Origin of the sequence: Bradyrhizobium sp. JR4.3 (genome assembly GCF_040547695.1) — a bacterium.
GTDB classification, from domain to species: Bacteria; Pseudomonadota; Alphaproteobacteria; order Rhizobiales; family Xanthobacteraceae; genus Bradyrhizobium; species Bradyrhizobium canariense.
The window spans coordinates 220,778-276,132 of record NZ_JBEPQF010000001.1; the positions used below are offsets into that span (position 1 = coordinate 220,778).

General features: G+C 64.1%; 56 protein-coding genes and 1 tRNA gene (1 of these 57 cut by a window edge). 27 read left to right on the forward strand and 30 right to left on the reverse strand.

Annotated elements, in window-relative coordinates; genetic code table 11:
* From ABIB91_RS01145 to ABIB91_RS01165, 5 genes are all read right to left on the reverse strand, one after another.
* Positions 1-802, reverse strand: partial view of a M81 family metallopeptidase gene (locus ABIB91_RS01145; protein ID WP_354158980.1) — the 5' portion only. The gene continues 704 nt to the left of window position 1, outside the view; 802 of the gene's 1,506 nt are visible here — the first part of the coding sequence; it begins with the start codon at positions 800-802; the stop codon falls past the left edge of the window.
* 212 nt (positions 803-1,014) lie between these two features.
* On the reverse strand, positions 1,015-2,664 hold the full coding sequence (locus ABIB91_RS01150) for an ABC transporter ATP-binding protein (RefSeq protein WP_354159299.1): 1,650 nt from the start codon (positions 2,662-2,664) through the stop codon (positions 1,015-1,017).
* Between the two features lie 14 nt (positions 2,665-2,678).
* Entirely contained in the window at positions 2,679-3,566 is an 888-nt protein-coding gene (locus ABIB91_RS01155) for an ABC transporter permease (protein WP_007602531.1), read from the reverse strand.
* 21 nt (positions 3,567-3,587) lie between these two features.
* Positions 3,588-4,529 (reverse strand): ABC transporter permease, encoded by a 942-nt coding sequence (locus ABIB91_RS01160; protein WP_007602533.1) that lies wholly within the window; start codon positions 4,527-4,529, stop codon positions 3,588-3,590.
* Positions 4,530-4,696: 167 nt separating this feature from the next.
* Positions 4,697-5,827 (reverse strand): M20/M25/M40 family metallo-hydrolase, encoded by a 1,131-nt coding sequence (locus tag ABIB91_RS01165; protein WP_354158977.1) that lies wholly within the window; start codon positions 5,825-5,827, stop codon positions 4,697-4,699.
* 280 nt (positions 5,828-6,107) lie between these two features.
* Between ABIB91_RS01165 and ABIB91_RS01170 the strand changes: the two genes are divergently transcribed.
* Both ABIB91_RS01170 and ABIB91_RS01175 read left to right on the forward strand, forming a co-directional pair.
* On the forward strand, positions 6,108-7,715 hold the full coding sequence (locus tag ABIB91_RS01170; protein ID WP_354158975.1) for an ABC transporter substrate-binding protein: 1,608 nt from the start codon (positions 6,108-6,110) through the stop codon (positions 7,713-7,715).
* Between the two features lie 242 nt (positions 7,716-7,957).
* Entirely contained in the window at positions 7,958-9,553 is a 1,596-nt protein-coding gene (locus tag ABIB91_RS01175; RefSeq protein WP_354159297.1) for a glycosyltransferase family 39 protein, read from the forward strand.
* A 204-nt stretch (positions 9,554-9,757) separates the two neighbouring features.
* Here the strand turns inward: ABIB91_RS01175 and ABIB91_RS01180 are convergent, their stop codons facing one another.
* Both ABIB91_RS01180 and ABIB91_RS01185 read right to left on the reverse strand, forming a co-directional pair.
* Positions 9,758-11,008, reverse strand: a complete 1,251-nt coding sequence (locus ABIB91_RS01180; RefSeq protein ID WP_007602540.1) for a multidrug effflux MFS transporter — start codon at positions 11,006-11,008, stop codon at positions 9,758-9,760.
* A 159-nt stretch (positions 11,009-11,167) separates the two neighbouring features.
* Positions 11,168-11,256 (reverse strand) — tRNA-Leu (locus tag ABIB91_RS01185).
* Between the two features lie 172 nt (positions 11,257-11,428).
* Here ABIB91_RS01185 and ABIB91_RS01190 point away from each other — a divergent pair.
* Entirely contained in the window at positions 11,429-11,863 is a 435-nt protein-coding gene (locus ABIB91_RS01190; protein WP_007602541.1) for a hypothetical protein, read from the forward strand.
* A 15-nt stretch (positions 11,864-11,878) separates the two neighbouring features.
* Here ABIB91_RS01190 and ABIB91_RS01195 read toward each other — a convergent pair whose 3' ends face one another.
* Both ABIB91_RS01195 and ABIB91_RS01200 read right to left on the reverse strand, forming a co-directional pair.
* Positions 11,879-13,081, reverse strand: a complete 1,203-nt coding sequence (locus ABIB91_RS01195; RefSeq protein WP_354158972.1) for an FAD-dependent monooxygenase — start codon at positions 13,079-13,081, stop codon at positions 11,879-11,881.
* A 19-nt stretch (positions 13,082-13,100) separates the two neighbouring features.
* Complete coding sequence (locus tag ABIB91_RS01200; protein WP_007602543.1) at positions 13,101-13,346, reverse strand: zinc-finger domain-containing protein; 246 nt, start codon at positions 13,344-13,346, stop codon at positions 13,101-13,103.
* Between the two features lie 304 nt (positions 13,347-13,650).
* On the opposite strand from ABIB91_RS01200, the gene ABIB91_RS01205 reads away from it, so the two are divergent.
* Positions 13,651-14,787 carry a hypothetical protein gene (locus ABIB91_RS01205; RefSeq protein ID WP_007602544.1) on the forward strand — a complete coding sequence of 379 codons (1,137 nt, stop codon included), beginning with the start codon at positions 13,651-13,653 and terminating at the stop codon, positions 14,785-14,787.
* A gap of 34 nt (positions 14,788-14,821) precedes the next feature.
* A complete protein-coding gene (locus tag ABIB91_RS01210) occupies positions 14,822-15,577 on the forward strand; it encodes an alpha/beta fold hydrolase (RefSeq protein WP_354158969.1) in 756 nt (251 codons plus the stop codon).
* 149 nt (positions 15,578-15,726) lie between these two features.
* On the opposite strand, the gene ABIB91_RS01215 is transcribed toward ABIB91_RS01210, so the two are convergent.
* Positions 15,727-16,689, reverse strand: a complete 963-nt coding sequence (locus ABIB91_RS01215) for an AraC family transcriptional regulator (RefSeq protein WP_007602546.1) — start codon at positions 16,687-16,689, stop codon at positions 15,727-15,729.
* A gap of 214 nt (positions 16,690-16,903) precedes the next feature.
* Here ABIB91_RS01215 and ABIB91_RS01220 point away from each other — a divergent pair, with 214 nt between their 5' ends.
* Positions 16,904-17,674, forward strand: coding sequence for an alpha/beta fold hydrolase (locus ABIB91_RS01220; RefSeq protein WP_354158966.1), 771 nt, complete (start codon positions 16,904-16,906; stop codon positions 17,672-17,674).
* A gap of 316 nt (positions 17,675-17,990) precedes the next feature.
* On the opposite strand, the gene ABIB91_RS01225 is transcribed toward ABIB91_RS01220, so the two are convergent.
* Entirely contained in the window at positions 17,991-19,349 is a 1,359-nt protein-coding gene (locus ABIB91_RS01225) for a hypothetical protein (RefSeq protein WP_354158964.1), read from the reverse strand.
* A 275-nt stretch (positions 19,350-19,624) separates the two neighbouring features.
* Between ABIB91_RS01225 and cysE the strand changes: the two genes are divergently transcribed.
* The 3 genes from cysE (at position 19,625) to ABIB91_RS01240 (ending at position 22,079) form a co-directional block, all read left to right on the forward strand.
* Entirely contained in the window at positions 19,625-20,449 is an 825-nt protein-coding gene (cysE, locus tag ABIB91_RS01230) for a serine O-acetyltransferase (protein ID WP_007602549.1), read from the forward strand.
* Between the two features lie 126 nt (positions 20,450-20,575).
* Positions 20,576-20,794, forward strand: a complete 219-nt coding sequence (locus ABIB91_RS01235) for a DUF3126 family protein (protein ID WP_007602550.1) — start codon at positions 20,576-20,578, stop codon at positions 20,792-20,794.
* A 94-nt stretch (positions 20,795-20,888) separates the two neighbouring features.
* On the forward strand, positions 20,889-22,079 hold the full coding sequence (locus tag ABIB91_RS01240) for an FAD-binding domain (RefSeq protein ID WP_354158961.1): 1,191 nt from the start codon (positions 20,889-20,891) through the stop codon (positions 22,077-22,079).
* Between the two features lie 157 nt (positions 22,080-22,236).
* On the opposite strand, the gene ABIB91_RS01245 is transcribed toward ABIB91_RS01240, so the two are convergent.
* Positions 22,237-22,944, reverse strand: coding sequence for a hypothetical protein (locus ABIB91_RS01245; protein ID WP_354158959.1), 708 nt, complete (start codon positions 22,942-22,944; stop codon positions 22,237-22,239).
* Positions 22,945-23,166: 222 nt separating this feature from the next.
* On the opposite strand from ABIB91_RS01245, the gene ABIB91_RS01250 reads away from it, so the two are divergent.
* From ABIB91_RS01250 to ABIB91_RS01270, 5 genes are all read left to right on the forward strand, one after another.
* The gene (locus tag ABIB91_RS01250) at positions 23,167-23,496 is read left to right on the forward strand and encodes a DUF6949 family protein (RefSeq protein ID WP_007602553.1); all 330 of its coding nucleotides are present in this window, start codon (positions 23,167-23,169) and stop codon (positions 23,494-23,496) included.
* An 89-nt stretch (positions 23,497-23,585) separates the two neighbouring features.
* On the forward strand, positions 23,586-24,116 hold the full coding sequence (locus tag ABIB91_RS01255; RefSeq protein ID WP_354158956.1) for a gamma carbonic anhydrase family protein: 531 nt from the start codon (positions 23,586-23,588) through the stop codon (positions 24,114-24,116).
* A gap of 126 nt (positions 24,117-24,242) precedes the next feature.
* Positions 24,243-24,530, forward strand: coding sequence for a hypothetical protein (locus tag ABIB91_RS01260; protein WP_354158954.1), 288 nt, complete (start codon positions 24,243-24,245; stop codon positions 24,528-24,530).
* Positions 24,531-25,184: a HAMP domain-containing protein gene (locus ABIB91_RS01265; protein WP_354158952.1), complete on the forward strand. Its 654-nt coding sequence runs from the start codon at positions 24,531-24,533 to the stop codon at positions 25,182-25,184. It abuts the gene before it with no gap.
* A 36-nt stretch (positions 25,185-25,220) separates the two neighbouring features.
* A complete protein-coding gene (locus ABIB91_RS01270) occupies positions 25,221-25,937 on the forward strand; it encodes a PAS-domain containing protein (RefSeq protein ID WP_354158950.1) in 717 nt (238 codons plus the stop codon).
* A gap of 31 nt (positions 25,938-25,968) precedes the next feature.
* Here the strand turns inward: ABIB91_RS01270 and ABIB91_RS01275 are convergent, their stop codons facing one another.
* Entirely contained in the window at positions 25,969-26,184 is a 216-nt protein-coding gene (locus ABIB91_RS01275) for a hypothetical protein (RefSeq protein ID WP_007602555.1), read from the reverse strand.
* A 92-nt stretch (positions 26,185-26,276) separates the two neighbouring features.
* Here ABIB91_RS01275 and ABIB91_RS01280 point away from each other — a divergent pair, with 92 nt between their 5' ends.
* Positions 26,277-26,579 (forward strand): hypothetical protein, encoded by a 303-nt coding sequence (locus ABIB91_RS01280; RefSeq protein WP_007602556.1) that lies wholly within the window; start codon positions 26,277-26,279, stop codon positions 26,577-26,579.
* Between the two features lie 103 nt (positions 26,580-26,682).
* The gene (locus ABIB91_RS01285; protein WP_354158947.1) at positions 26,683-27,045 is read left to right on the forward strand and encodes a hypothetical protein; all 363 of its coding nucleotides are present in this window, start codon (positions 26,683-26,685) and stop codon (positions 27,043-27,045) included.
* A gap of 174 nt (positions 27,046-27,219) precedes the next feature.
* Here the strand turns inward: ABIB91_RS01285 and ABIB91_RS01290 are convergent, their stop codons facing one another.
* From ABIB91_RS01290 to ABIB91_RS01315, 6 genes are all read right to left on the reverse strand, one after another.
* Complete coding sequence (locus ABIB91_RS01290) at positions 27,220-27,714, reverse strand: hypothetical protein (protein ID WP_354158945.1); 495 nt, start codon at positions 27,712-27,714, stop codon at positions 27,220-27,222.
* A 176-nt stretch (positions 27,715-27,890) separates the two neighbouring features.
* Complete coding sequence (locus ABIB91_RS01295) at positions 27,891-28,622, reverse strand: aspartate/glutamate racemase family protein (RefSeq protein ID WP_354159295.1); 732 nt, start codon at positions 28,620-28,622, stop codon at positions 27,891-27,893.
* 20 nt (positions 28,623-28,642) lie between these two features.
* Positions 28,643-29,521, reverse strand: a complete 879-nt coding sequence (locus ABIB91_RS01300; RefSeq protein ID WP_354158943.1) for an ABC transporter permease — start codon at positions 29,519-29,521, stop codon at positions 28,643-28,645.
* A gap of 3 nt (positions 29,522-29,524) precedes the next feature.
* Positions 29,525-30,484, reverse strand: a complete 960-nt coding sequence (locus ABIB91_RS01305; RefSeq protein WP_354158941.1) for an ABC transporter permease — start codon at positions 30,482-30,484, stop codon at positions 29,525-29,527.
* 4 nt (positions 30,485-30,488) lie between these two features.
* Positions 30,489-31,778 (reverse strand): ABC transporter substrate-binding protein, encoded by a 1,290-nt coding sequence (locus tag ABIB91_RS01310; RefSeq protein ID WP_007602563.1) that lies wholly within the window; start codon positions 31,776-31,778, stop codon positions 30,489-30,491.
* 42 nt (positions 31,779-31,820) lie between these two features.
* The gene (locus ABIB91_RS01315) at positions 31,821-32,807 is read right to left on the reverse strand and encodes an ABC transporter ATP-binding protein (protein ID WP_027567792.1); all 987 of its coding nucleotides are present in this window, start codon (positions 32,805-32,807) and stop codon (positions 31,821-31,823) included.
* 265 nt (positions 32,808-33,072) lie between these two features.
* Here ABIB91_RS01315 and ABIB91_RS01320 point away from each other — a divergent pair, with 265 nt between their 5' ends.
* The gene (locus ABIB91_RS01320; protein WP_219683845.1) at positions 33,073-33,777 is read left to right on the forward strand and encodes a GntR family transcriptional regulator; all 705 of its coding nucleotides are present in this window, start codon (positions 33,073-33,075) and stop codon (positions 33,775-33,777) included.
* 18 nt (positions 33,778-33,795) lie between these two features.
* Here ABIB91_RS01320 and ABIB91_RS01325 read toward each other — a convergent pair whose 3' ends face one another.
* Positions 33,796-34,005: a hypothetical protein gene (locus ABIB91_RS01325; protein ID WP_007602565.1), complete on the reverse strand. Its 210-nt coding sequence runs from the start codon at positions 34,003-34,005 to the stop codon at positions 33,796-33,798.
* Between the two features lie 739 nt (positions 34,006-34,744).
* Between ABIB91_RS01325 and ABIB91_RS01330 the strand changes: the two genes are divergently transcribed.
* Entirely contained in the window at positions 34,745-36,103 is a 1,359-nt protein-coding gene (locus ABIB91_RS01330; protein WP_354158938.1) for a metal-dependent hydrolase family protein, read from the forward strand.
* Positions 36,104-36,118: 15 nt separating this feature from the next.
* Here the strand turns inward: ABIB91_RS01330 and ABIB91_RS01335 are convergent, their stop codons facing one another.
* From ABIB91_RS01335 to ABIB91_RS01345, 3 genes are all read right to left on the reverse strand, one after another.
* On the reverse strand, positions 36,119-36,904 hold the full coding sequence (locus ABIB91_RS01335) for a Bug family tripartite tricarboxylate transporter substrate binding protein (RefSeq protein WP_354159293.1): 786 nt from the start codon (positions 36,902-36,904) through the stop codon (positions 36,119-36,121).
* A gap of 6 nt (positions 36,905-36,910) precedes the next feature.
* Complete coding sequence (locus ABIB91_RS01340; protein ID WP_354158936.1) at positions 36,911-37,096, reverse strand: hypothetical protein; 186 nt, start codon at positions 37,094-37,096, stop codon at positions 36,911-36,913.
* 115 nt (positions 37,097-37,211) lie between these two features.
* Entirely contained in the window at positions 37,212-38,024 is an 813-nt protein-coding gene (locus tag ABIB91_RS01345; RefSeq protein ID WP_354158934.1) for a helix-turn-helix domain-containing protein, read from the reverse strand.
* Between the two features lie 320 nt (positions 38,025-38,344).
* Between ABIB91_RS01345 and ABIB91_RS01350 the strand changes: the two genes are divergently transcribed.
* On the forward strand, positions 38,345-40,105 hold the full coding sequence (locus ABIB91_RS01350) for a CYTH and CHAD domain-containing protein (protein ID WP_354158932.1): 1,761 nt from the start codon (positions 38,345-38,347) through the stop codon (positions 40,103-40,105).
* A 120-nt stretch (positions 40,106-40,225) separates the two neighbouring features.
* On the opposite strand, the gene ABIB91_RS01355 is transcribed toward ABIB91_RS01350, so the two are convergent.
* The 4 genes from ABIB91_RS01355 to ABIB91_RS01370 all read right to left on the reverse strand — a co-directional run bounded on the left by ABIB91_RS01355 (position 40,226) and on the right by ABIB91_RS01370 (position 44,330).
* Positions 40,226-40,852, reverse strand: coding sequence for a transglutaminase-like cysteine peptidase (locus ABIB91_RS01355; RefSeq protein ID WP_354158930.1), 627 nt, complete (start codon positions 40,850-40,852; stop codon positions 40,226-40,228).
* 331 nt (positions 40,853-41,183) lie between these two features.
* Positions 41,184-41,795 (reverse strand): PilZ domain-containing protein, encoded by a 612-nt coding sequence (locus ABIB91_RS01360; protein ID WP_007602573.1) that lies wholly within the window; start codon positions 41,793-41,795, stop codon positions 41,184-41,186.
* 68 nt (positions 41,796-41,863) lie between these two features.
* On the reverse strand, positions 41,864-43,030 hold the full coding sequence (locus ABIB91_RS01365; protein WP_354158928.1) for an MFS transporter: 1,167 nt from the start codon (positions 43,028-43,030) through the stop codon (positions 41,864-41,866).
* Between the two features lie 52 nt (positions 43,031-43,082).
* Complete coding sequence (locus ABIB91_RS01370) at positions 43,083-44,330, reverse strand: MFS transporter (protein ID WP_354158926.1); 1,248 nt, start codon at positions 44,328-44,330, stop codon at positions 43,083-43,085.
* Positions 44,331-44,583: 253 nt separating this feature from the next.
* Between ABIB91_RS01370 and ABIB91_RS01375 the strand changes: the two genes are divergently transcribed.
* The 4 genes from ABIB91_RS01375 (at position 44,584) to ABIB91_RS01390 (ending at position 49,202) form a co-directional block, all read left to right on the forward strand.
* Positions 44,584-45,735, forward strand: coding sequence for a zinc-binding dehydrogenase (locus ABIB91_RS01375; RefSeq protein WP_354158924.1), 1,152 nt, complete (start codon positions 44,584-44,586; stop codon positions 45,733-45,735).
* Between the two features lie 101 nt (positions 45,736-45,836).
* Complete coding sequence (locus ABIB91_RS01380; protein ID WP_354158922.1) at positions 45,837-46,265, forward strand: VOC family protein; 429 nt, start codon at positions 45,837-45,839, stop codon at positions 46,263-46,265.
* A gap of 115 nt (positions 46,266-46,380) precedes the next feature.
* Entirely contained in the window at positions 46,381-46,893 is a 513-nt protein-coding gene (locus ABIB91_RS01385) for a hypothetical protein (protein WP_354158920.1), read from the forward strand.
* A gap of 311 nt (positions 46,894-47,204) precedes the next feature.
* Entirely contained in the window at positions 47,205-49,202 is a 1,998-nt protein-coding gene (locus ABIB91_RS01390) for a DEAD/DEAH box helicase (protein WP_354159291.1), read from the forward strand.
* 65 nt (positions 49,203-49,267) lie between these two features.
* Here ABIB91_RS01390 and ABIB91_RS01395 read toward each other — a convergent pair whose 3' ends face one another.
* Positions 49,268-49,777: a GNAT family N-acetyltransferase gene (locus tag ABIB91_RS01395; protein WP_007602586.1), complete on the reverse strand. Its 510-nt coding sequence runs from the start codon at positions 49,775-49,777 to the stop codon at positions 49,268-49,270.
* Between the two features lie 147 nt (positions 49,778-49,924).
* Here ABIB91_RS01395 and ABIB91_RS01400 point away from each other — a divergent pair, with 147 nt between their 5' ends.
* On the forward strand, positions 49,925-50,314 hold the full coding sequence (locus tag ABIB91_RS01400; protein WP_354158918.1) for a COG4315 family predicted lipoprotein: 390 nt from the start codon (positions 49,925-49,927) through the stop codon (positions 50,312-50,314).
* 13 nt (positions 50,315-50,327) lie between these two features.
* Here ABIB91_RS01400 and ABIB91_RS01405 read toward each other — a convergent pair whose 3' ends face one another.
* Positions 50,328-50,882, reverse strand: a complete 555-nt coding sequence (locus tag ABIB91_RS01405) for a PAS domain-containing protein (protein WP_354128737.1) — start codon at positions 50,880-50,882, stop codon at positions 50,328-50,330.
* Positions 50,883-51,347: 465 nt separating this feature from the next.
* On the opposite strand from ABIB91_RS01405, the gene ABIB91_RS01410 reads away from it, so the two are divergent.
* On the forward strand, positions 51,348-52,184 hold the full coding sequence (locus ABIB91_RS01410) for a rhomboid family intramembrane serine protease (RefSeq protein WP_502916932.1): 837 nt from the start codon (positions 51,348-51,350) through the stop codon (positions 52,182-52,184).
* Positions 52,185-52,373: 189 nt separating this feature from the next.
* Entirely contained in the window at positions 52,374-52,802 is a 429-nt protein-coding gene (locus ABIB91_RS01415; RefSeq protein WP_354158914.1) for a CBS domain-containing protein, read from the forward strand.
* Positions 52,803-52,819: 17 nt separating this feature from the next.
* Here the strand turns inward: ABIB91_RS01415 and ABIB91_RS01420 are convergent, their stop codons facing one another.
* The gene (locus tag ABIB91_RS01420) at positions 52,820-53,863 is read right to left on the reverse strand and encodes a patatin-like phospholipase family protein (protein ID WP_354158912.1); all 1,044 of its coding nucleotides are present in this window, start codon (positions 53,861-53,863) and stop codon (positions 52,820-52,822) included.
* 240 nt (positions 53,864-54,103) lie between these two features.
* Between ABIB91_RS01420 and ABIB91_RS01425 the strand changes: the two genes are divergently transcribed.
* Entirely contained in the window at positions 54,104-55,177 is a 1,074-nt protein-coding gene (locus tag ABIB91_RS01425) for an RgsD C-terminal domain-containing protein (protein WP_007602595.1), read from the forward strand.
* Positions 55,178-55,355: the final 178 nt, after the last annotated feature.

Genomic DNA, 55,355 nt, shown 5'->3' on the forward strand with positions numbered 1-55,355 from the left:
TCGCATCCGCCGCGCGATCGGCATCGGCTTGCGTCTTGCCATAGGCGAACACGCTCGGCCCGCAATCGCGGAAATCGGCGGCGGGGAAGCCGGGTGCGAAGGACAATGTCGGAACCGCATCGCTCTCCAGCGCGGCAAGCTTTTCGTAGATGCCCTTGGTGGGCTGGTCGTTGGTGCACTGCCAGCTGATCGGGATCAGGAACGGCAATTGCCGGAAGGCTTTTGCGAAACGCTGCTTTGTCTTCAGCAGCAATGCGAGATGTTGCGCGCAGGCGCGGCCGGTCTCGGCCATGTCGACATGGGGATAGGTGCGGTAGGCGATCAGCGCGTCCGCATGCTCCATCATCTCGGGGGTGACGTTGGCGTGGAGATCCAGGCTAGTGACCAGCGGAATGTCCTTGCCGATGACGCGGCGCACGCGCGCCAGGATCTCGCCTTCGCCGTCGTCGAGATGTTCCGTGACCATCGCGCCGTGCAGATCGAGATAGACGGCGTCGGTCGGGCCGGCGGCTGCGATTCCGTCGAGCATCGCTTTGACGATGCGCTCGAAGGCGTCCCTGGTGACGTGCGCCGAGGGGCTCGCGCCGCAGGCAATTGTCGGAACGAGTTCCCAGCCGTTGGCCTCGGCGCTGTCGACGAAACCGGCTAGGCCGACATTGATTCGGCGCATCACCTTCAGCACGTCGGGACCTTGCGTCATTGCCGGCCAGCCGCCGCCGTGCTGGAAATCCGCGAAAGTCGCCTTCGTCGGAGCGAAGGTGTTGGTCTCGTGCAGGAAGCCGCCGACGGCGATGCGTGTCATCAACTCAAGTCCAGCAATTGAAAGTGCGCGACGTTAGCCCTGTGCTTGCGGCGAGAGCAAGCCGGGAAGCAATCGCGCCATGCATGGCGTCAAGCCGTTTTGGGAATGCTTGTCGCAACCGCCGTCATTGCGAGCGAAGCGAAGCAATCCAGAATCCCTCCGCGGGGACAGTCTGGATTGCTTCGCTGCGCTCGCAATGACGAGGAGAGTGACTAGGCGCTAGCCGCCACGCCCTCGGTCACCGGCCGGAAGTTCGCAAAATCCCAGCCGCGGCCTGGCGCTGCCTCGAGCAAGGCTCTGGTGTAGGCTTCCTTCGGATGCGTCAGCACTTCGGCGGCCGGGCCCTGCTCGACGACGCGGCCGTGCTGCATCACCACGACCTCGTCGCAGATCTGCGCTGCGACGCGCAGATCGTGAGTGATGAACAGGATGGCGATGCCGAGCCGCGTCTGGATCTCGTCGAACAGGTCCAGCACCTGGGCCTGCACGGACACGTCGAGGGCGGAGACCGCCTCGTCCGCGACCAGCACGTCGGGATCGAGCGCGAGCGCGCGGGCGATCGCAATGCGCTGACGCTGGCCGCCGGAGAACTGGTGCGGATAGCGCGCGACCGCATCGGCGGGCAGGCCGACCAGCTCCAGCAATTCGCGGGCACGCTTCATTGCGTCGGCATGCGACACGCCGTAATTGATCGGGCCTTCCGCAATGCTTTCGCCGACGGTGACGCGCGGGTTGAGCGAGCGGTAGGGGTCCTGGAACACGATCTGGATCTTCTTGCGATGCGGCTGCAACAGCCGCCGCGAAATGTCCGAGATCTCGCGGCCGGAGAGGCGCACGCCGCCGGAGGTCGGGTCGATCAGGCGGACGATGCAGCGCGCCACGGTCGATTTGCCCGAGCCGCTCTCGCCGACGATGCCGAGCGTGCGGCCCTTGCGCAGCGTCAGCGTGACCTTGTCGGCGGCGACGACTTCGCGGCCTTTACCGAAGAACGCGCGCTCGCGATAGACCTTGCCGAGTTCGTTGGCCTCCAGCACCACCGGTTCCCTGGTCTCAGGCCGCGCCGCGCGCGGCACCAGGCTCGGCACCGCGGAGAGCAGGTTGCGGGTGTATTCCATGGTCGGATTGCGCAGGATGGAATCCAGCGTTCCGGTCTCCACCAGTCGGCCCTGCCGCATCACCGCGACGCGGTCCGCGATTTCGGCGACCACGCCCATGTCATGGGTAATGAACAGCACGGCGGTTCCGTGATCGCGCTGGAGGTCGCGGATCAGGGTCAAAATCTGCTTCTGCGTTGTGACGTCGAGCGCGGTGGTCGGTTCGTCCGCGATGAGCAGCTTCGGTTCGAGCACGAGTGCCATCGCGATCATGATGCGCTGGCGCTGACCGCCGGAGAGTCGGTGAGGGTAGGAGGAAAAGATACGCTCGACCTGGGGCAGGCGCACCTGCTCCATCATGTCGAGGATACGCTTCTTGCGCGCCTTCGCATCGAGTTTGGTGTGCGCGCGCAGGACTTCGTCGATCTGGCGGCCAACCGGCATCACCGGATTGAGTGCCGTCATCGGCTCCTGGAAGATCATCGCCATCCGGGTCGCGCGGAGCTGCCGCAGGCGGCGGTCGGTCGCGGTGAGAATCTCCTCGCCGACCAGCTTGACGCTGCCGCCGGTCGGAATCAGCGTGCCCTTCGGCAGCAGACCCATCGTGGTCAGCGAGGTCACCGACTTGCCCGAGCCGCTTTCGCCGACGAGGCACAGCGTCTCGCGCTCGTGCACCTGGATCGAGATGCCGTCGATGATGTTTGCGGCATTCGGCTTCTTGCCGACGGAGACGACGAGGTTGTTGATGTCGAGGATCGGGCTGGTCATCACTTGATCGGTCATCATTTGCCTTCCCGCTGCTTCATGCGCGGATCGAGTGCGTCGCGGGCGGCATCGCCGATCAAATTAATGCTGAGGATCGCGATCGAGAGCAGCAGGCCCGGCCAGAAGATCAGCGTCGGCTTGAGCTGGAAGTACTGACGACCCTCGGCCATGATGTTGCCCCAGGTCGGCGTTTCCGGCGAGATGCCGGCGCCGAGGAAGGAGAGGATGGCCTCGGTGAGGATCGCGGACGCGCAGACATAACTACCCTGCACGATCAGAGGCGCGATCGTGTTCGGCATCAAATGCCGCCACATGATCTTTGGCAGGGATGAGCCGACCGAGATCGCTGCTTCAACATAGGGCTCTTCGCGCGCCGACAGTACGACCGAGCGCACCAGGCGTGCCACGCGCGGAACTTCAGGGATCGTGATTGCGATCAGCACGGTCCAGAGGCTGGCGCCGGACAGCGACACCACGGCGATTGCCAGCAGGATGCTCGGCATTGCCATCAGGCCGTCCATGATCCGCATCATGACGGAATCGACCAGCTTGAAGAAACCGGAGACCAGGCCGATCGCCAACCCAATGACGATCGACATGATCGCCGAGCCGATGCCGATCAGAAGCGAGATGCGTCCGCCATACATGACGCGCGACAGCAGGTCGCGGCCATAGGCGTCGGTGCCGAGCAGGAATTGCGCCGAAGAGGGCTTCAGCCGCTGCGAGGGCGCAAGCTGGATCGGATCATACGGCGCGATCAAGGGCGCCAGGATCGAGATCAGCACAACCAACGCCAGGCAGATGGTCGCCGCCGCGATGATCGGCGTCGAGGTCAGGAATCCGAAGCGCGGCCGCAGCGGCGACGTGATCGGGATGGACGACTGGGGAAGGGTATCGACCGACATTTTTCGTTGTTATCCTTAGCCCTAGTACCGGATCCGGGGATCGAGCAGCGTGTAGGCGACGTCGATCAGAAGATTGACGACGACATAGATCAAGGACGTCAGCAAAATCATCGCCTGGATCACCGGATAGTCGCGCGCCAGCACCGCATCCACCGTGAGGCGGCCGATGCCGGGGATGTTGAACACGCTCTCGGTGACGACGACCCCGGAGATCAAAAGCGCAAAGCCGGTACCGATCACCGTGATCACGGGCACGGCGGCGTTGCGCAGCGCATGGCGCATCATCACGGCGACTTCGTTGATGCCTTTTGCGCGCGCGGTGCGGACGTAGTCCTCGCCGAGCACGTCGAGCATCGCCGCGCGCGTCATGCGCGCGATCAAAGCGATGTAGATAAAGGACAGCGCACAGGTTGGCAGGATGATGCGCTCGAAGAACGGCCCAAACCCGTTCGAGATGCTGCGGAAGCCCTGGACCGGCACCCAGCGCAGGTCGATCGCGAAGACCTCGATCAGGATGTAGCCGACCACGAACACCGGCACCGAGAAGCCGAGCACGGACAGGCCCATCACGAAGCGGTCGATCCAGGTGCCGTGCTTCCAGGCAGCGATTACACCGAGGGGAACGGCGACGATGACCGCGAGGATGATGGTCGACAACGCGATCGAGATCGACGGCTCGACCCGCTGGCCGATCATCTTCATCACCGGAAGGTTGGAGATGAGCGACGTTCCGAGATCGCCATGCAGCAGCTTGTTCAGCCAGGTGATGAACTGCACGATCAGCGGCTCGTTGAGACCGAGCGAGGTGCGGATGCGCTCGAGCCGCTCCGGCGTGGCGTTGTCGCCGGCAAGAATCGCGGCGGGATCGCCGGGGGTGAGGCGGAGCAGGAGGAAGACGAACAGCGCCACCACGCCCATCACGGGCACGGCGGCGAGAATTCGGCGAAGGAGATATCCGAGCAAGTTGGATCCCGTCAGATTAGAGTCAAATCAGAGGCAGCGGCTGAAGGCTGCGTTCTGCCACCAGCCTAACATTTCAGCAATTCCCATGCCATCCGGGCCACGGTTTTTGCAGTGCGGTCACCTTGTTTTGGTGATCTCACCCCCTTTTGGTGCCGTGGCTCGCGCCATCACTCCAGAGTCGCGAGCAGCCCCGCCATCAGCCGGCCGCGTTCGACCAGACTTTCGACCTCGATATACTCTTCGAGCGTGTGGCCGTTGCCGCCACGCACGCCCAGGCCGTCGAGAGTCGGGATGCCCATTGCGCCGGTGAAATTGCCGTCGGAGCCGCCGCCGGCGCTCGCATGCGGCAGTTCTGCGCCGAGCGATTTGGCGATCCCGCGCGCCTTTTCGTAAAGCGCCATGGTGCCGGCATCGGGCTCCCAGACCGGACGTGTCACGCCGCGCGTCACCTTGAAGGTGACATCATTGGTTGTACCGGAGAGCGCCAGCATCCTCTCGACGCCGCGATCGAGGTCGGCCTGGCGCTTGGCCATCGAAAGCGCTTCGCCGGTGGCGGTCGTGGCAACGCAATTGACCCATTGCCCCCCGTGCACCACGCCGACCGAAAACGTACAGTCTTCGCCCGTCATCGCGTCGATGGCGAGGATTTGCCGCGCCATCTCGCGGATAGCAGAGCGGCCCGCCGACAAGGTGGCGCCGGCGTGGCTGGGCCGGCCGGTCGCCTCGAGATTGAAACGCGCAATGGCGTAACGTCCGGTGGTGACGCCGTTGTCAGCGCGGCCGGGCTCGGGGACCAGCACGTATTTGTTGCGCGCGGCTTCCGCCTCGATGATATCGCGCGTGGAGGGTGTGCCGACTTCCTCGTCGGGCGTGAACAGCACGGTGATCGGCAGCGGCGTCGTGAACGAGGCGCGGGCCAGTTGGCGGATCGCTTCCAGCGAAAGATAATTGCCGCCCTTCATGTCATAGATGCCGGGTCCGTAGCACTTGCTGCCCTCGCGCCGCCATTTCAGCTTCTCGATGGTGCCCGTGGGGTGGACGGTATCCATGTGTCCGGCAATCAGGATGCCGGGCTCGCCTTGCTTCGGATGCGGAAAGCGGGCGCGGATCACGCCGCCGAAGCCCTGGCGACCGGCGATGCGCTCGATCGTCGCACCCATGATCGCCATCTCCCGCGCTGCGATATCGAGCATGCGGTTCACGGCGCTCGCGTCCCAGGTCGGGCTTTCGCATTCCACCCAGCCGCGCAGACCCTGGAGCATCGCTTCGGAATCGAAGGGAAGATTGGCTGGATTCATCTCAATGTCTCTCCAATGTCTCTTGGGCTTCGGAACATGGAACGCGCATTGCATTGGCGCGGGGCAGGGCAGGCGGAGAGCGTTGTAGAGCCAAACCGATCCGTGCGGAGCCCGTGCGCGCGCTGCTTGGGCTTGCAGCGAAACCGGATTGACGCGCTCGGCACTGTCTGCAAGTCTCGAAAAGATAAAGGCATTGCATGAGGTTAGTTCGCCTAAAGAACGAACCGGATGCTCAATCAATAACCTGCCTTTGAACAGTTTCACGTCAGGAGAACTTTTTATGTTTAAGTTGATGCGCCGGGGGCCTCGCGCGTTCGCCTCCAAACTTGCGCTGTCGGTCGTCGCGCTTTCGACCGCACTGGCCTCGCCGGTGCTTGCGGCCGGCAAGACCATCACGGCGGTGATGCATTCGGATCTGCGCATCATCGATCCGATCTTCACCACGGCCTACATCACGCGCGACCATGGCTACATGATCTACGACACGCTCGTGGCGCCCGATTCGAACTTCAAGATCCAGCCGCAGATGGCGGACTGGAAGATCTCCGACGACAAGCTCACCTACACGTTCACGCTGCGCGACGGCCTGAAGTGGCATGACGGTGCGCCGGTGACGGCGGAGGACTGCGTTGCCTCGCTCAAGCGCTGGGGCGCAGTCGACGGCATGGGCCAGAAACTTTTCGACTTCACCGCGAGCATCGAGGCGACCGATGCCAAGACCATCACGCTGAAGCTGAAGGAGCCCTACGGCCTCGTGCTCGACTCGATCGGCAAGCCGTCCTCCCGCGTTGCCTTCATGATGCCGAAGCGCCTCGCCGAGACGCCGCCGGACAAGCAGATCCCCGAGCAGATCGGCTCGGGTCCTTTCAAGTTCGTGCAGTCGGAATTCCAGCCGGGCGTGAAGGCGGTCTACGTCAAGAACACCGACTACGTGCCACGCAAGGAGCCGTCGAGCTGGACCTCCGGCGGCAAGGTGGTGAAGGTCGACCGCGTCGAGTGGATCACCATGCCGGACTCGCAGACCGCGGTGAACGCGTTGCAGTCGGGCGACATCGATTTCGTGGAAAATCTGCCTTACGACATGCTCCCGTTGCTGGAAGCGAACAAGGAGATCACGATCGAGGTCTCGAACAAGTTCGGTTTCCAGACGCTCGGCCGGATGAACTTCCTTTATCCGCCGTTCGATAATGTCAAAGTGCGCCGTGCTGCCTTTCTGGCGATAAACCAGAAGGACGTTCTCGACGCGCTCGTCGGCAACGCCAAATATCAGAAGGTCTGTGGCGCCTTCTTCGTGTGCGATACGCCGTTCGCGACCGAGGCCGGTGCCGAGACCCTCGTGAAGGGCAACGGCATGGCCGAAGCCAAGAAGGCGCTCGCCGAATCCGGCTATGACGGCACCCCGATCGTGATCATGGCCCCCGGCGATGTCACGACGCTGAAGGCACAGCCGATCGTTGCGGCTCAGCTGCTGCGCGAGGCTGGCTTCAAGGTCGACCTGCAAGCGACCGATTGGCAGACGGTGGTGAGCCGCCGCGCCAGCCAGAAGCCTCCGAAGGAGGGCGGCTGGAACATGTTCTTCACCAACTGGGTCGCGGCCGACGTCTCCAACCCGATCGCCAATCTCTCGATCGGCGGTCAGGGCAAGAAGGGCTGGTTTGGCTGGGCCGAGAACGCCAAGATCGAAAAGCTCAAGGACGACTTCGTTCGCGCCGCCTCGCTCGACGATCAGAAGAAGATCTCCGCTGACATCCAGAAGGAAGCCTATGAGCAGGTGATCTACATCCCGCTGGGGCAGTATCTCCTGCCGAGCGGCTGGCGCAAATCGCTGACCGGCGTGCTCGACGGTCCCGCGACCCCGCTGTTCTGGAACGTCGACAAGTCGGAGTAGGGCGAAGGCTCTTCCTTTCGTCCGGATCATCCTGCGGCGCCGCTGTCATCAGCGGCGCCGTTGTCGTTTGTCGATCTTGGTCTGTTGTCGACCTTGCGCCGGCTGAGAAGGCGGAGAATTCAAGCTTTTCCAGTTTCCAATCATTGCTATTTGTTTCCGTCCTGAACTAGATGTGCCGTCCTTGCGCATCACCTTCCTTCCTCCATTTGATTCCAGTGCCGATCGATTTTGCATTCCAGGCGATGGCCGAACGGTCCGATCGCACGCCGGCACGATGGCGCCGGCCATTCCTGCGTTGGCTCGATGGCGTCGAGACGGGCTGGGCGGTGCCGCTTCTCATCGCGGGCTTCGTCGCGATCTGGACACTTTATCTAGCGGTCGCCTATGCCGGCGGCGGTCTGCACCCCGATACGCTGGAGGCCTGGACGCTGGGGCGGCATTTCGCGTGGGGCTATCCCAAGCATCCGCCCTTGACCGGCTGGGTTGCCGCGAGCTGGAGCGCCATTTTTCCGCTCACTGACTGGTCGCTGCAATTGATGGCGATGGCCAATGCCGGGCTTGCGCTGGTCTTCGTCGACCGGATCGCGCGGCAATTCGTGACGGGGCACAAGCGCGTCCTGGTGCTGTTGCTCCTGATGCTGACGCCGGCCTATCAGTTCCATGCCCAGCGCTTCAATGCCAATGCGGTGCTGCTGGCCGTCTGGCCGCTGGCGACTTGGTGCTTCGTCCGCGCATTCGAGACCCGCGCGGCGTCGTGGGCGATCGCCGTGGGATTCACGACGGCGCTGGCCATGGCCGGCAAATATTATTCGATCTTCCTTGTCGCGAGCTTCACGTTTGCCGCGCTGGCGCATCCGGCGCGTCGCGCCTATTTCACTTCCGCCTCGCCCTGGATCTCGGTCGTCGTCGGGCTTGCGGCGCTGTCACCGCATGTTCACTGGCTCGCCACGACCGGGGCGCCGACCTTCACCTACGCGCTGAACCATGCCAACGGCACTGCGGCGAGCTCGCTCGGGGAGGCCAGGAACTTCCTTCTGGGGCTGTTGGCGGCCATCAGTGTGTCATCCGCCGCCTGGATGTTGATCGCCGGCACGCGGCTGAAGCAGTTTCCGGACGATTTCGCGGCGATGAATCCGGGCCTGCGGCTCCTCTTTTACGTTGCCGTCGGCACGATTGCGCTGCCGGTTCTGATCTCGCTCGTGATCGGCACCGATCTGCCGTCGCTGTGGGCGTTGCAGGGGTTGTTCCTGTTCGCCATTCTCGTGGTCTGCGGCACAAATTACCCGATCGAGCGCTTTTACACCGTCAACCTCACCTTGGTCGTGGCCGGCGTCGCGCTCACGGCCGTCCTCGTCGCCGCGCCGATCCATGCCGTCTATCGCAACGATCACGGTTACGAAGAGGGGCGCAATTTCTACGCGCAGGCCGCCAGCGAATTGACTCGCGAGTGGCGCGAACTGACGGGCGAGCCGCTCGCCGCCGTTAGCGGCGACGATGCGCTGGCCTTCGCGATGGCCTTCTACAGCCCGGACCACCCGCACTACGCCCAGCCGTTCGAGGATCAATCTCCCGGAGGCTTGCCGCGCAAGACGACGCTGGACCGCGGCTGGGCCGCGCTCTGTTTCCGCGATCAGGATGATTGCAGCCGGTGGATGGACGGGGTGGCCGGGCGGGCCGGGCACTTCGTCAGGCGGGAATTTGTCGTACAGGCGCAGCTATGGGGCCGGCCCGGTCTCACGCGGGACGTGGTTGTGCTGATGGTGCCGCCCCGTGAAGGCCGCGCGGCACCCGAGGGCGTTGCGGACGATTTCAGCGCCAACAGGCGCGCAACGGAATAGACGTGTTGCTCAACAGTGGCTGTCGCGGACCCGCTCGAGCCCTTCACTCGCGAATGGCACGGTGACGGCGGTCTTTTCAACGCTCGACGGCGTGCGTTCCGTCTTCGCCCGCTCCGTGGCGTCGTGGTCTTTACGGGGTTTCGGTTCCATTGAAGCGCCTTTTCAGATTGTTGCAGTACAACATCGAGAGCGCCGCGAAGTTCCTCACCCGATGGCGCGATGATGCGGCTTGAACAGCCGTCCTCTCTCCACCACCAGCACGATCGCGAGCGCGGCGAGTGACGACACGAAGAAGCCGACCGAGAACGGCAGCAGCGTGCCGTCGAAGCTTTGTCCGATCGCCATGCCGACGACGATGCCGATAAGCGTGGTGATCGAGCCGTAGAGCGAGGACGCCGTGCCGGCGATGTGGCCCTGCGGCTCCATGGCGAGTGCGGTGAAGTTGGCGACCATCATGCCGAACGAGAACATCATCAGCGCCGAGAGCACCATGAACAGGGGAAGCGGCAACGCGCCGAGGCTTTCGGTCAGCAGCATCACGCCGGCCACCGCGGTGTAGAGCGTCAGCGCGCCGTGCGAGATCACGCGCATGCCGAGGGTCCCGACGAATCGCGCATTGAGAAAGCCGGCAATGGCGGTGCCGGCTGCGATCGCGGCGAAGGCGAGCGGAAAATAATGGCCGAGGTGATAGATGCCGACAAAAACCTGCTGGGCCGAAAACACGTAGGCGAACAGCGCACCCATGACGCTTCCGGCGGCGAGCGCGTAGCCGAGGGTTTGGCGATGGGTCACGGTCTGCCAGTAGGCCGTGAGCACGTCGGCCGGCGCGAGCGACCTGCGTTCGCTCTCAGGCAGGGTCTCTGGAAGCCGCAGCACGGACCACGCAAGCGCGAGCAGGCCGTAGAGCATCAGCACGACGAAGATGCCGCGCCATTGCGTCACCAGTAGCACCGCCTGTCCGAACGAGGGGGCGATCACGGGGACGGCGATGAAGATCATCATCGCAAGCGACATCACGCTCGCCATGCGGCGGCCGACGTAACAGTCGCGCACGATCGAGGTCGCGATCACGCGCGTCGCCGAGGTGCCGAAGCCCTGCAGTGCGCGCGCCAGCAGCAGCGTCTCGAACGACGGCGCGGCGATCGCCAGCACGCTCGCCACCGCATAGACCGCCATCCCGCCGAGCAGCACCGGGCGGCGGCCGAAGCGATCCGAAAGCGGACCCATGACGAACTGCCCCGCGCCAAAGCCGATCAGGAAGGTCGACAGCACCAGCTGAAGATGGTTGGCGACGGGGATATTGAAGGCCGACCCGATGTTGGGCAGCGCCGGGAGCATCATGTCCATCGCAAGCGGATTCAGCGCCATGATCGACGCGATCACGATGACGAATTCGGGGAAACCCATCGGCCGGTGTCCCGAGGACACCCAATCGTCGGCATTGACGTCGGACAAGCAGCTCACCTCTGATTTGAGGCCCCTGTCTATCTTCAATGCTGCGTTGCACAAGCGACGTTTCGGGATAGCTGGCAGGCGGTGCAGGAGCGGACAACATTGACGAGGTATCAGCGCTCGGGGCCGCGGCGATCGGCGGGATCGTCCGCGCGTCTCTCGTGGTGCGGGCAGCCGGGGTCGAACCGGCACAGCGCTTGCGCACCGAGGGATTTTAAGTCCCTTGCGTCTACCAATTCCGCCATGCCCGCTTGATCCAACGAGATCAATCACTTAAGTCCCTTGCCGGCCGTCTGGAATTGGCGTTTGCAGGCCGGAGGGGCGGTTCTTCCTTAGGCGAGCCGGCCGCACAAGGCAAAGCCTCAATCCGGACATCTGTTGTTGCTTTAGGCATTCTCAATCCACGGGGACTATTCATCCGGCATGGCTGCTTTGATCCGATATCGCCTGCGCACGTGCTGCGTGGCCGTCGCGCTGCTCGCGGCCGGCTTCGCACTGTCCGGCTGCGCAGGCATCAGCGAGACGGTCGCTCCGGCCTTTGCCGATCCTGCCAGGTACGAATTGTACGATTGCAAGCTGCTCGAAGCCGAGCGCAAGGGGCTCGCTAACCGCACCGCTGATTTACAGAGGCTGATGGACAAGGCACAGACCGGCGCGGGCGGCGCCGTCGTGTCGGAGCTTGCCTATCGCAATGACTACGTCGCGGTGCGCGGGCACGCGCAGATGGCCGATGACGCTTGGCGCCGCAACAAGTGCCGGGAAACGCCCCCCGAGGCGACGCCCGCCGCTGCGCCGGCGCCCGCAGCCAATCCTGGCCCGATCAAGCCTGCCCCGAAATCGACAAGAGCAGTGCGCTGAAACCGGCGCCTCGCATCAGGGTCGCCAGCCGTAAATCCAGTCCTGCCGTGCCAGCATGCGTTCCGGGCCGAGGGCGCGCACCGCAAGATCGCGCGCGAACGCGAGCGGCCCAGTGAAATGATAGATGCGGCCCTGCTGCCGCGCGGTCCGCTGCACCCGCCGCACGCGCGCCTGGCGCGTACGGCCGTATTGTCTCAGCGCAGCTGTGATGCCAGCGGTGCTCTCGGCGACCTCAAGGCTCAAATGCTGCGCGAGCACCGCGGCGTCCTCGATCGCCATGCCGGCGCCCTGGGCTGCAAACGGCAGCATCGCATGCACGGCGTCGCCGAGCAGCGCGACCGGGCCGTTGCTCCAGGGGCAGTTGTCAGGGACGCCGAACAGCGCCCATTTCCGCCAGCTATCGACCGTGGCGAGCATCATGCGCGCCGCTGGCGGCCAGCGCGGCGCGGCGAAGGCGTCCATCACCTCGCGGGGATCGCCGGGCGTGCTCCAGCCCGGTCTATTCCAGGTGCCCGGCAGCACCGCGACCACGTTGATCTGGCGTCCGCCCGCGATCGGGTAGGCGACGAGATGGGCGTTCGGGCCCATCCAGAGCTGGACCCGGCGCGCGGTGTAGTCCTTCGGCAGCTGCGTGGCATCTAGCGTGCCGCGCCAGGCGATCAGCCCCGAGAAGTGCGGCTGCACCTCGGGAAACAGATGCTGGCGCACCGTCGACCAGATGCCGTCGGCGCCGATCAGCGCACTGGCGAGATCGCTGCGCCGGATCGTGCCGCTGCGATGGACGACCGTCAGCCCCTTGGCGTGAGGCGCGACGTCTTCGAAGGTCGCGCCGAGTTTCAGGTCGATATCGGGATGGTCGGAGACTGCGCCGGCGAGTGCGGATTGCAAATCGGCGCGGTGCACCACCCAATAGGGGGCGCCGGCGCGCGCGGCGGCGGCTTCTCCCAGCGGCATGCGCAACAGCTCGCCGCCGGCCCGCGCGCTCATGATCGAGACCGCCTCCGGGATCACGGCGCGCAGCTTGAGGCGCTCGGTAAGGCCGAGCTCGACCAGCACGCGGCTGGCATTGGGAGAAAGTTGCAGACCGGCGCCGACTTCCTCGAGCCGCTCGGCCTTTTCCAGCACGACGATGCGGAAGCCGCGTGCCGCGAGCGCAAGCGCAGCCGTCAGTCCACCTATGCCGGCACCGGCGATGACAATCGTTCGGGAGAGCGCCACCCCTGACCGATGGAAGCGATCAGGCCACCTTGTCCTTCAGGACGCATTCCGGCGGACGGGCTTCGCCCGCCTTCAGGTCGGCGGCGAAACGGTACAGCGTCGAGCAGTAGGGGCAGATGATCTCGTTGTCGTTGCCGAGGTCGAGGAAGACGTGCGGATGATCGAACGGAGGGTTGGCGCCCACGCACATGAACTCTTGCGAGCCGATCTCGATGACGGGGACACCGGCATCGTTGTGGAAGTGCGGGACGACATGGTCGGACATCGTACTCATCCTGGAGTGGCAATGGCGGCAGACACAATCACGACTGACGCGGCATTATTAAGGCGCCGCGGACCATACTGGCGGGTGTGGATGATTGCTAGTCCAGCGGAACCGAAAGCTCCGCAATGCCCCATGCTCATTTGCTCATGCAAATTCGACACAATCTTGCGGCCTGAGAGAAGCCCTTCTTTCGTCGGGGACGTTGTGTCGCAATTTTGGCATACTATGTCTGTGGACGAGCGTAATTGCGACGAAAGACCAACTGTTAGGCGTCAACGATCTCAGGACCGTCCAGGCTCTCCGCATGAAGTGGTTGCGAATCAGCACAGCGTTGACCGGTATCGTGGCTTGCGGCTTCATGCTCGCGCAGGTAGCACCGCCTGCCCGCGAGGCCGGGGCGATTCTGGCCGCCCAGGACGATCCCGCCGCGCTCTCCGAGATCAAGCTCGACGCGCTGCTGCGGCACAATGACCGCATGATTCAGGACAACATCGAGGCCGCGCTCGCGTCGGGCGATGCCGATCTCGCCGACAGTTTTGTCGCGCTGGCGCGCGACCGCAACATCGCGCTGCCTGACGACCTCCTGAGCCGTGTCAGCGACGCGGTCAAAGCCGAAAATTCCACCTCGCATGTCGCAAAACGGTTTGCCACGGGTCTCGTCACCGGCAACGCGGACGATGTTGCGAGCCTGTCGGGGACCGTGGCCGGCGATCTCTTCGTCATCGGCGACATCAGGGATGTCGTGCGCGAGGGCAAGCACCTCGCCATGGGCGAGGAGACCGATCGCCTGGTGCTGGGCCTCGCGGCCGCGGGTCTCGCGGTCACGGCCGTGACCTACGTCTCCGTCGGCGGTGCCGCGCCGGTTCGCGCCGGGCTGACGCTGGTGAAGGACGCGCGGAAGGTGGGCCGGCTCGGCGAGGGACTGGCGGCATGGGCCGGCCGGTCCGCGCGCGAGGTCGTCGATACGCCGATGCTCCAGAACGCGGTTGCCTCCGGCTCGGTGCTGCGGCCGGGCCAGACCTTGAGCGCGATCAAGGCCGCGTTCCGCGCCGAGAAGGCCGGCGCGCTGGTTCGGCTCGGCAAGGATGTCACGCGCGTCGTCGAGAAGACCGGCACGCGCGGTGCGATGGATAGCTTGCGCATCGCCGAAGGTCCGAAGGACGTCGCACGCGCGGCGCGGCTCGCGGAAGCGCAGGGCGGCAAGACGCGCGCGATCCTGAAGCTGCTCGGCCGCGGCGCGCTGCTGCTGATCGGCGGGGCGTTCAATCTCGCACTCTGGCTGTTCGGTGCGGCCTTGACGCTGTTCGGCCTGTTGTCCTCGATCAAGGCGACCACGGAGCGCCTGACCCAGGCCTGGTGCGATCGCAGGCGGGCGCGGCGACTTCGCCAGGCCCGGATCGCTGCCGAAGCCGTTCTGGCAAGCGCTGCCGTCACCGCCTAAGATACCTCTTCCCCTCAAGATTGCGGAACTGATGATGCCGAGCTTTCACAACGGCGCCGTTGAAATTGCCTATCTCGACGAAGGCGAGGGCGATCCGATCATCCTGGTGCACGGCTTTGCCTCCAGCAAGAACGTGAACTGGGTCTATCCGACCTGGGTCTCGGAGCTGCGCAAGAACGGCCGCCGCGTCATTGCGCTCGACAATCGCGGCCATGGCGAAAGCGCCAAGCTCTACGAGCCCGCGCAGTACTCGATCCCGACCATGGCCGGCGACGTGCTCGCGCTGATGGATCACCTTGCCATCCCGCAGGCCGATCTCATGGGCTATTCGATGGGCGGACGGATGACGGCCTGGCTCTCCCTCAACGAGCCGCAGCGCCTGCGTTCGGCAATCCTCGGCGGCATCGGCATCGGCGGCCTGATCGACGGCACCGGGCCGGGCGAGAACGTCGCGAAGGCGCTGGAAGCGCCCGCGCTCGACGACGTCACCGATCCCGTCGGGCGCACCTTTCGTGCTTTTGCAGACCAAACCCGTTCCGACCGCAAGGCGCTGGCCGCCTGCCTGCGCGGCACGCGCGACCTCATGACGAAAGAGCAGGCCGCACGCATCGACGTGCCCGTGCTGATCGCGGTCGGCTCGACCGACGACGTCGCGGGATCGGCCAGCGCGCTCGGCGCGATCATCCCGGGTTCGGAAGTGCTCGACATTCCGAACCGCGATCACATGCGCGCAGTCGGCGACAAGGTCTACAAGACCGGCGTGCTGGATTTCCTCTCACGCAGGAGCTGAGGCGATGAGGCGGTTTCAGCTATCCTGAAATGTCTCGTTACAATGGGCCATCCACTCCCTTCGGGGCAACCGTCCATTCCTCTACGCAGGCACCGGGGTTCGCTAAGCGCGCATATGAGACTCAGCTCGAAGCCACAGCCTTATCCAGGTCAATCGGATACTTGCAATTCCGATCCGTCCAATTGCGCACGGCCTCCGTCGGCGCGTCGCGCAGCCCGGTAACGGCCGGGCGACTGACCAATGTGCCGGTGAAACAACTTCGAAAACGCCGCTGCAGTCTCGTAACCGACCCGGTTGGCAATCCGTGCGATCGGCTCGTCGCTGGTTTCGAGCAGGAACGCCGCCTCCGTCATCCGGCGTTCGATCACATAACGTTGCATGGGCTGGCCCACGAGCCTGGTGAAGCGCGCCGAAAATGCCGAGCGGCCGAGCCCGACGCGACGGCCAAGGTCGCTCAGCGTCCAAAGCTGCTCCGGACTTTCGTGAATCAGCTTCAGCGCGGGTCCGATATGGGGGTCAGAAATGGCCCCGATCCAGCCGCCTTGTCCGGGGCTGAGAGACGCGATCCAGCTTCGCAGCACCTCGACGAAGAGCACTTCCGTCAGTCGTGAAAGCGCGACGCCTTGGCCAGGACGCTCGAGCGCGGACTCGCTCATCATGCGGCGCAGGATGGCTTCAAGCCAACCACGGTCCGACGTCGGCTTCAGCAAGAGCACGGGTGGAAGCAACTCCAGCACGCTGCCAAACGTCGGCCGCGACACCGTGAAATTGCCGCAGAGCATGGTCGAGAGCGGCTTTGCACGGCTGCCGTGGCGAAGGAAGCCGAGGCGTGGCGACGACCGTTCGATATCCACGATGCGCAAAGGCTCGGCCCGGCGATCCGAATAAAACACATGGGGCTCGCCACGTGTGATGACGACAAAATCGCCCCCGGTGATCTGGATTTCCTCTCCCTGTTCGAGCGCGAGGGTCGCTGAACCTTGGCTGAGATAGTGAAACAGGGCGTAGGGGCGCGCCGGCAACTCAAGATGCCAGGGATGGCCGAGCTCGAAGTGAAAGAGCAGCGTCCCGCCGAGACGAACCCGATCGAGCACCTGGGTAAGTATATCCATCCACCGAGACTAGATCCATGGACGATCGGACACAAGACGCGGACGATTGGTCCCTATCGTCCGATAAGGTCCATGGAATACGTCATGCCACGGCGGGCCGACGTGACGTGCGGCAACCATTTCGCCAACGGCAGATGGAAGAACCGCGACCTTGCTGGAAACGCCTCTCCATTCCCCGGACTGTTTTCGTCCGACATGCCAACAGGAACAAACAATGCGAACTATTCTCCTCTCAGCCGCCACCGTCCTCCTGGTCGGAACGACATTGGTCGGAGCCGTACATTCCGCCGAACTGCCCAAGGGGGCAGCCCACAATATCGTGCTCGTGCACGGCGCCTTTGTAGACCAGACGAGCTGGCAGCCGGTTGCCGATATTCTCACGAAGAAAGGCTACAACGTCACGCTCGTCGAAAATCCACTCACTTCGCTCGCCGCCGACGTCGATGCAACCAAACAGGCGCTCGCGAAGCAAGCCGGCAGGACCGTTCTGGTCGGCCACTCATGGGGCGGCGTGGTGATCACGCAAGCCGGCAACGATCCCAAGGTTTCGGCGCTGGTTTATGTGTCCGCCTTTGCGCCGGAGATCGGTGAATCCCTGGCGTCGCTGACGAAGGCCGGTCCGCCGACCGAAGGCGGCAAGGCGATCCACCCCGATGCGAAGGGCAATCTGTACATCGATCCAAAGGTGTTTCCGTCAGCCGTCGCGGCTGACCTTCCTCCGGAGATCGCCGCGCACCTGGCCAACTCGCAGCTTCCGCTGAACCACGTTGCGTTCGAAGCTCCGGTCGACGTTGCGGCCTGGCATGACAAGCCGAATTTCTACGTCATCAGCACGAAGGACAAAGTCCTCGCGCCCGAGGCCCAGAAGTCGTTCGCAGCCAGGATCCATGCTCAGACGACGGAAGTCGCCGGCAGCCATGCCTCGCTCGTCGTCCATGCGAAGCAGGTCGCTGAGGTGATCGAAAAAGCCGCCCTCGCGAAGTGACGGTGCCGCTCCCGGCGCTTTGGCGCCGGGAGCCCGCACGCTTCCGCTCGACCATTTTGAGCCAGGCATCCGGAGAATGACATTACCCAACTCGACATGGCGACTGGATGCACAGCTTGCAGCAGTTACGGAGGACCAATGACAATCGCTAAAGTCGAGGTCGAGCGTTTCAGCCTTAGGGGCTCGAAGCCATTCGACGTTGTCGCGGCAGCGTTCAAGTCGGCAGTCGGGCAACCCGACATGGTCGAATTTTCAAGGAGACGAGGGCGACGAATTCGTTCCAAGAACTGGAGCGCGATAGCGCTTCACCCCAATCTCACCGCGCTTTACTGTCTTCCCCAAGACGACGTGCCAGCGCCATTAGCACGGTGAAGGTCGCGACCCACGCCATCCGCGCGCCGTAGCGGTCGTGCGGGCCCGAGATCACGCCGCAGATGAAGGCGTTGCCGAGCAGCGCCAGCGTCACGGTTGCCGCCAGCAGCGTCAGGTCGTCGAGCCGGCGGATCGCGAGGGCATGCGCAAGCAGCGCGACAAGCGCCAGCATCGAGGCCAGCGCGACGGGCACGTGCAGCCAATTGACATAGTCGAAATCGACGCCCCAGTGCTGCTGGCGCGCGGCGCGCATCGGCGCGGCCTGCGAGGGGATATAGCGTTCGATGATGCCACGGGTGTGCGGGATCCAGCCATTGGTGCCTTCGCCGGTCGCCACATGCAGCAATTGCTGGCCCAGCGCCCGCAACGCCGCGCCGGCCTGCCAGGCCGGATAGTCGGCGAGCGAACCCACGACGATGATGCCCATTTCGTCGTTCATGCCCTCGAAGCGGCCAAGCGTGTTGAACATGCTCTTGCCCCACAGAAATTCATCGGCGGTCGCCGGCAATTGGTCGCGATAGGGGCACAGCTTGAGCTTTTCGCGCGGGCAATGGTCGTTGAGATAACGCGCAACGATGCCGTCCTGCATCATGCGGCCGAAGGCGACGCCCGTGCCGCCGGGGGTCCAGGCCCATTTGCCTGACAGCGCATGGTTGGCTGACACCAGCATCAGCCCGCCCACGACGATGGTCAGGCTCGCCTGCGCCAGTCCTGCGACGGGCAGACGCGCGCGCAGGAATGGCCGCATGATCCAGCCGGCAACGCAGAGACCGAGCAGCACGCCGAGCGTGGCGCTGTGGGTCGCAGCGGCAAAGGCGGTGAACAGGAACAGCGTGATCTTTTCGAGCGCGGAGGTCCGCTGTCCACCGATGACCAGCAGGAATAGCGACAGCACCGACAGGCCTGCAAAGATGTCGGTGAGCAACATGCTCGCAAGCCAGGGCAGCGCAGTCGACAGGATCAGAAGCAGGCTGATCGCGACGAAGCGGAACGTCTGCATCATCGAGAGCACGCGCAAGGTGAGCTGCAACAGCCACAGCGTCGCCAGCGCCTGGGCCGCGAGGTTGATCCAGAATCCAGAACTCTCGCCATAGTGCAGATAGATGCCGAACACCGTGGAGCGGCTCGGGACGAGATAGCCCTCGTACCAGCGCGCCAGATAGCCTCCGGTATCCCATTGCAACAGCGGATAGCCGTTCCAGAACGCCGGCGCGATCAACAGGAGCGGTAGGGCGACCGCGGCGAGCCGCAGCCAGAGTGAGCCCGCGGTGCCCGCGCGCAAATGATCGGTGGTGATGGTCAAATCCGCTCCGTCCTCACTCGGACCATGCCCGCAATCACGGTTGAGGCGGAATTCACCAATAGTTTGACGCCGCCCGGCTTGAATTTGGCGAAACCCTGACCATTTTGAGCCGACCTTGCCGCCCGGGGTGTCGGAAGAAACTGTTGTGATTCAACGCGTTGGCATGCCCCCGCTGGGCAACGCACTGTTCACTCTCAGGCAAGCCCGTCAGGACTTTGTCGCCTAGACTGTGTTATAGAACCATCGAAACGAGCCAATTCGAAAGAGCAGATCTCATGGCAGTGCATCAGGTCAATCCGGGAGGAAAGCTCGCAACGCTCGATCCGATCTGGGATCGGATCCGCGGCGAAGCGGAGGACATCGTCCATCGCGAGCCGGAGCTTGCGACCTTCATCTATTCGACGGTGCTGCATCACAGCCGCCTGGAAGATGCTGTCATCCATCGTGTCGCCGATCGGCTCGATCATTCCGCGCTGTCGGGCGATCTCGTGCGCCAGACCTACGACGAGGCGCTACGCGATGATCCCGATCTCGGCAACGCGTTCCGCGCCGATCTCGTCGCCGTCTATGACCGCGACCCCGCGACCTCGCGCTTCATCGATCCCTTGCTCTATTTCAAGGGCTTTCACGCCATCCAGACCCACCGCCTCGCGCATTGGCTCTATCTGAAGGGCCGCAAGGATTTTGCGTATTATCTGCAGAGTCGCGCGTCTGCGGTATTCCAGACCGACATCAATCCCGCCGCGCGCATCGGCCGCGGCATCTTCCTCGACCACGCCACCGGCTTCGTCTGCGGTGAGACTGCGCTGATCGAGGACGACGTCTCGATCCTGCATGGCGTCACGCTCGGCGGCACCGGCAAGGAGAACGAGGACCGTCATCCGAAGATCCGCCACGGCGTCCTGATCGGGGCCGGCGCGAAGATCCTCGGCAATATCGAGATCGGCCATTGCGCGCGCATCGCGGCGGGCTCGGTCGTGGTCAAACCGGTGCCGCACAACGTGACGGTCGCAGGCGTGCCCGCCAAGGTCGTTGGCGAAGCCGGCTGCGCCGAGCCGTCGCGCACCATGGATCAGATGATCAACGCCATGGGGCTGTGAGCCTGAGGAAGAGGGCCGGATTTTCCAGCCCTTTTCGTTCCCAAATTCTTTGGCAATTCATGCTGGCGGTTGGTCGCGTCTCGTCCTAAAACCCGCGCCAACCTAGATTTCGATTGGAGACTTGCCGTGGACGTCAAGGAAGTTAGGAAGCTCGACGCGTATCTGAAGCGCGTATTCGGCAATCCCAAGATCCGCGTCGTGCCGCGGCCTAAGAAGGATGATTCCGCCGAAGTCTATATCGGCGAGGAATTCATCGGTGTGCTCTTCGTCGACGACGAGGACGATGATCGCTCGTTCCAGTTCCAGATGGCGATCCTCGAGGACGATCTCGTCGACCAGGAGTGATGCGACGCGATTGGTGAGGCGGAACTTCCCGCCCTCACCATTTGGTGTCTGACGTGGCGGTGCGATCGGCCGCCGCTTTTCCCATATTCCTTCCATGCGAACAGTTCTGATCTCCGGGGCGGGGATTGCAGGGCCGACGCTCGCCTATTGGCTCAAGGCGGCGGGCTACGCGCCGACGCTGGTCGAGCGCGCGAGCGCACTTCGTCGCGGCGGCTACGTGATCGATTTCTGGGGGCTGGGCTACGACATCGCCGAGCGGATGGGGCTGTTGCCGGCGATCGAAAGCGCCGGCTATCGCGTCAGGGAAATGCGGATCGTCGACGATCGCGGCCGGCGTGTCGCCGGATTTGGTACGAACGTCCTCGACGATCTCACAGGCGGGCGTTACGTCACTCTGGCACGAAGCGATCTGTCGCGCCTGCTGTACGGTACGGTCCGCGATGGTGTTGAAACGATCTTCGATGAGGAGATCGTTGGCCTGGAGCAGCAGCCTGAATGGGTCGAGGTCCAGTTGCGGCGCGGCGGGCGCCGACGTTTCGATCTCGTCGTCGGTGCTGACGGCCTGCATTCGCAGGTGCGCAGCCTTGCGTTCGGCTCGATCGGGACGTTCGAAAGAAATCTCGGCTATGGCGTCGCGGCATTCGAAACCCGCGGCTATCGTCGTCGCGACGAGAATGTGTATCTGATGCACAACCGGCCGGGCCGGATGATTGGCCGTTTCGCGCTGTGCAATGATCGCACCTTGTTCCTCTTCGTGTTTCGCGGCGATGCGGTCGGGCCTGCCGCAAAGGCACAGCTGCGTGATCTCTATCGCGACGCCCGCTGGGAATGCCCAGACATTCTGAACGAACTCGAGCGCGCCGATGATTTGTATTGCGACCGGGTCAGCCAGATCAGGATGGACGGCTGGTCGCGGGGCCGCGTCGTGCTGATTGGAGACGCTGCGTTCTGCGTCTCGCTCGTCGCCGGGCAGGGCTCGGCTCTGGCCATGATCTCTGCCTATGTGCTTGCGGGAGAACTCGCACGCGCCTACGGGCGCCACGAGGAAGCATTCAGCGCCTATGAGACTCGCCTTCGCAGCTATATCGGCGCCAAGCAGCGCGGAGCGGAGCGCTTCGCCGCGGCATTTGCGCCGCGGACGTCATGGGGATTGTGGTTTCGCAATCAGGTCGTGAAGGCGTTCTCGTTTCCCGGTGCGGCGAGACTCGCCATCGGTCGAGACCTTGCCGACAAGCTGGATCTGCCGACTTATCGCTGGAGCGATCACAAGGAGATCGGCGTTTGAATTGCCTGCGGCTTTGAATCATTTTCGAAAAAGACGAATTGTCGGAGGGAGATCGAGTTTTCCCAAGCCGGCTTCGAAAATACGAAGTCATGCCAGGCACTTGGCTACTGTGCATGGGGTTGTTTTCGCAGTTTTTGTTTTGGAGGCTCGGGGCCGCTCAGCCCTTCGGGCCGCGCAGTTGCGCCGTCAGCTTCTCCATCGCTTCCGCCGCATCGCGCCACTGCGATAGCCAGCTGCGCGGAAAGCGGAAGGTGAGGTCGGCGCCGCCGACGCGGCGTTCGGCGAGGCACATGCCGGGCGTCGCCCCATCGCGGGTGCAGCGCGCGGTCAGCGCCGGACTTGCGGCAGAATAGAGATCCTCGCTGCCGTACGGCGTATCGGCGCGGAACATCCGCATCGTCAGCCCGTCCTGGGGCGTTGCCGCGGCCTGGTCGAGATAGCGCGGATAGATCGTGGCGGTGCGCTGCTCGGGCGAGAGCGCATCGCGATGCGCGGCGATCGACAGGAAGATGCGGTCGATCGGCTGCATCGCCGCATCCACGCTATCGGCGGTGACGTGCTTCGGCGCGCCCGGCGGCTCCAGCGAAGGATACAGGAAGTCGAGATCGATCCGCTCCTGCGGCCCGGAGTGGCGCTGGATCTTCATGCGGATCGCGTTGGTCGGCAGGTTGAACAGCGTGCCGCCGACGCTCACCGGCAGCTTGTCCGGGGCGTTCACGCCGCTCGGGCCCCAGGTTGGCCACAACAAATAGGCGACGAGCGCGACGGCGCACACCGCGGCAGTGCCGCCGAGCACGATCGGGATGACGTGTGCCCGGGTGCGCGCCCGGGGAGATTGAGGGGAAATTGCCGAAAACACCGTCATGAGCCGCGCGAATGAGCCGGAAGTCGGCCGATGGCCGACGAATCAGCGGCGAATATGCCACGCGGCTGCGATTTCGCGGAGCGTTCGCCGGCTGCAGGGAAGGGAGACAGGCCTGCGTGGAACGGCCGGCGGCGTTAACCTTCCCTTAAGGATAATGTAGCGTTAACCGGCACTCTTTGTCACAGGAAGTCACCTCGCGTTGCGTAAGGGCGGACCGTTCCGATGACACCTGAAGCTCTCAATACATTCTTCTCGATCGGCATCGGTTTCGCGCTCGCGGGAGCGCTCGTCAGCGGATACCAGACGGTCGCACAGCGGCCCGCCGGCTTCGGTCTGTTGCAGGACGGCGTGGCGCCGAAGACCTTCGCGGCGGTTCCGTTCCTGGTGTTCGCGGCGCCTTTCATCATCATGCGCAACACCCTGCGCGGCAGGCAGGTGGAGAGCCGCCGCGTCGAATTCGTGATGATGGCCACCGTCATCGCCGGCTTCTGGAGTATGATGAGCGGCACCTTCTTCCTGATGACGCTCCGCGCGGCCGGCGTTCTGGTCTGATACGGGCGCTGTAGGGCTGCCTGCGCGGCGGGCCTTTGCGTCAAGGCTGCCGTTTCGCTATGGCTGGGTTGACCCGACAGGAGACCCTCATGGCGATCTACGAGCTCGACGGGCAGGCGCCCGACCTTCCCGCCGACGGCAATTACTTCATCGCGGAGACCGCCACCGTGATCGGCCGCGTGCGCCTGAAGCCCGGCGCTAGCGTCTGGTTCGGCGCGGTGCTGCGCGGCGACAATGAGTGGATCGAGATCGGCGAGGGATCCAACGTGCAGGACGGCTCGACCTGCCACACTGATCTGGGTTTTCCGCTTCAGATCGGCAGGAACTGTACGGTCGGCCACAACGTCATCCTGCACGGTTGCACCATCGAGGAGGGCGCACTCGTCGGCATGGGCTCCATCGTGATGAACGGCGCCAGGATCGGCCGCAACAGCATCGTCGGCGCCGGCTCCGTCATCACCGAAGGCAAGGAATTCCCCGAACGGTCCCTGATCATCGGCTCGCCGGCGCGGGTGATCCGCACGCTCGACGACGCCCAGGTGCAGAAGATGGGCAGCGCGGCGAAGTTCTACGTCGCGAACGGCCCGCGCTTCACGAAGGGCCTAAAGCGGATCGACTGAGATGCACGCAGGCCGTGTGCGGCCGGCATCTGGTTCCGTACCGTAAAAACACCCGCCGGTATTTTAATCCTCCGCTAGCGCCATCATGCCTAACCTGGAGCGTTTTCAACCAGGAGGAGTGGCGCCATGGATGCTGCGGCGCTGGGATCCGGACTCGGCGCCGGAACCAAATTTGTGAAAAAGCTCGTTCGTTTCGCTCGCGGCGCGGATACCCTGAGCGTTGCGGAGAAAGTCTACAACATTGCCGGCTTTCTCGCGATCGTCACCACCTTCCTGCTCGTGATGTCGATCCAGACCGTCCGCCTGCAGACGACCTACCGCCACATGCACGCCTCTTCGGCGGAGGCGGCGATCAATGTCGGGCGCATCAACACGCTGATCTACGCCGTCGTCATGGAATCGCGCGGCATCTAGATGTCCGCCGATCGCGGCGCGATGAAGCAGTTCGCCGACGGTCTGGTGCGCCGTAACCGCGAACTCGCCGAGGCGGTGAAGAGCATGGAGCGGACCGTCGCCGCCGACGATGCCGCGCAAGTCTCGAGCTTCCGCCAGCGCATCGCGCAGTTCATCGAATTTCGCCAGGAGCTTGTTCGGCGCGGGCTGGAGATCAGTCCGGCCGCAGCGCGCGAATGGGGCGATAACGACGCCAACCGGACGCTACGCAACAAGCTCAATCTCGATCTGGAGACGCTGGAACGGATCTACGGGCAGCGCGCCCGCGAGGCGGACGAACTTGCCAACGAGAACCGCTATGCCGCGGCTTATTTGTTCGTGCTCGGGCTCGTGGCGCTCGTTTTCGCGGGGCTGAACGTCGTTGTGATGCGGGGCTCGGTGGTCGGGGCGCTGGCTGAGATCACGCAAGCGACCGACCGCATTGCCGGCGGTGACGTCAAGAGCGAGGTGCCGCATCTCGGCCGTCACGACGAGATCGGTCGTCTTGCGCGAGCCGTACAGAACTTCCGCGATGCGGTGGCGCGGATCTTCGAGCTCGAGGAGATCGAACTCGGCACAGCGCAGGCGCGCGACGCGGCCATGACCGAGCGCGACAAGTTCAACGACAAGTACTAGGCCAAGAAGTGGCAGCTTTCGGCCGCTATCAACAACATGCCGCAGGGCCTGGTTATGCTCGACGGCAAGGCCAATGTGGTCGCGATGAACACCAACTACCGGGGGATCTACAATCTACCCGAGACGATCCAGGCCGGGTCGACGCTCGAGGAAATTCTCCAGCACAGAGTCAGGAGCGGGTTGTTCAGCGGTAACGTCGCGAAATATGTCGCGGCGGTCCTCGACCGGATCACCAAGCGCGAGCCGGCGGTCTACGAGGTCGCCCTGAATGACGGCCGCATCATCAAGATCTACGAGCGTCCGATGGACGGTGGCGGCTGGGTGTCGGTGCAGGAAGACGTCACCGAGCAGCGTCAGCGCGAGCGCATTCTCGAGTGGATGGAGCGCTTCCTCGCCACCATCATCGAGAACGTGGCCGAGGGCATCATCGCCAAGGACGCGCGCAATTTGCGTTACGTCTTCGTTAACAAGGCGGCCGAGAACATGATCGGCATGTCGCGCGGCGAGATCATCGGCAAGACCGCGCGGGAGTTGTTCTCCGCGGAGGCAGCCGAATTGATCGAGCAGCGCGACCAACAGCTTCTGGCGCAGAAACAGCAGCTCGAGCCGATCGTCGATACCATCGACAATGCCGCGCGCGGGCGCCGCGTGATCTCCGCCCGCCGTGTCCAGATCGGCGGCGCAGGGGAAGAGTCCCACATGTTCGTGACCATGGTCGAGGATCGGACCGAGGAGATGGTGGCGGCCGCGTAGTTCAACGGCGCGCGCCTTTCGAAGCGGCGCCTCAGCTTCCCTCGGATTCGCGCGCTTCGATCGCACCCGCGACCCTCTCGTGACCGGCAGCCCACAACGCGTGTTCGTCGCTGCCGTCCGAGTAAGGATTGGCTTCTGCCGGAATGTTTTCGCGCGCGGCGCGTTCGCCCTCTGCAAAAGGATCGCGATCCGTCATCCTGATTTCGCCTCTCTGGTTTGCAGCGTCGAACGCGATCGGCTTTCGCATGATCGTGGCTCTCCCCCTTTCAAGCTGAACTGACGGCAATTGTTCCGGAACCGGTCATCGATGCGGCGGTTGATCGGTAAAGGAGCATTCGAATGGCAACATCGTCCGCAACCTGTTCAATCAAGACCATGATTGTCATCTTCGCCCTTGCCGCGATGCCGGCCGTAGCGTTCGCGCAAGCGAGCGGCGGCGCAGCGGGATCGGCCGGAGGTGTCGCCAATTCTCCGGCTCCGCCGCCCGGGACCAACAGCCTGGGTACGGCGCAATCATCGGGAGCGAATGCCACCTCCGGAACCACCACCGGGACCGGCGCAGGTGGATCCACCGACGCCGCCGTCAACGCCGAGAACCGGCTGCTCGACAAGAAGCTCAAGAGCATCTGCCGCGGCTGCTGACGCTCGCGCGGAAGTGAGGCAGCGTGGCTGTCCGGAATGCCCAGGGAACGCTAGCTTGATCCTGCTTTGAGCGTGGAGCGTGTCCACGCGGAGGATCGAGTGGATGTTACGCAAGATGATGATGGCGGCGCTGGCCGTCGCGATAGTCGGGCTGTCAGCCCCACAGGCCGCCCAGGCGCGGGGCGGTTTCGGCCACGGTGGTGGCGGCTGGGGCCACGGTGGCGGCTGGGGTCACGGCGGCCACTGGCATGGCGGTGGCTTCTGGCCGGGAATCGCCATCGGGGCGGGTATCGCCGGCGCGGGTTATTACGGCGGCTATTACGGCTACGGCCAACCGTATTACGGGGATCCCTATTACTATGGTACCGGCTACGACGATGGTGGCTATGGCGGCTGCTACGTCGTGCGCAAGCGCGTCATGACGCCGTCGGGCTGGCGCATCCGCTCCGTGGATGTCTGCGAATAGGCGGCGGTACCCGTTAAAAAACAAGGCCGTTGACGCAATATACCGTCAACGACCTTGCCAGCCCCGGACATTGAAATCGGCTCACGCCATCCGGTGACGGCGAGCATCGCTCGGAATCATACGGGCGAATGTGATCCAGTTCACAAGTCCAAAAATTTAGGCGGCGCCGGCTGCTCAGCCGCGCGAACGCTTGCGTGCGCTGGCATGGACGGGATGCCGTGCAGGTTTCCTGCGGGTAACCGAGGGAGCCTCCGTCTCGGTCGCCCGGGCGCTCGCAAAGGATTGCCGCAGGCCGTCGATGGACTCGTTGAGTGTCGTGACCTGCTCGGACAGACGCTTGGTGTCGGCCTGCTGGAATGCGAGCAAGCGCTTCATACTCTGGAGCTGGTCCTGCACGACCTGAAGCTGGTCGATCGATTCCTGCTGGGTTGCCTCCAGCCCCTTGGTCTTCTCGACCAGCTGCTCGGACGCCTGTGCGGTCCGAGCCTGAAGCTGCCGCGACGCCACCACCCGGTCGGTCTCAGGGGCTGAGCCGGTATAGGCGCGCCAGATCGCGATCGAGGTCACACCGGCGATCAGCAGGAGGAGGGCGGCGGCGGTCAGCGCGATGGGCTGGGCGCCGAGGCGAAGAAGCGGGTTGGACGGTGCGTCCTCTGCGAGATCGATCATCGCTAACAAAACCCAAATTGAAACTTGATGAGTGGCGAAGACCGGCAACCCTGAGGCCACCGGGTGTCCCGAAAGCGTTACGTTTCGGCAAGGAATGGGACCAAAAAGAGGCTAAGAGCAAAAAAACCAGCAATCAGGATGCCTTAGGGCATCCAAGCGCCCGTCAGAGGCAGAGATCAGGGCTGAAACGGCGAAAACGGACCTGAATAGGTCTTCGATCGGGGCGCCGCATAGGGTCCGAGCCGGGAGGTTTTCAGTCCCAATCGCACCAGTGATTCCGCCAAGGTCACCGCGGCCGCGACGCCGTCGATCACGGGCAGGCCGTGCGTGGCGGCGAGTTCATTGGCGAGATCGGCCATGCCGGCGCAACCGAGCACGATGGCCTCTGCGCGGTCGTCGCGGATCGCGGCCGTGATTTCCGTAGAGATTTTTGCGAGCGCATCGGTGTTGCGCTCCTCCAGCGCGAGCACCGGCACCTCGGCGGCGCGGACGCGGGCGCAGCGTTCGGCGAGGCCGTATTTCCGCAAATTATGTTCGATCGGCACGATGGAAACACCGAGCGTCGTCACCACGGCGAAGCGCGCGGCGATCAGGCTCGCCATGTGGAAGCCGGCCTCGCCAATGCCGATCACGGGTGCCTTTGCCGCGGCGCGCGCGGCGTCGAGACCGGTGTCGTCGAAGCAGGCGATGATGTGCGCATCCGCGCCGTCGCGGTCGGCCTCGCGGATGCAGCCGAGCATGCCGGGCACCGCGAACGCCTCGTCGTAAAATCCCTCGATCGAGACCGGGCCCATCGTGGGCTGGCGCGCATCGATCATCGTGTCGGGCAGGGCGACGCTTCGCGCGGCAGCGGCGATCTTCACCGTCATGGTCGCAGTGGTGTTGGGATTGACGACGTGAAGCCGCATCAGATCAGACAAGCCCCTTTTCAGACAAGCCCCTTGCCGGCGTCCGAGCCTTTGGCCGCCTGTCGCTTGTTCAGCATGTGGATGGTGCCAAGCGCAAGCGCGATCACCGTGAACGACACCGCCGAGATCACGGTGCCGAGCGCATAGATGTCGGGGTTGGTCACGGTGGTGGTGAGGCCCTGGAGATCGAGAGGCAGCGTGTTCACGGCCCCGATCGCCTGGCTGGAACGCGCGAGTTCGTCCCAGGACAGCGTGAAGCCGAACAGGCCGATACCGATCACGGAGGGCAGGATGATCGGCAGCACGACATGACGGAAGGCCTGCCACGGCGTCGCACCGAGATCGCGCGCGGCTTCCTCGAGCCTGGGATCGAAGCGGTTGAAGATCGCGAACATGATGAGCAGGCCGAACGGCAGCGTCCAGGTCAAATGCGCGCCGAGGCCGGAAGTGAGCAGGCCCATCGAGGTCTCGAAATTCTCGTTGAAGGTGCCCTTGATCACATCGTCGATGATGCGGAATTCAAGCGAGATGCCGAGCGAGGTGATGATCGAGGGCACGATGAGGCTCGCGATCGCCGAGTAGAACAGGATGCTTTGCGCCTTGAACTTGCGGCGAAACGCCATGCCCGCGGCGACCGACAGCACGACGGTGACGATCATCACGATAATGCCGAGCAGCAGCGAACGGCGAAAGGCCGCGCCGAGATCGACGATGCCGGTGCCCTGGAACAGTTTTGCGATCCAGAAAGTCGACACACCATTCATCGGGAAGGTGAGGCCACCCTGCGGCCCCTGGAACGACAGCACATAGATCGCGATCATCGGGCCGTAGAGAAACAGCGTGTAGGCTGCGAAGAAGATCGCGAGCACGTAGAAAGAGCGCGGGCGTCCTTCCGTCATGCTCTAGAGCTCCTTCTTGATGTCGACGATGCGCGACATCATGGTGATGATCAGGAACGTGATGACGAGCAGGATCACGGCGTTGGCCGCTGCTGCGGGGAATTGCAGCGCGTTCACCCGCGTCTCGATGATCTTGCCGGCGGCCGCGATCTGCTGCCCTCCCATCACGCCGATGGTGATGAAATCGCCCATCACGATGGTGATGACGAAGATCGAGCCGATCACGATGCCAGGTTTTGCCAGGGGAATGATGACGTTGACGAGCGTCTGGAAACCGGTCGCGCCGGCGTCATAGGCGGCCTCGATCAGCGATTTGTCGATGCGTACCATCGAATTGAAAATCGGCACCACCATGAAGAAGGTGAAGAGATGCACCAGCGCCAGCACCACGGAGAATTCGGAGAACAGCAGCCATTCAACGGGATGGTTGATCAGCCCCGTTTTCACCAAGCCCGAGTTGACAAGGCCATTGCGCCCGAGCAGCGGAATCCAGGCGATCATGCGGATCACGTTGGAGGTCCAGAACGGGATCGTGCAGAGCAGCGACAGTCCCATCTGCCAGGTTTTTGACTTGACGTGGAAGGCGAGGAAGTAGGCGACCCAGAAGCCGATGAATAGTGTGATGACCCACACGAGGAAGCACAGCTTCAGCGTCTTCAGATAAGTCTTGGCGATGGTGCAGAGATCGGGGAGCTGCGCGATGCAGCCCTCGAACGTGTCGGTGTAACCGCGGCCCGAGAAGGCCGGCAGCAACTGGTATTCGTTGTAGTCCCAGAACGAGACGATGACGACGAAGACGAGGGGGATCAGGAAGAAGGCGAGGAACACCAGCATCATCGGCCCGGCCTGAAGCCAGGAGATGAAGGAGGGTGACAGCCGCGCCGCTCTGCTGCGGCGCGCCGTCTCCGATCCCCGGACCAGGTCCGGGGATGCCTGTTGCAGGATGTCCTCTGACGTGTCCATCAAATTACGCTGCGATGAACTCGTTCCACTTGCGCACCATGTAGTCGTTCTCGTCCATCACGGCGTTCCAGCACGCGACGCCGCCCATGCGGTCCTCGTAGGAGCCGCCGTCGCGCACGGCGCCGGCCTTCTCGAGCAGCGAGCCGTCGGGCGCCTTGATGTCCTTCTCTGCCGCCTTGCCTTCCATCCAATAGGCCCACTCGTACGGCTCCATATGCGCCTTCGCGGTGGAGAGCACGGCGGAGTAGTAGCCCTGGCGGTTGAGATAGGCGCCGGCATAGCCGGAAAGGAACCAGTTGACGAACTCATAGGCCCATTCGAGCTTCGCACCCGAGACGCCCTTCGAGACGCAGAAGCCGGACGCCCAGGAGCGATAGCCTTCCTTGAGCGGCTGGAAGGTGCAGGCAATCCCCATCGAGCGGACCTTCGTCACCGCCGGCGACCACATCGACTGGATGACCGTCTCGCCCGAGGCCATCAGGTTGACGCTCTCGTTGAAGTCTTTCCAGAAGGCGCGGAACTGACCGGCCTTCTTGGCTTCGGTCATCACCTTCATGGTGAGATCGATCTCTTCCTTGGTCATGTTGCCCTTGTCGGCATATTTGTACTTGCCGGTGGCTTCCACGACCATCGCGGCATCCATGATGCCGATCGAGGGGATGTTGAGGATCGAGGCTTTGCCCTTGAACTCGGGATTGAGCAGCTCGGCCCACGAGCTGATCGGACGCTTGATGATGTCGGGGCGGATACCGAGCGTGTCGGCGTTGTAGACGGTCGGGATGAGCGTGACGAACTCGGTTGCCGAGGTCGCGAACTTCTTGGAGTCCTTGCCTTCGAGATAGAGCACCTTCCAGGGCGCGGTGCCCTGGCCGCCGATCTTCTTGCCGCCGGGAGTGACGCCCTTGGTGAAGACGGGCGTGATGTTGTCGAATTCCTTGATCTTCCTGGCATCGAGGGCAAGGATGTTGCCCGACGGCACGATCTTCTTCAGCGCGAAATATTCGGTGTCGAGCACGTCGAAGGAGTTCGGCTGGGTCATCACGCGCTTGGTGACGTCGTCGGTGGTCGCGGTGATGTATTCGATCTTGATGCCCGTGTCCTTCAGGCACTGCTTGGAGATCTCGTCGCCCTCGTTCACCGCGGTGCCGAGATAGCGCAGCACCTTCGGCTCGGCCGACATGACGTAGGGAAATCCGGTGATGGCGCCGGAGCCGGCGGCAAGGCCGGCGAGACCCGCGGTGCTCTTCAGTAGCGTGCGGCGGCTAAGGCCCTTCTTCCTGGTCGTTTCGGTCATATCACTGACTCCTCTGTTGCGCATTCCGGTGATTGATCGGCGCTATTGCAGACGTTGCGCCTTGGCGGGATCCCAGGTGGCCAGCACGCGATCGCCCGGCCGGAACTGGTGGACGTCGAAGGCGGCCTCGGGAAGGTGGGAGAACAGGGCGGTCCCGTCTTCGAGCGTGAGCGAGACGGCGATGTAGGAGCCCTGGTACTCGGTCTGGGTCAGCAGCGCCGGCGCGCCGACCGCGCCGTCGGCGATCGGCACGATGCCGAGCTGATCGGCGCGCACGGCGATGAGTTTGCCTGCGTCGCTGAGGACGTTGTGGCCGCCGATGAAGCGCGCCACGAATTCGGTGCGGGGATGATGGAAGATGTCGCGGGCGCTTCCCTGCTGCTCGATCCTGCCCTGGTTCATCACGACGATGTGGTCGGCCAGCGCCATCGCCTCTTCCTGGCCGTGCGTGACCTGAACGAAGCTAATGCCGAGCTCGCGCTGCAGCCGCTTCAATTCGCCCCGCATCTTCACCCGCAGGAACGGATCGAGTGCCGAGAGCGGCTCGTCGAGCAACAGGATCTGCGGCTCGGTGATCAGTGCGCGGGCGAGCGCGACGCGCTGCTGCTGGCCGCCGGAGAGCTGTGCGGGGAGGCGGGCCGCGTAGGGCGTCATCGCCACCAGCTCGAGCAGCTCGCCGGCGCGCTTGTGCCGCGTCGCCCGGTCGATGCCGCGCATTTTCAGGGCAAACGCCACGTTGTCGATCACGGTGAGGTGTGGAAACAGCGCGTAGGACTGGAACATCATCGCCGTACCGCGCTTGGCGGGTTCGAGATCGGTGACGTTCTGCGGGCCCAGGATGATGTCGCCCTCACTGACGGCCTCGTGGCCGGCGATCATGCGCAAGGTCGAGGTCTTGCCGCAGCCGGAGGGGCCGAGCAGGCAGCAATAGGTGCCGGCCGGGATCTTCAAATTTACGGTGTCGACCGCCAGCGTCGTGTCGTAGCGCTTGGTGACGGCGACCAGTTCGAGGGCGGCGGGAGTGGCCATGGCGTGTCCGGGGCGAGGGCGATGCTGCGCCTCTCTCCGCAAGGTCCGTGCCAATCGCGCTTGAATCGTTCTCGGCCGGCTGAATTCCAAAACAGTGCAGCGGAGTCAGATCGTTAGATCGAATCCCTCGGGCGTGGGCGGCTCGTTGCCTTCGCAGCTGCGTGCACACAAAACAGGCGCAGATTGTATAAAGTTTCGCCTGTGATTGGATACAGCTGGTCGATTAGGATTCGACGCCATCTTCGACGATCGAGTCCTCACCCCCATGGCCGCCAAGTCCCGACCGAAATCCGACGCGCCAGATGCGAGCGATCGCGTCAGCCGCATCCGGGAAGGCGTGACCGCGGCGATCCTCGAGCATCGCCTGCTGCCCGGCACGAAACTCGGCGAGGATGAGATCGGCGAGATCTACGGCGCGAGCCGAACGCTGGTTCGCACCGCGCTTCAACAGCTCGCGCATGAGGGCATCGTCAACATCGAGAAGAACCGCGGCGCCTTCGTCGCGCGGCCGACGCCTGCGGATGCCCGCGAAGTGTTCGAGGCGCGCCGCCTGATCGAGCCGACGATCGTCGATCACGCCGTTGACGCGGTGTCGCCGGCCTGGATCGGGCGTCTCCAGCGCCATCTTGCCGAGGAACGCGAGGCAGAGCTGCGCGGCGATGCGCGTGCTTCGGTCCGCCTCTCCGGCGATTTCCATCGACTCGTCGCCGAGATGAGTGGCCACAGCATCTATCTCGGTTTTCTCAAGGAGCTGATCGCGCGCTCGTCGCTCATCATCCTGCTCTACCGCCGGCACGACACGCCGGCCTGCGGCACCGATCATCACGCCGGCATCGTCGCTGCGATTCGCAAATGCGACAGGGAAGCCGCGCGCGCGCAGATGTTGTCGCATCTGAACGAGATCGAGGCCGAGCTGTTCCTGAAGGATCCAGCCGACGAGTTGCGGCTCGCGGACGTGCTGGGCGCGTGAGCAAGCTGCGCCGGCGGCTTATGGCGACGGAGATCCTTCGTTTCGCCTGACTATCTTCAGCACCAGCAAACCTGCGCCAAGAACCAGGAAGAGAACGCCGAAGAAAGTCGTGCCGCCGGATTCGAAGGTTACACCGACCGCGGTCAGCAGGCATCCGAGGATGATTGCGAAGAGCCCGCCGAGCTTCTTGACCAGCAGGACATATCCGTCACTCGTTTGTGCTACCATGTTGAGCCTCGTTCACTTGATGTAGGGCTGTCCTCGCGTCTCCCTTCGCCCATGACCCTCTCGCGTAGCCCGTGGCCGATCGTATTCCAGCGCACGGGTATTGCAATCTCGCGTTGAGAGTTGCTCTTCGCTCTTTTGATTTGAGTTCGATGCAAGCGCGACAGTAGCGCTTACACACGTGCCGAAAATTCCCGGCGTTTTGTGCAGTCATCCATGTCTCATAGAGTCGTATGGCTGAAATGCAAAATCGCCTTATGGTTGTAAATTGACTCGCGGCGATGATGGGAATCAGCTGAAGCGTGAGCGTCGAGTTCTAGAACGGAGCCGACATCAGGTGAATCCGTTCTGCGGAGTGCTGCCATGGCGCGAGCTCTGGCTGACGAACGAGAGATTGCCTACGTTTCGACCGGCCACTTGTCCGCTCCCGAGATTGTGCAAGCGCTGGTGAACGAGGCGCAGCGGCGGTTTCAATCAATCGCGACGGAACAAACTCGCAGGTCTACCCTGCGCTCGCCCGCGTTCCGAGCGAGCTGTTCGGGGTCTGCGTCGTCGGAACCAGCGGACAGGTCTAGGCGCCGGCGAGGTCTCATCATCCTCACCGGCTTTCCGCTCACGGGGCTCTGGGTCCTGGGATTGCTGCTCGGCATTGACCTGTTGTCCCACGGCATCGGATGGCTGAGCCTTGCATGGCGGCCTGCAGCTGCCGCTGCCTAGCGCGCACCGGATGCGGAGAGCGAAGATGCGGGGTTTGGGTTCGCGGGCTGGACTCGCGAGAGCTGCCGTTCTGCTGACGTTGGGGGCGATAAGCATCTTCAGCCCGTCGCCCGCGACGGCCCAGCAGGACTCCGCCGTTCTGTTCCGCAGCGTGCGGATATTCGACGGAAAGAACGGCGCGCTCTCTGCCCCATCCAATGTTCTCGTCAGGAACAAGACGATCGAGAAGATCTCGGCCACGGACATCACGGCAGAAGCCAAGGTGGTCGACGGCGCCGGCCGCGTGCTGATGCCGGGGCTGATCGACGCGCATTGGCATGCGATGCTGGTACGGCCGACCCCGATGGCCGTGCTTGCAAGTGACGTCGGCTACAACAATCTGCTCGCTGCCGCCGAGGCAACGGCCACGCTGATGCGTGGCTTCACCACCGTGCGTGACATGGGAGGGCCTTCGTTCGGATTGAAGCAGGCCATCGACGAGGACCTCGTCGCGGGTCCACGCATCTATCCCTCCGGCGCCATGATCACCATTACTGCCGGCCATGGCGACTTCCGCCAGCTTGCCGATCTGCCGCGAACGATCGGCGGCATGCTCAGCCGCATGGAGCGGATTGGCGGCAGCATGGTCGCCGACAGTCCCGACGAAGTCCGCGTGCGGGCGCGCGAACAGCTGATGCAGGGAGCTTCGCAGGTCAAGCTCACGGCGGGCGGCGGTGTCGCGTCGCCGTTCAGCCCACTTGATGTCTCCACCTTCACCGAGCCCGAGCTGCGCGCCGCCGTCGAGGCCGCCGACAATTGGGGCACCTATGTCGCCACCCACGCTTACACGCCGGTCGCGATCCAGCGCTCGATCGCGGCCGGCGTGAGATGCATCGAGCATGCCCACCTCATCGACGAGGCGAGTGCACGGCTGATGGCGGAAAAGGGGATCTGGTTGAGCACGCAGCCATTCCTGGATATCTCCGGCGCCGCCGCGCTGGGACCAGCAGAGCAGGACAAGATGCGGCAGGTGGTTGCCGGCACCGACCTCGTCTACGCGCTGGCGAAAAAGTACAGCATCAAGACCGCGTTCGGGACCGACGTCCTGTTCTCGCAGGCGCTGGCGGACAAGCAGGGTGCGATGCTGGCCGCGCTGACGCGCTGGTATACGCCGGCCGAGGCGCTGACCATGGCGACATCGACCAATGCCGAATTGCTGGGATTGTCGGGCCTGCGCAATCCCTATCCCGGAAAGCTCGGTGTGGTCGAGGAGGGCGCGCTGGCCGATCTCCTGCTCGTCGACGGCAATCCGCTCGAAGACATCGCCCTGGTCAAGGATCCCGCCAAGAACTTTGTGCTGATCATGAAGGGCGGCAGGATTTACAAGAACAGTCTCGCGCAGTGAGGAGCCGCCCCGAATCTATTGTGGCTCCAATCCGAGAGTCTTGATCGACTCGAGCCAGATCGGCCCTTCTTTTTCGTAAAGCGCAATCGAGGATGCGCGATCCATGGCCGGCTGGTCGACGCCGAAGGCATCGAGCAGCTTCTGCACGCGCTCCGTCTTGCCGCCTTCGACCATCAGCTTGGCGAGCATGTCGATCCGGTCTGCAGGCATCGCAGCAGGCGCCACCAGCGCGGTAAAGCTGATGAGCTGGAAGACATTGCCGGTGACCCCTTGCTCGGCAAATGTCTTGGTCTCGGGCAGCTTCTTCATGCGCACCGGTGTCGGCACGGCAATTGGGCGGCCGATGCCGGTATCGAGCACCGGCAGCGCGGCCTGATAGCTTCCGACCGCCGCCTGGATCACCCCGGCGGCAAGATCCTGCCACATCGGCGCTTCGCCGCGATAATGCACGATGGAAATGTCGAGACCGAATTGTCGGTTGAGCTCGGCGATCGCAATGTGCGCGAACGAGCCGATCCCGTACGAGCCAGCCGTGACCTTGTTGCTACGTGCGTACGCGACGAACTCTTCGATCGTCTTTGCATTGGTGGCGGAATGGACCACCAACGGCAGATGCCCCGAAGGCGTCACCGCGACGATCGTGAAATCCTTGTCCGGATCATAGGCCAGCGATTTCAGCAGCAGCCGGTTACCGAGCAGGGTGGACGAGATCGTGTACATCAGCGTGTAACCGTCGGCCGGGGAATCCTTCACCGACTGTGCCGCCAGCGCGCCGCTGGCTCCGGTCTTGTTTTCGACAATGACCGGCTAGCCAAGCTTCTGCGAGATGTAGTCGCCATAGGCGCGGGCGAAGGCATCGGTGATGCCGCCTGCCGGTGTGGAGACGACGATCTTGATTGCCCGGGTCGGCCACGCTTCGGCCCAAGCCGTTTCGGAAGCGGCCAGCGTCAGGCATGCAATCGCGGCAGCCCAAATTCTCGCGGATGTCCGCACTTCAGCCTCCCCTTTTCCGTGTGTCATTGGGCAGCCGGCAGCCGCCGCAACGAGGTGTCACATGGGCAAGGAGGAGGGTCAAGAAATCAAAATATCGTTTCACTGTGTGAAATGGTCACGGCCGACCTGCAGGAGAGCCTGGCGCAGCAAGCTTGGCGCCGAGCGCCTCGGCAAGTGCGGAAGCGACCTTCTTCATCGGAGGTACGAAGCGGCGTATGCCTTCCTCCGGACTGACCGCTTCGCGGAGCATCATCACGTTCATGCTGCCGAACAGCCGGTTCTGAAGCGCGACGGGAACGCCAAGCGCCCAGACTGCGCCGCCGAAGATACTGCGGCTGTAGCTGTCGTCCATCACCGCGAACCCGGCTTTGCGGATCGTGCGCAGCGCCTTGGTGAGCTTGTCGGGATTGCGCGCCAGATCGTTCCAGGGCTCGGGACCGAGGGCAAGCCGCGCGGCAATGCGCTCCTGCTCGGCGGGCTCGCAGAAGGCGAGATAGGCCCGTCCCATCGAGGTGCCAAGCACGGGAAAGCGAAAACCCGGCGGGCGGCTGAACAGCAGCGATCCATCCACGCGCGTTGTGTGGGCGATGACCATGGATTCCTGATCGAGCACCGCGATGTCTGACGGCCAATGGATCTGCTTGCGGAATTTGTTCAGGATGGGTTCGGCGATGCCGCCAATCCAGGTCGGTTCGTCATAGCCTGCGCTGAGCAGCAGCGCGCGTCCCGTCGGCGCGTAGCTGGCCGGTTCGGTACGGCGCACCACATAACCTTCATGCTCCAGCGTCTCGAGCATGCGGACGATCGTCGCCTTGTTGAGCCCCGTCGCCTTGTGCAGCGAGCCGACGGTCGACTGCCGTTCCTGGTTGATCACCCGCAGGACTTCGAGGCCCCTGGACAACGCGATGACGGGACGGAACGACGTCATGGCAGCTCCTTGTGATTGCCGTGCCGGTAGCCGATGAAGCAACCCGGAGGGACAGGGCAGCGCGCTCGACGCCATCGCCACCGATTGCGGGAAGGCTGGCATGAGTCAAGCTCGCTGACGCGTTCATCTCGGTTTCGAGTAGAGCGGAATTCGCAGTCAATTCGATCGCTTGCTGCGCCCGGCGGCAATTTAGTTCCTGTGGTCAAGCCGCTCGCGGCCTCGTGTGGACGGTGGGGTACTGCGACGTAAGGTGACTATTCCTCGCGGGCGGCAGCGGCTATACGCTGTCGCTCTGTCATTGAACTGTCATGTTACCTCAAATGCTGAAGTCAGACGCAACGCCGGTCCGCAAGCATCCGAGCGCGCGGGATGGGAGTCCTGTTGCGAAGGACAACAAGAGAACGCAAGCCGTCGCCGGCTTCCTCAGGCAACGCGAACCCGCCGCGGAACCTGTGATCGTCGAGGGCGCTGTGATCGATCAGACGCCATCGCAAGACGCGGAACCGGCAACGGAACCACTCCGGTCGAGTGCTGCCGCGCATGGCGCCGGTGAGATCGAACTCAAGCTTCTCGTCGATGCCGATCGCATGGCGCATTTCAACGCTGCGCCTGTGATCGCGACGAACGCGCGCAACAAGGGCACGCGCAAACATCTCAAGTCCGTCTATTACGACACGCCGGAGCGGACACTTCGGCGCAACGGCTTGAGCCTGCGCGTTCGTCAGAGCGGTGCGCGCTTCGTTCAAACCGTGAAGACCGATGCGGTGGACGATCCACTCCGCCGTGGCGAGTGGGAGGCGAGCGTGCCTTCGCTTGCGCCCGACCTCGCTTTGGCAATGCCCTTCATTCCTGAGAAGCTTCGCGGCCACCTGGAAGCGCAGCCGCTTGAAGCGGTCTTCACCGCCGATGTCCATCGCCATGCGCGGCTGATCGAGCTGCCGTCAGGCGCGGTCGAGATCGCCTTCGACCGGGGTGAGTTGACGGCCGGCGACCGTTCACTGCCGGTGAACGAGATCGAGCTGGAGCTCAAGAGCGGCAGCGCGGGCGCGATCTACGAGATCGCGCTGCGGCTCGCGGAGCACGGTGACGTAAAGCCGTCGATCCGCACCAAATCGGCGCGCGGGTTCGATCTCGCCGCCGACAAGCCGCCCTCGGCGCTTCGTCCGCGAAAACTTCGCCTCGATCCGTCAGTGGCATTGGACGAGGCGTTCGCGACGATCCTGCGCTCCTGCTTCCTCCATCTGCTTCAGTCGCTGCCGGCTGCCGAGGACGGCCGCAATCCGGAAGGAATCCATCAGCTGCGCGTCTCGCTGCGCCGGCTGCGGTCGGTGCTGGATCTGATGCATTCGGCGGGCGTGTCGAGCAACGTCGACACGCTGCGAACCGAAGCCAGATGGCTGGCGCAAGACCTCTCCGCCGCGCGCGACTGGGATGTATTCCGGCTCGATACCTTGCCGACAATCGCAACAGCCTGTCCGTCGGTCGCGGGCTTCGATGCGCTGGGCCAGGCTGCGGCCGAACGCCAGTCGGATGCCTATCGCAAGGCGCACGATGCGCTCGACGATCGCCGCTGCGCGATGTTCCTGATCAGCCTCGGCGGGTGGATCGAGGCGCGGGGTTGGCGCAACGACATCGCCGCGCAGCATCTCGGCCAGCTCGCCGAACCCGCCGTCAACTTCGCGCAGCGCATTCTGTCGAAGCAATATGCGAAGGTGCTCAGGCGCGGCCGCCGCTTCAAATCGCTTCCCGCCGAAGGTCTGCACCGCGTGCGGCTCGCGACCAAGCGGCTGCGTTATGTCAGCGAGTTTCTGCTGCCGCTGTTCGCGGACCGCAAATCCGCGCGAAAATTCGCGCGCAGGCTCGCCGGCTTGCAGGAGCAGCTTGGCGCCTTCAACGACATGGCGGTCACGGCATCATTGCTGGACGGCCTTGGTGCCGAGCCCGACGGCGCCATCGCCGCGGCGGCGATCGCCGGCTGGCAGGCGCGCGCGTCGGTCGGGGTGCAGCCCGCCCTGCAAAGCACATGGCGCGATTTCACCGCCGCGCGCGTACCCTGGTCGCGGCAGACGTCACAGGACTGAGCGAAGCGCACCCCAAAAAAGTTGCGCCCAGCCATTGGGGGATGGCTGGGCGCGCGCGAACCGGTCTGGGACGGGGAGGGGTGGGGATGTGACCGGGTCGCGTATCTCTTTCGTTTGTCTCTACTGATCTCTCGCGCTGGCGGTGGAGACCGCCGGCTTGGTGTCGCCGAGCGAGACCCAGACATTGGGATCGCTCTGCGACTGGCGCTTGACGAAGCGGTAGCCGGTCTCCGTCCAGGCAACGACGTTCTCGTTCTGATTGTCGAGAACGAACTCGCCCTTGTCGGTCTTCACCGTCAGCACCGCGTGTCCTTCGCCCTTCTTGTCGCGCACGACGGTGATGAGCAGGGCCTCGCGCGGCCATCCGGCATCGATCAGCATCTTGCGCTTCAATAGCACGTAGTCTTCACAGTCGCCGTAACCGTCGGACGGCAGCGACCATTTTTCGATCACGCCCCAGTGCTCCTGGTCGGTCAAAGGCTTGACGGTCTCGTTGACCCAGCGATTGACCTTGACGAGGTCGCGCCATGCAGCCTGCGACATCACGATGTCACGCGGTTGCGTCGGTGCGCCCTGGCACTGAGCGGCATTGCCCGCACAGAACTCGACCCAGCCGATCGGCGCACGCGTGGTGTCGCCGAGGCTTGCGTAGAGCAGACGGCCTTCGCCGGCCTGCGCTGCCGCGCTCATTCCGAAGAGCATGGCGGCCAGCGCCATTCTCTTCCCCTGTCCCCTGAAATCAAACATTGCGGCCCCCGTTTCTTGTTGGGACCACATTGCGCAGGGAGCTTTTGAGTTGCCGCTAAGTCAGTCAAGTCAAGTCGAGACGAATACAAGTAAAACACGCGGCGAATTCGATCTATACTTGAGTCAAACTTGAATAAGATTCGATATGACTGCAATTGATTCAAATTTTATCGATTAACGCGGAAACGCTGGCGGAACCGCTGTTTGCACGCACCCGCAGTCTCCGCGTTAACCCGCGCGAGGCTCGTCACGACCCATGAAAAAGGCGGCGTCCGCATCGCGGAGGCCGCCTTCAGGGCTGGAAATGCAGTGGTTTTGGTGCCTTCGCGCTTTACCGCGCGGTAACGCTCTCTTCGAGAGTTTCAATCGGCTGCGAATGCATGAACTCGAGCGCGAAGCCGTCTTCGAGGTTTCGGACCACGCGGCCCTGCACCCGGCCGAGCAGAACCGTCGATTTCAGCGGCGGCCGGTTCTCCGCGGCGATGGCGGCGCCCGACAGCGAGAGGTCGATGATGCGGCAGGTCATCTTGGTGCCGTCCTCGAGCGTCAGCACCGCGATCGGGTTACGCGGCACGATACGGTCGTGGCGGCGGTCTTCCGGCAGGTTGAGAATGTCGCGGTTGGCGAGCCAGGTCAGCTGTGCCGCGAGCTTGTCGCGCTTTCGCGGCGTCGCACCGACCGTCATGGCGAAGCCATTGTCGATGATGCGGGTGATCTTGCCCTCGACGCGGCCGATATGGTCGAGATAAGCGACCACGCGGTCGCCGACATTGCCGATGCCGGGGGCCAGCAGTGCCAGCCCGCCCGGCGACATGTTGATCACCTGGCAGGGAAATTCACGGCGGTCCGGCAGCATGTAGCGGCCGAGCAGGTGAACCTTCACCCGTTGGAAACGCCGACGTTCCTCGGCGGCCGGAAGAAATTTTTTGTGCGCCAACGCCATTTTCACAACCCGACCCCCCGCCTGGCGGAGTCCGGGACGACCCTAAGGTGCACAGGGTTAATGCCGCGTTAGGATCGGGCGCGGCGATGACGAACAGACACAATGCGTTCGAAAAGCCACATCAGGGGCGGGCAGGCCAGCACCGTCAGCGCGCCGAGGTCGAGCGCGACCGCGGCAGTGCCGGCCGATTTGGCGAGCCGGCCCGCCACCGCCGGCCCCAGCATCATCGCGGCATAGAAGAGAGTGTAGAACACGCCCATTCCGACCGCTCGTGTCTCCGGCGCGAGTACGCGGGCGGCCAGGCTCATGATCGGGCCGGCGGGAAGGCCGCCGATCAAGCCGCCCAGGACGAGGATCGCGATCACAGCGTCGGACCGGGTCAGCCAGGCGAGCAGACCGGCCACCACGAGGCTCGCCGCGATCGCCACGACAAAGGGGCGCTTGGTGCGATCGGCGAGATATCCGCCTGATGGCACCGAGATCACCGACAGCCACATCACGAGGCTGATCGCCGATCCCGCCGCCGCAATGCTCCAGCCGCGCTCGACGAGCAATGAGGGGCCGAACGAGAAAATCATGGCGAAGCCGATGTTATAAAGGCCCCAGATCGCACCCGCGACGATCACCGCCAAGAGAGCGAGCGGATCGAGCCGCCCGGAGCCGGCCGCGCTGGCGGTTGCTCCCGGCGGCGATTGGTAGAAAATGATCAGCACGATGCCGATCGCGGTCAGCGCGCCGGCCACGAGGAACACGGCGCCGGCGCCATACGCCGTGCCGATCGCCGGCAGCACCAGCAGCGAGATCGCAACGCCGGCCGGCCAGGAGTTGACGAAGATCGCCATCGCGGTGGCGATCTCCTTACCCGCAAACCAGTCGGTGCCCATCTTGGTGAGCTGCACGGTCAGCAGCACGCCGCCGGCGCCGGAGGCGAGCCGGCCCGCCATCTGCCAGCCCCAGACGCCGGTGGTGGCCATGACGAGGCTGCCCGCCGTCATCAGCAGCAGCGCCACGATCGTGGTAGGCTTGTCGCCAAGCGTCCGGCCGATCGCGCCGCCCGGCAGCGCCAGCACGATGCCCGGTGTGAAATAGAGTCCGATCAGGATGCCGATATCGGCGAGTCCGACGCCGAAGCTCTGCTGCAGCAGCGGCGCGACCGCGGCCACGCTCTGGAACTGGAATGCGATGGTGAGGCGAACGACGAACAGGATCGCAAGTATGCCCCAGCGATTGCGCAACGCTTCATCCCCCCAAACCCTGTATCGAGCGTGCGGTGGGGAGACGCCGGAGTCAACCGGCCGTCTTCCTCGTCGCGCGCCCATAGAGAAGACATAGCAGCGCCAGCAGCACCGCGGCTGAGAGCCCGAGCGACCAGTGAATGCCGATCGCCGCACCGAACAGTCCGACCGTGATGCCGCTGAAGGCCCGCATCCCGAGCCCCGCCATGTTGTAGAGGCCGACGACGCGGCCGCGAATGTCTGACGGTGCGTTCAACTGCACCAGTGCCTGCGCCATGGTGTTGAACGACAGCTCGAAGAAGCCTGCAAAGAACAGCAACACGATCGCGACCGGATAGATCCGCACCGAGGCGAAGCCGAGCAGCGCCACGCTCCACAGCATCGCGAGCATGATCGCGGTGCGCGGCGTGCCCTTGAGCCGTCCCCAGGATTCCAGCGCGATGCCGGCGAGCAGTGCGCCGGCAGCATCGGCCGCGAGCAGCACGCTGTAGGAGATTCCGGGATCGCCATGGCCGAGATCGCCGGCAAAGCCCGGCATCTGCGCGTGATAGGCGTTGCCGATCATGAAGGAGGTGAGGCCGGCGAGCCATGTCATCGCCGTCAGTACCGGCTGGGTGCCGATGGCGCCGATGGTCAGCATGATGTCGGCAAGGCCGCGCACCGCGAAGCGACGCACCGCGACACTCTTGTCCCGCACCGGCGCCCAGAACAGCCACAGCAGCATCGGCAGATAGAACAGCGTGTTGAAGATGATGCCATGCGAGGTGCCGAGCGTCAGCATGATGATGCCGCCGACGGCAGGTCCGACCAAAATGCCGAGATAGCGCGCCATCGCATTCAGCCGCACCGCGCTCGGAAGATCAGCGGGGCCGACGAGGTCGTAGAGCAGCAGCTGGTTCGGCGTTTGCCACAACACGCCGGCGCAGCCATGGATCACCAACAGCAGCATGGCGTGCCACATCTCGATCGTATCGGTGATGAAGAAGAAACCCCATCCGCTAGAGGCAACAATGAACAGCAGCATGCCGCACTGAATGATGCGGCGCGGATCGACCCGGTCGGCGAGCCCGCCAACCGCGACCGAGAACAGCAGGAACGGCAGCCAGTGCGACAGCACCGCAAAGCCCGCCAGCGCCGGCGAATGGAATTTCTGGAACACCACCCAATAACTGATCACATGCTCAATATTATCGGCCATCATCGCCAGCACGTAAGCGATGAACTGGAGCCGGTAGGGCACCGACTTCATCGCCGCGAACGAGCCGGACGCGACCACGGGGTTTTGGGGAAGGGGGTTCAAGCGGGCACCTGGGTGGGACTTTTCGCGCCGTGCCTACACGTTCGCCGTCGAGCGCTCAAGACACTTGGGTGTGTGAGGACAGCGGTCCCGTAGCCCGGATGAGCGAAGCGATATCCGGGAACGCCGGCCCCGCGTGTCGCTTCGCTCATGCGGGCTACGAGGCCGCGGCTTGGCACGACCGTGCATCTCACATACGCTGCTCGTCAGCTCGCACCAATCAGCCATAATAAAAGCGGGCATCGAGGAAACCTCTATGGACCAGATCCGCGTCTGCACCCACGCAGGGCCGGGCAGCGAACCCGTCATCCGCTCCGTGCCGTGGCCGAAGGTCGGCCGGAAGGCGGCGCTGATCAAGGTCGGTGCGTGCGGCGTCTGCGGCACGGACCTGCACATCCTGAAGGGACATTGGCCGAAGCCGCTGCCGTGGCCGTTCACGCTCGGCCACGAGCTCGGCGGAATCATTATCGAATGCGGCGACGAATTCACCGAGGACTTCATGAGCAAGCCGCTGAAGGTCGGATCAAAGGTGATGATCCCGCCGCTGATGCCCTGCGGCCGTTGCTATTACTGCATCCATTTTCCGCAAGTCGCCAACAAGTGCCTGACGCCGGTCTATTACGGCCGCTATCTCGGCTTCGACAAGGCGCCTCACATGTGGGGCGGCTGGGCCGAATATGTCTATGTCGATCTCGATATGCTGCCGGGCACCAAGATCTACAAATTGCCTGACGACATGTCGCTGCGGCTGGGGGCGCTGTCGGAGCCGCTGACCTCCTGCATCCGCGCCTTCAATCGCGCCAGCCGCGCCGGTGGTTTCACCTGGGGCGACACGGTGGTGATCCAGGGCTCGGGCCCGATCGGCATTCTCGCGGTTGCCGCCGCGCAGGAGATGGGAGCAGGGCGCGTCATCTGCGTCGGTGCGCCGGAGGAGCCGCGGCTCAAGCTCGCGCGTGAGTTCGGCGCCGAGGCGACGGTGAACATCGACGAACTGAAATCGCCCGAGGCACGCATCGCGCGCGTACGCGACATCGTCGGCGGCTTCGGCGCCGATCTGGTGATGGATTGCTCGGGCCATCCCTCCGCCGGCCCCGAAGGCATCGAGATGCTGCGCGACGGCGGCACCTATGTCGAGATGGGCCAGTTCACCGACGCCGGCTCGATCGAGACCTCCTGGCACCGCATCTGCACCAAGGACCTCAATGTGCTGGGCTCCTGGGGTTTTACCGCCAACGATCTGCCGCTCGGCGTCGACATGCTCTATCGCACCCGTGACAAATATCCCTGGCTGAAGATGCAGACGATCTATCCGTTCACGGAAGAAGGCGTCGCGCAGGCGGTCAGGGACGCGATGGCGATGAAGACGGTGAAGTCAACGATCGTGCCGTGGCCGGAATTGGTGGCGTGAGAAATTCGTAGGCCGGATGGAGCGCAGCGCAATCCGGGATTCTCGCCTGCGGCTCCCCGTATTCCGCTACGCTCCATACGGGATACGGGCCGGCGTTTGGAATGAAGGACGAGATGACAAACGAGCCGACCCAACCCACCCGCTCACCCTTCCGGGCCATCCGCGCGATCGACTACACCGTCATCTTCGTGCGCGACATGGTGGCGATGCGCCGCTTCTATGAAGACGTCCTCGCGTTTCCGCTGCTGCGGGAGCTGTCGCCGAACTGGATCGAATACGGCTTGGGCCCCAACACGCTGGCTCTCGCAACACCGGGCCGGACCGCGACTGACCCGCCGACGCCGGCGGGCAGCGCCTCGCTGCAACTGGCCTTCAAGGTGTCCGCGGCCGAAGTCGATGCATGTGCCGACGAACTCGCACGCCACGGCGTGGCCCTGCTGTCGCCGCCGACGAACCAGTCGTTCGGGCACCGGACGCTGTTCTTCCGCGACCCCGACGGCAATCTCTTGGAGGTCTATGCGGAGATCTGAACCGCGGGAGCGGTGGGCCTGTGTACGAAAAGTTCCATCGAAAATCTCCGAGTTATTCACGCCGAGGTGAAACTTAGACCGGGGTTTCGGCTTTCAATTCACGGGAGAGTTCATCGTGAAGCGAATCCTGAAACCCGTCACTTACATCCTGGCCGCCATCTACTTCCTGGTGGATGCGGTCTTCATGGCCGTGGCGAGGCCAATCTCGCGCTGGATCGGGCGGCATCTCCAGTTGAAGCGATTGCGCGGCTGGATCAGATCGCTGTCGCCTTATTGCTCGCTTGCCCTGTTTTCCGTCCCCGTCATTATCCTGGAGCCGGTCAAGCCCGTGGCGGCCTATCTCGCCGCAACCGGCCAGATCGTGAGCGGGGCCGTGACGTTCATCGTCGGCGAGCTGCTCAAGCTCGTCCTGGTCGAGCGCCTGTTCCATCTCACGCGTGACAAGCTGATGCGGATTCCGGCTTTTGCCTGGGCGTACGGCAAGTACTCCGAGGTGAAGGCGTGGCTGCAGGCAACCGACGCCTGGCGCGCGGTCCGCGCCTTGGGTCGCACGGCGAGGGAGACCGTTGCGCGGGCCAGAGCCAGGCTGGTCGGCGGATTCGGCAGGCTGGTGACCTCCAAGGATTAGGGCCTTGCGCGTCGCTCTGTATGCGAGCTTGCGCAGCGCGGCGGGACTTCGGGGCAAAATCCCGCTATATGCAGCAAAGCGGCTCGAAAACGCTGGATGTAGTGGGTCGAGCTGGCCAGTAAGCTTATTCTCGGCATCGCCAAAGCCATGCGTCATAGGCATGGTGATTTGCCCGCACTTGGCGTAAAGAGCGTCCAAATCAAATCACCACGCGTGCGGCTGGACCATTTGCCGCCTACGCAGCTTCAGGTCGCGCGGCTCGACGTTCCGCGCCTGGACCAACCAAGGTTTATCCCGTGTCTTTTCCGACCATGAGTGCGCCGCTCGCCCGAGCTTTGGCCGAGCGCAATTACGACCGTCCGACCCCTGTTCAGCTCGCCGTGCTCACGGACGAGGCCGCTGACCGCGACCTCTTGGTTTCGGCCCAGACCGGCTCCGGCAAGACGCTGGCCTATGGGCTGGCCATGGCCAAGGACCTGCTGGGTGACGCCGAGCGGTTCGAGCGGGCGGGTGCACCGCTCGCCCTGATCGTGGCGCCGACCCGCGAGCTAGCCTTGCAGGTCCATCGCGAGCTGGCCTGGCTGTACGAGCATGCGAGCGGCCGCGTCGTCTCCTGCGTCGGCGGCATGGACCCCAGGCGCGAGCAGCGCGAGCTTGCGGCCGGCGCTCACATCGTGGTCGGCACGCCCGGCCGGTTGTGCGATCATTTGCGCCGCGGCCGTCTCGACATCTCCGAATTGAAGGTGGTCGTGCTCGACGAGGCCGACGAGATGCTCAATCTCGGCTTTCGCGAGGACATGGAGTTCATCCTCAAGACCACGCCGGACACCCGCCGCACCCTGATGTTCTCGGCGACGTTCCCGCGCGGCATCGTCGCGCTGGCCAAGCAGTATCAGCAGCGGGCGTTCCGGATCGAGGTCGCCGGCGACGAAGGCGGTCATGCCGATATCGAGTACCGCGCGATCCGGATCGCGCCCGGCGATGCCGAGCACGCCGTCGTCAACGTGTTGCGCTTTTACGAGGCGCCGAGCGCGCTGGTATTCTGCAGCACGCGCGATGGCGTCAGGCATTTGCAGGCAGCGCTGCTGGAGCGCGGCTTCTCCGTGGTCGCTCTGTCAGGCGAATTGACGCAGAACGAACGAACCACCGCGCTGCAGTCGCTGCGGGACGGACGCTCGCGCGTCTGCGTGGCGACCGATGTCGCCGCCCGCGGCATCGATCTGCCGAGCCTCGACCTCGTCATTCATGCTGACCTGCCCAACGACGCCGAGGTCATGCAGCATCGCTCCGGCCGCACCGGCCGCGCGGGCCGCAAGGGGACGAGCGTCATGCTGGTGCCGCCCGTGCGGCGCCGCCGTGCGGAAATGCTGCTGAACGTTTCGGGGATCGACGCGGTCTGGGGGACGGCGCCGCAGCCGGATGAGATCCGCAAGCTCGATCACGAGCGCATGAAAGACGTGCTGTTCACGGAGGAGACGACCGCCGACGATCTGGCGCTGGCGCAGGCGCTATTGGCCGAGCGGTCGGCTGAGGAGATCGCCGCGTCTCTCGCCCGGCTCTATCGCGCGCGGCTGCCGTCGCCCGAAGACATCATGGATCCCGGCGAGCGGAGCAGCCGGCCGCGCGAGGATCGCGGTCGCAACGATACGCGCGCGCCGCGTGACGATGTCCGCGCTTCGCGTGGCGATGACCGCCCCGAAAGGGCTCGGCCCAAATCGGGAAAATCGTCGTCGAAACATGGCATGGCCGATGGCAGCGTCTGGTTTCGGGCCAACATCGGACGAAAAAAGAATGCGGAAGCGCGCTGGCTGTTGCCGATGATCTGCCGCCGTGGCGGCATCGACAAGAACGACATCGGCGCGATCAAGATCATGGACACCACGACCGAGTTCGAGATTTCCGAGCGGGTCGTGGAATCTTTCGCCGCCAAGATCAAGCGTCCGGACAAGGAAGACAACATTCGCATCGAGTCCATGGCGGATGCGCCGCAACGGCAGGCACCTTCGGAAGAGCGGTCCCACGCGCCGCGGCGCGAGAGCAGCGACGGCGACCATCGTGAACGCCGCGACGATCGCCCGCGCGAGCCGGGCGGGTTCAAACCGCAAGGCAAGCCACACGGCAAGACACACGGCAAACCGCACGAAAAGCCATACGGCGAGCGCACGCCGAAATTCGACGATGCTCCTTCCTTCGCAAAGAAGAAAAAGCACAAGAACAAGCCGGGCTACGCTGAGCCCTCGGTCACGCCGTGGTCTGAGAAGGGCGCTCCCGGGAAGAAGCCGAAGACGAAAAAGAAGTATCGCGCCTGACTGCAGCTGCACGGCGCGGACGGCAATGATGCTGCCGGATTTCACCGGCGGCATTATCTCGGAAATCAAGTCTGAGCAGCGAGGTCGCGCAGCATGTATGTTGCGCTGTCGCTGTAGGTCGCGAGCTTTGCCCGCAGCTTCGCATCAGTCGTGACGGACCGAAAGCCGAGACGCTCCCACAGCGGCCGCGTGGCGTAGACCGACACCAATGCGAGCGTCGCAATCGCTGACGCGCGCGCGAGCTGTTCGATTGCCAGCACATAATCGCGCACGACACCGCCGCGAAAATCAGGCAGCACCGCGACGTCGTGCAAATAGAGGCAATCCGCATCGTCGGGCAATTGCTCGAGCAAGCCGTCGAGCGGGGGAATCCGGTGCTGCATCCAGGGATGCGCGAGACCGTAGCCGACGATCCCGTCGTCCGCGACGAGCACGCGGCAGCCGTCGGGATAGAGCCGCATTTTTTCCGCGAGCACCTCGGGGCGTTCAGGCAGATCAGGATGGATCCGCACTGCGATCGTGCTGATCGCCGGCAGATCGGAGGCGCGCCCGGGACGCCAATGCGGCTTGCTCATGTCGATCCGTCGTTCCGTCTCAATCATTTCCAGTTTATTCCGATGCGACGATGCGTGCAGCGAAAAATATCTTTGCCGCCATCTCAGGAATACGACGGCTCGCGCGGCGTCCTATCGATGCAAGCCCATTGCATGACAGGAGAGACCATGACCACAACCTCGATCCGCCTCGCGCTCACGCTCGCAATATCGCTGGCGCTGGTTCCCACTGCTTTCGCGGCACCGCCGGCCAAGACCGGCAAGACCGACAAAGGCAACGTGCTCACCGATGCCAAGGGCATGTCGCTCTATACTTTCGACAAGGATGCTGACGGCAAGTCGGCCTGCAATGGTCCGTGTGCGACCAACTGGCCGGTGCTGAAAGCCGAGGCCAGCGATGCCGCCGCCGACGGCTACACCGTCATCACGCGCGACGACGGCTCGAAGCAGTGGGCCTACAAGGGCAAGCCGCTCTACACCTTCGCCAAGGACACCAAGCCCGGCGACGTCACCGGCGACGGCTTTCTGAACGGCGCCTGGCATCTGGCGATGCCGTGAGCGGGGTGCACTGCTAGCGCAGTCCCTCATAGACCATCAGCCCGCGTGCGATCTGCAGCTTGCGGATCGCACGCGGCAGCAATTTTTCCGGCTGATGCAGATAGCGCCAGGAGGTGAGGGCGAAAGGGCCAAGGGCGCCGCATTCGTCGTCGAACGGCGCGAGCACGCCTGTCACGCTCACCGGTGTATGCGGGCGGGCGTTGAACGGCAGCAGCAGCAGCTCGAGATGCGCCTTGCTGCCGTCCTCGCGCGCGGCGGTGACGCCGGCGATTGCGCCGAGGCTCTCGTCGGCGACGATGGTCGTGATCTCCTCGATCTCGCGGCGGCTAGCCTCGTTGAACAGCGCCGCAAAACTCGAATCCTTGAGGTCGCGCCCTGCGAGCGCGCAGACGCGCGTGCCGGCGACGCGGAACGGGAAGCCGAGATGGGGCTCGCAGGACAGCACGAAGATGTCTCCGAGCAGGCCGCGCACGGCAGCCGGATCGATATCGGCCCGGTCTGGCGCCCGCGCAGTGCCGCGCTTTTCGTTCCAATATGCGAAGAATTCGCGGCTTGACGGATGTTTCATGACTGAACGCTTACCTCGGGGCGCAACCTCGCGGGACAAACCTGTCCCGCTTCAGTGCAGCCGCGATCCCTGTGTTGTTGTGCAGGAGGGGCTTTGCAGCGTCCATGCCGCAGCGGCGTTTTCGGCGTCCCTGGCGCTGCCTTTGCGTCGTTAACGTTAAGTTAACTATGCGCTTTCCGCGCGCCGCGCCGCTGCTATGGTGATCGCGGTCGCAAGCTTCGCCGCTTTTCTCCAGGTTCTCGGCGAGGCCTGTACACAGGCGTCAAACAGTTTGGTCACCGGCCGCGGGGAGGGGTGGGGATATTCCCGTCTCTCTGGGTACCGGAAGTCCGACACGGATAGGCAGGGCTTTCCCAGGGCCCTGCCTTTTCCTTTTGTGCACTTGCGCAGGGCGGGCAAAGGCGACTATCTCCAAGGCCTGTCGTCAAGCCTGTCGCTCCGATCGCGCCTGAAAGCGAAGCCGCCTTGGATTCCCCGCCAAATTCTCCGCCGCAAGATCCTCCGTCGCAAGATGCTTCGCTGGCAGTGCCGGCCGTCGTTGAGGAGGCTCCGCGCGAGCCGATCCTGACGCTGCCGTTCGCGCTGACGGCCTATATCCTCTTGCTCGCGGTGATCCATCTGCGGGTACTGCTGCCGCCGGAGCTCGAGAACTGGACCATCGACGTCTTCGGTTTCATCCCCAAGCGTTACGATTCCTCGCTGCTGAATCTGGAGATCCCCGGCGGGGCCGGCGCCAAGGTCTGGACCTTCGTCACCTATTCGCTGCTCCACGCCAATCTCACCCATATCGGCTTCAACGTGTTGTGGCTGTTGCCGTTCGGCAGCGCGCTGGCGCGGCGCTTTGGCGCCATCAGGTTCTTCCTGTTCCTCGCGGTGACGGCGGCGGCCGGCGCACTCGCCCATCTCGTCACCCACGAGCACGCGGTGGCGCCGATGATCGGCGCCTCGGCCTCGGTGTCGGGCGCGATGGCGGCGGCGATCCGCTTCGCCTTCGTTCGCGGCAGCTTCCTGTCATTCAGCCGATCGGATGCCGATACCGCCGCAAGAGTTCCGGCGCTGCCGCTGTCGCGCGCGTTGCGCGACGGGCGGGTGCTCGGCTTCCTCGCGGTGTGGTTCGGCGTCAACATCGTCTTCGGCGTCGGCGCGATCGGCGTCGATAGCGAGACCACGAGCGTTGCCTGGCAGGCGCATATCGGCGGCTTCCTTGCCGGCCTATTGCTGTTCACGCTGTTCGATCCCGTGCCGCGCGTGCGAAGCGATGCTGCGGATGCGTCATCACGGGACATTTCGGGCCGTATTTGAACCGGCGCTTGCGGCGCCGCCCGAATTCATCCATCATTCCCGAGAAGAATGTTCCGAAGCGACAGGCCGCTAGCGGCGATCCTTCGCAAAGCGCCTGAGCGTGAAACCGGCGCTGAAACTGTTAGTTGAAGACTCGAAGAACAAGTCCGGACCGCGAACAGCGGACGGTTGCGATTCAGGGAGGCGACAATGACGGTACGTTCGATTCTCAACACCAAAGGCCACCAGATCATGAGCGTCGAGCCGGACGCGAAGCTGGCGGCCGCGGTCAAACTGCTCGGCGAGAAGAAGATCGGCGCGGTGCTGGTGATGAACCAGAGCCGGCTCGAAGGCATCCTGTCGGAGCGCGACATCGTGCGGGTGATCGGCGAGCGCGGCGCCGGCGCGCTCGAGGAGCCGGTCGCTCAGGTCATGACCCGCAAGGTCGTCACCTGCAAGGAGACCGACACGGTCGCCGAACTCATGGAGATGATGACCACCGGAAAGTTCCGCCATCTGCCGGTCGTCGACAGCGGCAAGGTGGTCGGCCTGATCTCGATCGGTGACATCGTCAAGCGTCGGGTGCAGGAATACGAGTCCGAGCAGGAAGCCCTGCGCGACTACATCAAGACCGCCTGATCAGTAAGACGGCCTGATCAGTCCTGCTGCTGGTCGGCTTTGGGCGCGGTGCCCTCGGGCGCCGGCGCCAGCTCGTGGATGGCCTCCTGGATGGACTCCAGCGCACGCTCGGCAGCGCGGGTGCCCAGGGCGATGAGATCCTCGGAGCGGTGGAAATCGAACCAGCCGAATTGGCCGATCCGCGGTGTGATCAGCATATCGGGCGGATCGCCGGCGAGGCGGGCGCGGGTGATGCGGTCCTGCATGATGTTGAAGGCGTCGACCATCACCGAGGAGAGGCCGGGCCGGGCGCTGCCGCCGCCGAAGAACTCGCGCTTCACCGTCTTCTCGGGCGAGAAGAATCTCGGGAAGCGCCGCTTTGACGGCGGCTCTTCGGCCGCGGGGATCACCGGTTCAGGCATCGCGCCGTGCGAATAGACCGTCGTCGAATAGGTGAAGATGTCGCTGGAAAGATTTGCGGCGATGACGATTTCCGCGCCGAGCGCGCGCGCGGCCGAGACCGGCACCGGGTTCACCAATGCGCCGTCGACCAGCCAGCGATCGCCGATCAGGACCGGAGAGAAGATGCCCGGCAGCGCGTAGGAGGCGCGCATCGCGTCGACCACGCGGCCGCGCGTCAGCCAGATCTCGTGGCCGGTACGGACCTCGGTCGCGACGGCGGCGAACTTGACCGGGAGATCCTCGATCTGGCTCTGGCCGCAGGCGGCCTCGAGCCGGGTCGCCAGCTTCTCGCCGCCGATCAGGCCGGAGCCGTTGAGGCGGATGTCGAGGTAGCCGAGGATGTTGCGCATCCCTTGCAGGCTGCGGCCCCATTCTTCCAGCGTATCGAGCCGGCCGGCCGCATAGAGGCCGCCGACCACCGCGCCGATCGAGGTGCCGACCACGACGTCGGGCACGATTCCGTTGGCGAGCAGGGTCCGGATAATGCCGATATGAGCGAAGCCGCGCGCCGCGCCGCCGCCAAGCGCAAGGCCGATGACCGGCCGGCGGATGCTGCCCAGGCCGACTTTCTCGGTGACCTTATCGCTGTTCGAACCCCGACCCTTCAATATGTCCAGCACCGAAACTCTCCTACGCCGGGACCCGCCATCAGACTAGGCACCGTACTCGCGCTCCGCCAGAACCGGGCCGAAGCATGGTTTATGCCGGTTTGGGAAGCGCGCGGGGCAGGAGTATGGCGAGGCGCGGCTGCCTCTCGGGTAATCACGCAGGCGTCAACCGGGTTCCAAAACCTGTCGGGCCGTATTTCTCAGGGGGACAGAGGCTTGAATTTGCCGCGTTTTCGGTGAAAAGCAGGTGGCATGACTCTCGGGGGTGACGGCATCATCGGATGGCGGCGCAGCGCATCGCTGCTGCCGGCCTTGGTCCTTGCTGCCTGCCTCTATACCCTTGGCCAAAATGCTGCGCAGGCGCAGCTTTTCTCCGATCGTCCGCCGCCGGTACCGCCGGCTTCAGTGCCCGATCCCGGCGGTGCCGTCAGCCTGGCGCCGCCCTCCGGCCCGGGTGCCGGACCACCGAGCCTGCCGCCGACCCTGTTGCAGCCGACCACGCCCAGCATGCCGCCGCCCGCGGTCACGACCGTGCCGTCCGCCCCGCCGCTCAACGCGGCCGTGCCCGGACAGGGCGTGCTGTCGCTGACGGCCAAATACGGCAAGGACACCCCGCCGATCACCAGCGGCCTGGTCTGGCGCGTGTTTGCCGATCGTCCCGACGAAAACGGCACCTTCAAGCTGATCCGCGAGGACCGCAATGCCACGCCGAACATCGTGCTGCCGCCCGGCAATTACGTCGTGCACGTCGCCTTTGGCCTGGTCAGCGCGGTGCGCACCGTCAGCCTGAAGGCCGAAACCGACCGGGAATCCTTCGTGCTGCCCGCCGGCGGCTTGCGCATCGAGGGCCGCGTCGGCACCAGCCGCATTCCGCAGAACCAGATCTCGTTCGCGATCTACAAGGGCAGCCAGTTCGAATCCGGCGAGCGCGCCTCCCTGGTGCCGAACGTCGCCGCAGGTGACGTCGTGCTCCTGCCGGAGGGCACCTACTACATCATCTCGAATTACGGCGACGCCAATTCGGTGGTGCGCTCGGACATCCGCGTCCAGGCCAGCAAGCTCACCGACGTCACCATCACCCATCGCGCCGCTGTCATCACGCTCAAGCTCGTCAGCGACAGGGGCGGCGAGGCGCTCGCCAACACTGCCTGGTCGGTGCTGACCCCGGGCGGCGACGTCATCAAGGAATCGATCGGCGCCTTTCCGCGCGTCGTGCTCTCCGAAGGCGAATACCGCGCTATCGCCAAGAACGAGGGCAAGGTCTACGAGCGCGGCTTCAACGTCGTCAACGGCGTCGACGGCGAAGTGGAAGTCGTCGCGCGGTAGTGTTTGAGCGGTGATGCCGCATGCGGCCGGACGCTGATCTTCGTGTCTGGTGAACACTTCTCATTCAGCGCACGGATCCCCCATATCGTATTACCGCCAGTCCCGTGTGCGAAAGCAGATGCTCTTCGCTGCTCGGTTTGGTGTTGCGATTTGCTTGGTGTTTCGATTTGAACAGCTC

Bases quoted from the DNA above. Each gene is read 5' to 3' on its own strand.
- ABIB91_RS01315 (WP_027567792.1), bottom strand. From the start codon at position 32,807: ATGGCCACTCCCGCCGCCCTCGAACTGGTCGCCGTCACCAAGCGCTAC.
- ABIB91_RS01285 (WP_354158947.1), top strand. From the start codon at position 26,683: ATGTTACGCAAGATGATGATGGCGGCGCTGGCCGTCGCGATAGTCGGG.
- ABIB91_RS01200 (WP_007602543.1), bottom strand. From the start codon at position 13,346: ATGTCCGACCATGTCGTCCCGCACTTCCACAACGATGCCGGTGTCCCC.
- ABIB91_RS01295 (WP_354159295.1), bottom strand. From the start codon at position 28,622: ATGCGGCTTCACGTCGTCAATCCCAACACCACTGCGACCATGACGGTG.
- ABIB91_RS01290 (WP_354158945.1), bottom strand. From the start codon at position 27,714: ATGATCGATCTCGCAGAGGACGCACCGTCCAACCCGCTTCTTCGCCTC.
- ABIB91_RS01205 (WP_007602544.1), top strand. From the start codon at position 13,651: ATGAAGTGGTTGCGAATCAGCACAGCGTTGACCGGTATCGTGGCTTGC.
- ABIB91_RS01260 (WP_354158954.1), top strand. From the start codon at position 24,243: ATGGATGCTGCGGCGCTGGGATCCGGACTCGGCGCCGGAACCAAATTT.
- ABIB91_RS01250 (WP_007602553.1), top strand. From the start codon at position 23,167: ATGACACCTGAAGCTCTCAATACATTCTTCTCGATCGGCATCGGTTTC.
- ABIB91_RS01425 (WP_007602595.1), top strand. From the start codon at position 54,104: ATGACTCTCGGGGGTGACGGCATCATCGGATGGCGGCGCAGCGCATCG.
- ABIB91_RS01275 (WP_007602555.1), bottom strand. From the start codon at position 26,184: ATGCGAAAGCCGATCGCGTTCGACGCTGCAAACCAGAGAGGCGAAATC.
- ABIB91_RS01310 (WP_007602563.1), bottom strand. From the start codon at position 31,778: ATGACCGAAACGACCAGGAAGAAGGGCCTTAGCCGCCGCACGCTACTG.
- ABIB91_RS01265 (WP_354158952.1), top strand. From the start codon at position 24,531: ATGTCCGCCGATCGCGGCGCGATGAAGCAGTTCGCCGACGGTCTGGTG.
- ABIB91_RS01175 (WP_354159297.1), top strand. From the start codon at position 7,958: ATGGCCGAACGGTCCGATCGCACGCCGGCACGATGGCGCCGGCCATTC.
- ABIB91_RS01170 (WP_354158975.1), top strand. From the start codon at position 6,108: ATGTTTAAGTTGATGCGCCGGGGGCCTCGCGCGTTCGCCTCCAAACTT.
- ABIB91_RS01380 (WP_354158922.1), top strand. From the start codon at position 45,837: ATGAAGGACGAGATGACAAACGAGCCGACCCAACCCACCCGCTCACCC.
- ABIB91_RS01155 (WP_007602531.1), bottom strand. From the start codon at position 3,566: ATGTCGGTCGATACCCTTCCCCAGTCGTCCATCCCGATCACGTCGCCG.
- ABIB91_RS01350 (WP_354158932.1), top strand. From the start codon at position 38,345: ATGCTGAAGTCAGACGCAACGCCGGTCCGCAAGCATCCGAGCGCGCGG.
- cysE (WP_007602549.1), top strand. From the start codon at position 19,625: ATGGCAGTGCATCAGGTCAATCCGGGAGGAAAGCTCGCAACGCTCGAT.
- ABIB91_RS01215 (WP_007602546.1), bottom strand. From the start codon at position 16,689: ATGGATATACTTACCCAGGTGCTCGATCGGGTTCGTCTCGGCGGGACG.
- ABIB91_RS01390 (WP_354159291.1), top strand. From the start codon at position 47,205: ATGAGTGCGCCGCTCGCCCGAGCTTTGGCCGAGCGCAATTACGACCGT.
- ABIB91_RS01325 (WP_007602565.1), bottom strand. From the start codon at position 34,005: ATGGTAGCACAAACGAGTGACGGATATGTCCTGCTGGTCAAGAAGCTC.
- ABIB91_RS01165 (WP_354158977.1), bottom strand. From the start codon at position 5,827: ATGAATCCAGCCAATCTTCCCTTCGATTCCGAAGCGATGCTCCAGGGT.
- ABIB91_RS01220 (WP_354158966.1), top strand. From the start codon at position 16,904: ATGCGAACTATTCTCCTCTCAGCCGCCACCGTCCTCCTGGTCGGAACG.
- ABIB91_RS01400 (WP_354158918.1), top strand. From the start codon at position 49,925: ATGACCACAACCTCGATCCGCCTCGCGCTCACGCTCGCAATATCGCTG.
- ABIB91_RS01305 (WP_354158941.1), bottom strand. From the start codon at position 30,484: ATGGACACGTCAGAGGACATCCTGCAACAGGCATCCCCGGACCTGGTC.
- ABIB91_RS01405 (WP_354128737.1), bottom strand. From the start codon at position 50,882: ATGAAACATCCGTCAAGCCGCGAATTCTTCGCATATTGGAACGAAAAG.
- ABIB91_RS01355 (WP_354158930.1), bottom strand. From the start codon at position 40,852: ATGTTTGATTTCAGGGGACAGGGGAAGAGAATGGCGCTGGCCGCCATG.
- ABIB91_RS01210 (WP_354158969.1), top strand. From the start codon at position 14,822: ATGCCGAGCTTTCACAACGGCGCCGTTGAAATTGCCTATCTCGACGAA.
- ABIB91_RS01190 (WP_007602541.1), top strand. From the start codon at position 11,429: ATGGCTGCTTTGATCCGATATCGCCTGCGCACGTGCTGCGTGGCCGTC.
- ABIB91_RS01150 (WP_354159299.1), bottom strand. From the start codon at position 2,664: ATGACCAGCCCGATCCTCGACATCAACAACCTCGTCGTCTCCGTCGGC.
- ABIB91_RS01255 (WP_354158956.1), top strand. From the start codon at position 23,586: ATGGCGATCTACGAGCTCGACGGGCAGGCGCCCGACCTTCCCGCCGAC.
- ABIB91_RS01345 (WP_354158934.1), bottom strand. From the start codon at position 38,024: ATGACGTCGTTCCGTCCCGTCATCGCGTTGTCCAGGGGCCTCGAAGTC.
- ABIB91_RS01280 (WP_007602556.1), top strand. From the start codon at position 26,277: ATGGCAACATCGTCCGCAACCTGTTCAATCAAGACCATGATTGTCATC.
- ABIB91_RS01375 (WP_354158924.1), top strand. From the start codon at position 44,584: ATGGACCAGATCCGCGTCTGCACCCACGCAGGGCCGGGCAGCGAACCC.
- ABIB91_RS01240 (WP_354158961.1), top strand. From the start codon at position 20,889: ATGCGAACAGTTCTGATCTCCGGGGCGGGGATTGCAGGGCCGACGCTC.
- ABIB91_RS01330 (WP_354158938.1), top strand. From the start codon at position 34,745: ATGCGGGGTTTGGGTTCGCGGGCTGGACTCGCGAGAGCTGCCGTTCTG.
- ABIB91_RS01395 (WP_007602586.1), bottom strand. From the start codon at position 49,777: ATGAGCAAGCCGCATTGGCGTCCCGGGCGCGCCTCCGATCTGCCGGCG.
- ABIB91_RS01415 (WP_354158914.1), top strand. From the start codon at position 52,374: ATGACGGTACGTTCGATTCTCAACACCAAAGGCCACCAGATCATGAGC.
- ABIB91_RS01270 (WP_354158950.1), top strand. From the start codon at position 25,221: ATGCCGCAGGGCCTGGTTATGCTCGACGGCAAGGCCAATGTGGTCGCG.
- ABIB91_RS01320 (WP_219683845.1), top strand. From the start codon at position 33,073: ATGGCCGCCAAGTCCCGACCGAAATCCGACGCGCCAGATGCGAGCGAT.
- ABIB91_RS01300 (WP_354158943.1), bottom strand. From the start codon at position 29,521: ATGACGGAAGGACGCCCGCGCTCTTTCTACGTGCTCGCGATCTTCTTC.
- ABIB91_RS01360 (WP_007602573.1), bottom strand. From the start codon at position 41,795: ATGGCGTTGGCGCACAAAAAATTTCTTCCGGCCGCCGAGGAACGTCGG.
- ABIB91_RS01245 (WP_354158959.1), bottom strand. From the start codon at position 22,944: ATGACGGTGTTTTCGGCAATTTCCCCTCAATCTCCCCGGGCGCGCACC.